Annotated in this window: 52 protein-coding genes (1 of these 52 running past the window's edge); 39 read left to right on the plus strand and 13 right to left on the minus strand. The window is 64.6% G+C overall.

The features are described 5' to 3' along the window. The first annotated feature begins 14 nt into the window (after positions 1 to 14). From QM682_RS00270 to QM682_RS00290, 5 genes are all read left to right on the plus strand, one after another. Entirely contained in the window at positions 15 to 935 is a 921-nt protein-coding gene (locus QM682_RS00270) for a cyclase family protein (protein WP_415125899.1), read from the plus strand. Between the two features lie 21 nt (positions 936 to 956). Next, positions 957 to 1838, plus strand: a complete 882-nt coding sequence (locus QM682_RS00275; protein WP_415125901.1) for an SDR family NAD(P)-dependent oxidoreductase — start codon at positions 957 to 959, stop codon at positions 1836 to 1838. Between the two features lie 71 nt (positions 1839 to 1909). Then, positions 1910 to 2878 carry a Bug family tripartite tricarboxylate transporter substrate binding protein gene (locus QM682_RS00280; RefSeq protein WP_415125903.1) on the plus strand — a complete coding sequence of 323 codons (969 nt, stop codon included), beginning with the start codon at positions 1910 to 1912 and terminating at the stop codon, positions 2876 to 2878. A 60-nt stretch (positions 2879 to 2938) separates the two neighbouring features. Then, entirely contained in the window at positions 2939 to 3385 is a 447-nt protein-coding gene (locus QM682_RS00285; RefSeq protein ID WP_415125905.1) for a tripartite tricarboxylate transporter TctB family protein, read from the plus strand. 3 nt (positions 3386 to 3388) lie between these two features. Beyond that, on the plus strand, positions 3389 to 4885 hold the full coding sequence (locus tag QM682_RS00290) for a tripartite tricarboxylate transporter permease (RefSeq protein WP_415125907.1): 1497 nt from the start codon (positions 3389 to 3391) through the stop codon (positions 4883 to 4885). 25 nt (positions 4886 to 4910) lie between these two features. Here QM682_RS00290 and QM682_RS00295 read toward each other — a convergent pair whose 3' ends face one another. Together QM682_RS00295 and QM682_RS00300 are read right to left on the minus strand one after the other, a co-directional pair. Beyond that, entirely contained in the window at positions 4911 to 5705 is a 795-nt protein-coding gene (locus QM682_RS00295) for an IclR family transcriptional regulator (RefSeq protein WP_415125909.1), read from the minus strand. A gap of 118 nt (positions 5706 to 5823) precedes the next feature. Continuing rightward, positions 5824 to 6579 (minus strand): SDR family oxidoreductase, encoded by a 756-nt coding sequence (locus QM682_RS00300; protein WP_415125911.1) that lies wholly within the window; start codon positions 6577 to 6579, stop codon positions 5824 to 5826. Between the two features lie 214 nt (positions 6580 to 6793). Here QM682_RS00300 and QM682_RS00305 point away from each other — a divergent pair, with 214 nt between their 5' ends. The 13 genes from QM682_RS00305 (at position 6794) to QM682_RS00365 (ending at position 21059) form a co-directional block, all read left to right on the plus strand. After that, positions 6794 to 7564 carry an enoyl-CoA hydratase/isomerase family protein gene (locus QM682_RS00305; protein ID WP_415125913.1) on the plus strand — a complete coding sequence of 257 codons (771 nt, stop codon included), beginning with the start codon at positions 6794 to 6796 and terminating at the stop codon, positions 7562 to 7564. Continuing rightward, positions 7564 to 8694, plus strand: coding sequence for a Gfo/Idh/MocA family protein (locus tag QM682_RS00310; RefSeq protein WP_415125915.1), 1131 nt, complete (start codon positions 7564 to 7566; stop codon positions 8692 to 8694). Before QM682_RS00305 ends, QM682_RS00310 begins: the two co-directional genes overlap by 1 nt. Positions 8695 to 8782: 88 nt before the next feature. Then, positions 8783 to 9958: a MaoC family dehydratase gene (locus QM682_RS00315; RefSeq protein ID WP_415125917.1), complete on the plus strand. Its 1176-nt coding sequence runs from the start codon at positions 8783 to 8785 to the stop codon at positions 9956 to 9958. A 28-nt stretch (positions 9959 to 9986) separates the two neighbouring features. Continuing rightward, a complete protein-coding gene (locus QM682_RS00320; RefSeq protein WP_415125919.1) occupies positions 9987 to 11237 on the plus strand; it encodes a CaiB/BaiF CoA transferase family protein in 1251 nt (416 codons plus the stop codon). A 90-nt stretch (positions 11238 to 11327) separates the two neighbouring features. After that, positions 11328 to 11651, plus strand: coding sequence for a hypothetical protein (locus QM682_RS00325; protein ID WP_415125921.1), 324 nt, complete (start codon positions 11328 to 11330; stop codon positions 11649 to 11651). Positions 11652 to 11776: 125 nt separating this feature from the next. Then, positions 11777 to 13021 (plus strand): cytochrome P450, encoded by a 1245-nt coding sequence (locus tag QM682_RS00330; protein WP_415125923.1) that lies wholly within the window; start codon positions 11777 to 11779, stop codon positions 13019 to 13021. A gap of 25 nt (positions 13022 to 13046) precedes the next feature. Next, positions 13047 to 13364: a 2Fe-2S iron-sulfur cluster-binding protein gene (locus QM682_RS00335; RefSeq protein ID WP_415125925.1), complete on the plus strand. Its 318-nt coding sequence runs from the start codon at positions 13047 to 13049 to the stop codon at positions 13362 to 13364. Between the two features lie 90 nt (positions 13365 to 13454). After that, positions 13455 to 14030, plus strand: coding sequence for a VOC family protein (locus tag QM682_RS00340; RefSeq protein ID WP_415125927.1), 576 nt, complete (start codon positions 13455 to 13457; stop codon positions 14028 to 14030). An 81-nt stretch (positions 14031 to 14111) separates the two neighbouring features. Continuing rightward, positions 14112 to 15563 carry an aldehyde dehydrogenase family protein gene (locus QM682_RS00345; protein WP_415125929.1) on the plus strand — a complete coding sequence of 484 codons (1452 nt, stop codon included), beginning with the start codon at positions 14112 to 14114 and terminating at the stop codon, positions 15561 to 15563. 23 nt (positions 15564 to 15586) lie between these two features. Further along, positions 15587 to 17188 (plus strand): GMC family oxidoreductase, encoded by a 1602-nt coding sequence (locus QM682_RS00350; RefSeq protein WP_415125931.1) that lies wholly within the window; start codon positions 15587 to 15589, stop codon positions 17186 to 17188. Between the two features lie 343 nt (positions 17189 to 17531). Further along, entirely contained in the window at positions 17532 to 18797 is a 1266-nt protein-coding gene (locus tag QM682_RS00355) for a cytochrome P450 (protein WP_415125933.1), read from the plus strand. A gap of 253 nt (positions 18798 to 19050) precedes the next feature. Then, positions 19051 to 19368 (plus strand): 2Fe-2S iron-sulfur cluster-binding protein, encoded by a 318-nt coding sequence (locus tag QM682_RS00360; RefSeq protein WP_415125935.1) that lies wholly within the window; start codon positions 19051 to 19053, stop codon positions 19366 to 19368. A gap of 212 nt (positions 19369 to 19580) precedes the next feature. Beyond that, positions 19581 to 21059, plus strand: a complete 1479-nt coding sequence (locus tag QM682_RS00365; protein WP_415125937.1) for an NAD-dependent succinate-semialdehyde dehydrogenase — start codon at positions 19581 to 19583, stop codon at positions 21057 to 21059. 301 nt (positions 21060 to 21360) lie between these two features. Here QM682_RS00365 and QM682_RS00370 read toward each other — a convergent pair whose 3' ends face one another. The 6 genes from QM682_RS00370 to QM682_RS00395 all read right to left on the minus strand — a co-directional run bounded on the left by QM682_RS00370 (position 21361) and on the right by QM682_RS00395 (position 25931). Further along, the gene (locus QM682_RS00370) at positions 21361 to 22008 is read right to left on the minus strand and encodes a GntR family transcriptional regulator (protein ID WP_415125939.1); all 648 of its coding nucleotides are present in this window, start codon (positions 22006 to 22008) and stop codon (positions 21361 to 21363) included. Continuing rightward, on the minus strand, positions 22005 to 22199 hold the full coding sequence (locus tag QM682_RS00375) for a hypothetical protein (protein WP_415125941.1): 195 nt from the start codon (positions 22197 to 22199) through the stop codon (positions 22005 to 22007). Before QM682_RS00375 ends, QM682_RS00370 begins: the two co-directional genes overlap by 4 nt. Continuing rightward, the gene (locus tag QM682_RS00380) at positions 22196 to 23158 is read right to left on the minus strand and encodes an NAD(P)-dependent oxidoreductase (protein WP_415125943.1); all 963 of its coding nucleotides are present in this window, start codon (positions 23156 to 23158) and stop codon (positions 22196 to 22198) included. Before QM682_RS00380 ends, QM682_RS00375 begins: the two co-directional genes overlap by 4 nt. Continuing rightward, complete coding sequence (locus QM682_RS00385; protein WP_415125945.1) at positions 23155 to 23802, minus strand: GntR family transcriptional regulator; 648 nt, start codon at positions 23800 to 23802, stop codon at positions 23155 to 23157. The genes QM682_RS00380 and QM682_RS00385 overlap by 4 nt, the downstream gene beginning before the upstream one ends. Before the next feature lie 9 nt (positions 23803 to 23811). Continuing rightward, positions 23812 to 24801 (minus strand): biotin-dependent carboxyltransferase family protein, encoded by a 990-nt coding sequence (locus QM682_RS00390; RefSeq protein WP_415125947.1) that lies wholly within the window; start codon positions 24799 to 24801, stop codon positions 23812 to 23814. Between the two features lie 353 nt (positions 24802 to 25154). After that, a complete protein-coding gene (locus QM682_RS00395) occupies positions 25155 to 25931 on the minus strand; it encodes a LamB/YcsF family protein (RefSeq protein WP_415125949.1) in 777 nt (258 codons plus the stop codon). 352 nt (positions 25932 to 26283) lie between these two features. Between QM682_RS00395 and pnp the strand changes: the two genes are divergently transcribed. Next, complete coding sequence (gene pnp / locus QM682_RS00400; protein WP_415125951.1) at positions 26284 to 28434, plus strand: polyribonucleotide nucleotidyltransferase; 2151 nt, start codon at positions 26284 to 26286, stop codon at positions 28432 to 28434. Positions 28435 to 28498: 64 nt separating this feature from the next. Further along, positions 28499 to 29527: a Stealth CR1 domain-containing protein gene (locus QM682_RS00405; protein ID WP_415125953.1), complete on the plus strand. Its 1029-nt coding sequence runs from the start codon at positions 28499 to 28501 to the stop codon at positions 29525 to 29527. 34 nt (positions 29528 to 29561) lie between these two features. On the opposite strand, the gene QM682_RS00410 is transcribed toward QM682_RS00405, so the two are convergent. Further along, a complete protein-coding gene (locus QM682_RS00410; RefSeq protein WP_415125955.1) occupies positions 29562 to 30218 on the minus strand; it encodes a peroxiredoxin in 657 nt (218 codons plus the stop codon). Positions 30219 to 30374: 156 nt separating this feature from the next. On the opposite strand from QM682_RS00410, the gene QM682_RS00415 reads away from it, so the two are divergent. The 6 genes from QM682_RS00415 to QM682_RS00440 all read left to right on the plus strand — a co-directional run bounded on the left by QM682_RS00415 (position 30375) and on the right by QM682_RS00440 (position 37246). Continuing rightward, positions 30375 to 31826, plus strand: a complete 1452-nt coding sequence (locus QM682_RS00415; protein WP_415125957.1) for an aldehyde dehydrogenase family protein — start codon at positions 30375 to 30377, stop codon at positions 31824 to 31826. Positions 31827 to 31926: 100 nt separating this feature from the next. Further along, the gene (locus QM682_RS00420; RefSeq protein WP_415125959.1) at positions 31927 to 32823 is read left to right on the plus strand and encodes a sugar kinase; all 897 of its coding nucleotides are present in this window, start codon (positions 31927 to 31929) and stop codon (positions 32821 to 32823) included. A 123-nt stretch (positions 32824 to 32946) separates the two neighbouring features. After that, positions 32947 to 33990 (plus strand): ABC transporter ATP-binding protein, encoded by a 1044-nt coding sequence (locus tag QM682_RS00425; protein WP_415125961.1) that lies wholly within the window; start codon positions 32947 to 32949, stop codon positions 33988 to 33990. A gap of 81 nt (positions 33991 to 34071) precedes the next feature. Further along, entirely contained in the window at positions 34072 to 35388 is a 1317-nt protein-coding gene (locus QM682_RS00430; RefSeq protein ID WP_415125963.1) for an ABC transporter substrate-binding protein, read from the plus strand. A 53-nt stretch (positions 35389 to 35441) separates the two neighbouring features. Next, a complete protein-coding gene (locus QM682_RS00435; RefSeq protein ID WP_415125965.1) occupies positions 35442 to 36368 on the plus strand; it encodes a carbohydrate ABC transporter permease in 927 nt (308 codons plus the stop codon). Next, positions 36368 to 37246: a carbohydrate ABC transporter permease gene (locus tag QM682_RS00440; protein ID WP_415125967.1), complete on the plus strand. Its 879-nt coding sequence runs from the start codon at positions 36368 to 36370 to the stop codon at positions 37244 to 37246. Before QM682_RS00435 ends, QM682_RS00440 begins: the two co-directional genes overlap by 1 nt. Positions 37247 to 37372: 126 nt before the next feature. Here QM682_RS00440 and QM682_RS00445 read toward each other — a convergent pair whose 3' ends face one another. Then, positions 37373 to 37990, minus strand: coding sequence for a WHG domain-containing protein (locus tag QM682_RS00445; protein ID WP_415125969.1), 618 nt, complete (start codon positions 37988 to 37990; stop codon positions 37373 to 37375). A 168-nt stretch (positions 37991 to 38158) separates the two neighbouring features. Here QM682_RS00445 and QM682_RS00450 point away from each other — a divergent pair, with 168 nt between their 5' ends. After that, on the plus strand, positions 38159 to 39649 hold the full coding sequence (locus tag QM682_RS00450) for an aldehyde dehydrogenase family protein (protein WP_415125971.1): 1491 nt from the start codon (positions 38159 to 38161) through the stop codon (positions 39647 to 39649). A gap of 3 nt (positions 39650 to 39652) precedes the next feature. On the opposite strand, the gene QM682_RS00455 is transcribed toward QM682_RS00450, so the two are convergent. Continuing rightward, positions 39653 to 41041 (minus strand): amidase, encoded by a 1389-nt coding sequence (locus tag QM682_RS00455; protein ID WP_415125973.1) that lies wholly within the window; start codon positions 41039 to 41041, stop codon positions 39653 to 39655. Between the two features lie 108 nt (positions 41042 to 41149). Between QM682_RS00455 and QM682_RS00460 the strand changes: the two genes are divergently transcribed. The 8 genes from QM682_RS00460 (at position 41150) to QM682_RS00495 (ending at position 50023) form a co-directional block, all read left to right on the plus strand. Beyond that, entirely contained in the window at positions 41150 to 42052 is a 903-nt protein-coding gene (locus QM682_RS00460) for a LysR family transcriptional regulator (RefSeq protein WP_415125975.1), read from the plus strand. Between the two features lie 117 nt (positions 42053 to 42169). Next, complete coding sequence (locus tag QM682_RS00465) at positions 42170 to 43486, plus strand: ABC transporter substrate-binding protein (protein WP_415125977.1); 1317 nt, start codon at positions 42170 to 42172, stop codon at positions 43484 to 43486. Between the two features lie 90 nt (positions 43487 to 43576). Next, positions 43577 to 44446, plus strand: coding sequence for a carbohydrate ABC transporter permease (locus tag QM682_RS00470; protein WP_415125979.1), 870 nt, complete (start codon positions 43577 to 43579; stop codon positions 44444 to 44446). A gap of 9 nt (positions 44447 to 44455) precedes the next feature. After that, positions 44456 to 45280, plus strand: coding sequence for a carbohydrate ABC transporter permease (locus QM682_RS00475; RefSeq protein ID WP_415125981.1), 825 nt, complete (start codon positions 44456 to 44458; stop codon positions 45278 to 45280). Between the two features lie 12 nt (positions 45281 to 45292). Then, positions 45293 to 46291 (plus strand): ABC transporter ATP-binding protein, encoded by a 999-nt coding sequence (locus QM682_RS00480; protein WP_415125983.1) that lies wholly within the window; start codon positions 45293 to 45295, stop codon positions 46289 to 46291. Positions 46292 to 46415: 124 nt separating this feature from the next. After that, on the plus strand, positions 46416 to 47879 hold the full coding sequence (locus QM682_RS00485; RefSeq protein ID WP_415126523.1) for a mannitol dehydrogenase family protein: 1464 nt from the start codon (positions 46416 to 46418) through the stop codon (positions 47877 to 47879). A gap of 3 nt (positions 47880 to 47882) precedes the next feature. After that, positions 47883 to 48542, plus strand: coding sequence for an HAD family hydrolase (locus tag QM682_RS00490; RefSeq protein WP_415125985.1), 660 nt, complete (start codon positions 47883 to 47885; stop codon positions 48540 to 48542). Between the two features lie 14 nt (positions 48543 to 48556). Further along, positions 48557 to 50023, plus strand: a complete 1467-nt coding sequence (locus tag QM682_RS00495) for an FGGY-family carbohydrate kinase (protein ID WP_415125987.1) — start codon at positions 48557 to 48559, stop codon at positions 50021 to 50023. Positions 50024 to 50036: 13 nt separating this feature from the next. Here QM682_RS00495 and QM682_RS00500 read toward each other — a convergent pair whose 3' ends face one another. After that, the gene (locus tag QM682_RS00500; protein WP_415125989.1) at positions 50037 to 50969 is read right to left on the minus strand and encodes a sugar-binding transcriptional regulator; all 933 of its coding nucleotides are present in this window, start codon (positions 50967 to 50969) and stop codon (positions 50037 to 50039) included. 179 nt (positions 50970 to 51148) lie between these two features. Between QM682_RS00500 and tpa the strand changes: the two genes are divergently transcribed. Further along, positions 51149 to 52510, plus strand: coding sequence for a hypotaurine--pyruvate aminotransferase Tpa (gene tpa / locus QM682_RS00505; protein WP_415125991.1), 1362 nt, complete (start codon positions 51149 to 51151; stop codon positions 52508 to 52510). 24 nt (positions 52511 to 52534) lie between these two features. Next, positions 52535 to 54001 carry a PLP-dependent aminotransferase family protein gene (locus QM682_RS00510; protein ID WP_415125993.1) on the plus strand — a complete coding sequence of 489 codons (1467 nt, stop codon included), beginning with the start codon at positions 52535 to 52537 and terminating at the stop codon, positions 53999 to 54001. Here QM682_RS00510 and QM682_RS00515 read toward each other — a convergent pair. Further along, a complete protein-coding gene (locus QM682_RS00515) occupies positions 53998 to 55899 on the minus strand; it encodes a potassium transporter Kup (RefSeq protein WP_415125995.1) in 1902 nt (633 codons plus the stop codon). The genes QM682_RS00510 and QM682_RS00515 overlap by 4 nt on opposite strands. 150 nt (positions 55900 to 56049) lie before the next feature. Here QM682_RS00515 and QM682_RS00520 point away from each other — a divergent pair, with 150 nt between their 5' ends. Beyond that, positions 56050 to 57576 (plus strand): DUF4118 domain-containing protein, encoded by a 1527-nt coding sequence (locus QM682_RS00520; RefSeq protein WP_415125997.1) that lies wholly within the window; start codon positions 56050 to 56052, stop codon positions 57574 to 57576. Beyond that, positions 57573 to 57671: the beginning of a response regulator gene (locus QM682_RS00525; RefSeq protein WP_415125999.1), read on the plus strand. Its footprint extends 585 nt past the window's final position; 99 of the gene's 684 nt are visible here — the first part of the coding sequence; it begins with the start codon at positions 57573 to 57575; its stop codon lies off the right edge, out of view. Before QM682_RS00520 ends, QM682_RS00525 begins: the two co-directional genes overlap by 4 nt.

Genomic DNA, 57671 nt, shown 5'->3' on the forward strand with positions numbered 1-57671 from the left:
CATGGGGGGAGAGCATGACCGAAGACGATGTTCGCGCCATTTTCGAGCGGATCAAGAACTGGGGAAGATGGGGCGAGAGCGACAGCCGGGGCGCCCTGAACCACATCACGCCGGATCTGCGTCGGCGCGCGGCCGGGCTTGTGCATGAGGGCGTTTCGGTCAGTTGCGCGCAAGAGTTGAACACCGCATCCTCGGCTTTGAACCCCTGTCCCGTGCAGCACTACATGGTGAAGGCCGCCGATGTGGCGCCCGAGCGGGGCTATTCGGCGGTGACCGATTTCATCGGCATCGCGGCGCATGGGCCGGCACATACGCATATCGACGCCTTCTGCCATCTGGTGTTCGACGGCTATTCCTACAACGGCGTGCCGGCCTCGGCCATGCGGTCGACCGGCTGCCAGGGAAATGACCTGACCGCGACGGAACACGGGGTGGTGACGCGCGGTGTGCTGCTGGACATCGCGGCGTCGCGAGGGGTCGACTGGCTGGACATCGACCAGCCGATCAGAACCGAGGACTTGCTTCGTGCCGAAGATGCCGCCGGGCTGCGCGTGGGTCAGGGCGACGCGGTCATCATCCGCACCGGGCGGCACGAACGGGCTCGCGCCCTTGGCGAGACGGCGGAACGAAACGAGGGCAAGCTGCACCTGGCGGGGATGCACCCCGAAACCCTGCTGTGGCTGCACGAGCGCGAGGTTTCCTTGCTGATGTCGGACGGCGGGCATGATGTGCTGCCCTCTCCCTATCCCACGCGGTTGCCGATCCATATCGGCACGCTGGTCTTTCTGGGCGTGCATCTGATCGACAACGCCCGGCTGGACGATCTGGTGACCGCCTGCGCCAGCCGGAACCGGCAGGAATTCCTTTTCACGCTTGCCCCGCTGCGCCTGCGCGGGGGAACCGGCTGCGCGGTCAATCCGCTGGCCACATTCTGAACTGTTCTCTGGGAGAAAATCATGTCGCTATCTGGAAAAGTCGCCGTTGTGACCGGCGGCGGCAATGGTATCGGGCGGGCCTGCGCGATCAGTCTGGCCGCCGCCGGCGTCAAGGTGGTCGTCAACGACTATGGCGTCAACCTTGACGGGGACGCCGCCAGCGCCGGCCCCGCCGATGCCGTGGTGGCCGAGATCCGCGCCGCCGGCGGCGAGGCCGTTTCCGTATTTGAAACCGTCGCCACGATCGACGGCGGGCGCCGGATCATCCAGGCGGCGCTGGACAATTTCGGGCGGATCGACACGCTGGTCGCCGTGGCGGGCATCATGCGCCCGGCCAATATCTTCGACATGACCGAAGACGAATGGGACACGGTGATCGCCACCAACCTGAAGGGCCATTTCGCCACCGTCCAGCCCGCCGCGCAGCAGATGTATAAGCAGCAATCGGGCAGCATCGTCATGTTCACCTCGTCCGGCGGGTTGGAGGGCAGCCCGAACCAGCCGAACTATTCGGCCACCAAGGAAGGGATCATCGGCCTGATGCGCAGCGTGGCGCTGTCGCTGGCGCCCTGGGGCACATGTAACGCCATCTCGCCCTCGGCCACCACGCGGATGACGAAAAAGCTTAGCCCCAACTACAACCCCGGCGGGCCGGAGCGCGTGGCGCCGCTTGTCAACTGGCTGGCCAGCGACAAGGCGCGCCATGTGACGGGCCAGGTGCTGGCCGTGGGCGGCGACCGGGTGGCGGCCTATCCCCAGCCCCGCGCGACCAAGGCCATGTTCCGCGAGGGCGGCTGGACCGAGGAACAGATCGCAGCGCAATTCGACACCAGCATCGGGGTGGATCCCCTGCTGCGGGTCGGACGGTTCGGCGGCACGATCAAGCCCGAGCGAGGGGCGTGAAACACGCATGATCATGGCCCCGCACGACACGGGGCCATGACCCCCGCAGACGCATGACATGGGAGGATGATATGCGTATATTGCAAGGGCCGGCCGCTTTTCTGGGGGCGCTGATGGTCGTGATGGGCCTGGGGGGCGCGCCGCACAGCGCACGGGCCGGGGAATATCCAGATCGCCCGGTAAAGCTGATCGTCGGATATCAGGCCGGTTCCATAAACGATATTGCCGCGCGGCTTGTCGCCGAGGCTCTGCACAAAGAGTTAGGCCAGCCCTTTATCGTCGAGAACCATCCCGGCGCGACGGGCACGATCGCCGATCGCATCGTCGCCTCGGCTCCTGCGGATGGCCATACCCTGCTGATCGCCAGTTCCGCCATCACCACGAATGCCGCGCTGAAATCCGACTATACGGATTTCCAGCGGTTGAAGCCGATCACCACGCTTGCCGTGTCGCTGAACACCTTCGTCGGGGCCGCGAATGCGTCCTTCGCGGACATTGCCACGCTGATCGCCCACGCGAAGGAAAATCCGGGCGAGCTTCTGTATGCGACCAGCGGCATCGGCTCTAGCAGCCATCTGGTGGGCGAGGCGTTTCAGGATGCCTACGGCATCAAGCTTGAGCATGTTCCCTACCCCAGTGCTTCGGAACGCAATCTGGCCATCGTGGCCGGCGAGGTCGATCTAAGCATTGGCACCCCGTTTCTAAGCGACAGCACGGTTCGGCAACTTGGGGTTCTTGGCCATGCGCGAACGGGTCTTCTGCCTGATGTGCCCACGCTTGCGGAACAGGGTTACCCGCTGGAGGTGGGCGCGGCCGGAAGCTGGGTCGGGGTCTTTGCGCCATCCGGCACCCCCGATGAGGTCATCGCCAGGCTGTATCCCGTCATCGTGGCGGCGGTCGGCACGCCCGACAATGCGGTCAAACTGCGTGGTTTCGGCTTTGAGCCGCAAACTATGGAACCATCCGCGTTCGAGGCCGAGTTCCACAAGCAGATCGGGGAATGGCGGACCATCGCGGAAACGCTTGGACTGCGCAAATGACAGGTGCAGGGCGGCACGGCATGGGTTGCCGCCCCCGCCCGATGCGAAAGGGAGGGTGCTTTGGAAAATCGCGGCTCCAAAATCCTGACGGCAGTGGTCATTGCGGGCATTGGCCTGTCATGGGGCGCATATGCGCTGAGCGAGCTTGATCTTGGCGAGTTGCGACGGATGGGTCCGGGATATTTTCCCCTGGCCCTTTCGGTCCTGCTGATCCTGCTGTCCCTTGCCATTCTTCTGGAGCCGTCCGCCCCGCGCCTGCGCATCAATCCGCGCGAGTGTCTGACGATCCTTGCGGTTGTGGCAAGCGCGGGCCTGTTCTGCCTGACCGTCGGTCGGTTGGGCCTTGCGCCGGCGGTCGGCGGGACCAGCCTTGTTTTCTGCGCGGCGGACAGGTCGATATCCTGGCCGCGCAAGTTGACGATCACCGTGGTCCTGGTGCTGGTCACCTTTCTTATCTTCAATCTGGCCCTGGGCGTTCAGATCCCGGCCTTTACCTGGTCTTTCTAAGCCATGGATACCCTGCTGCAAAATATCGCCACCGGCGCCGCGACGGCCTTCACACCCTCGAATATCCTTTATTGCGCGCTGGGGGTGACGATCGGGAATTTCGTCGGCGTCCTGCCGGGGATCGGCGCGCTGGCGGCCATTTCGATGCTGTTTCCGCTGACCTTCTATCTTGATCCGGCGACCGCGCTGATCTTTCTGGGCGGTATCTGGTATGGCACGGCCTATGGCGGATCGACCGCCTCAATCCTATTGAACCTGCCCGGCTCGCCTTCCAGCGCCGTCACCTGCCTTGACGGCTATCCGATGGCGCGGCAGGGGCGGGCGGGCGTCGCGCTTTACATGACGGCGGTTGCGTCCTTCGTCGGGGCCAGCATCGGCATCCTGCTGATGATGGGGCTGTCGATGCCGCTGGTATCGGTGGCCAAAAGCTTTCGGTCGCCGGAATTCTTCACGCTGATGATCCTTGGGCTCATATCCGCCTCGATGGTGGGGAACGCCTCGCCGATAAGATCGGTAACGATGGTCGTGCTTGGTGTGATGCTGGGACTGATCGGCACCGATATGTATACCGGCGACGAGCGTTATGTCTTTGGTATTGACCGACTGTCGGACGGGCTAAGCCTTGTCGCGCTGGCCATGGGGCTGTTCGGAGTGTCCGAGATCATCATGAACAGCGAAGAGACGGGACGGATACCCGTCGGCCGCGCGCCAACCCTGCGCGAGATGATCCCCAGTCGGGCCGAAGTGCGCCAAAGCATCGGGCCAACGCTGCGCGGCTCTTTGATAGGGTCGTTTTTCGGGGTCATGCCGGGTGTCGGCGCCTCGGTCGCGTCGTTCCTGTCCTATTCGCTGGAACGCAAGGTGGCAAAAGATCCCGGACGTTTCGGGAATGGCGCCATCGAAGGCGTCGTCGCGCCCGAAGCCGCCAACAATGCCGCCGATCAGACGGCATTCATCCCGACGCTTGCCCTGGGAATTCCGGGCAGCGCCACGATGGCGCTGATGCTGGGGGTGCTGCTGATCCATGGCATTACCCCCGGTCCACAGGTCATAGAGCAGCACCCGGAAGTGTTTTGGGGGCTGATCTTCAGCTTCTGGCTGGGCAACCTGCTGCTTGTCGTTCTGAATATTCCACTGATCGGCCTGTGGGTCAGGATTCTGTCGATCCCGCAGAACGTGTTGTTTCCTGCCGTTCTGGTGTTTATGTGCATCGGGGTCTACACCATCAGTTTCAGCACCTTCGAGGTGATGCTGATGGTCGGAATCGGCATCTTCGGTTACATTCTTCGCCAGTTGCAATTCCCGCTGGCACCGCTTTTGCTGGGCTTCGTTCTGGGGCCGCTCATGGAGGAGCATTTCCGCAGGTCGATGATTCTTTCCCGGGGCAGTTTCGAAATCTTCGTGACCCGCCCAATCAGCTTGATTTTCATCGCGGCGACGGTTTTCATCATCGCGATGGGTATTCGGAACATATTGAGAAAAGGCCGCGCCGCCCGTTAAGGGGATGCGGCGGCCGGTCTGCGCGTTAGCGTCGTCCGACGGAAACCATCGGACGTTGCGAAATCTCGGATACCTGCTGCGCACGGGTCCGCAGATCCCGCGCGATGGCCAGTTCCGTCGGACCGTCGATCTGGGCAGAGAAACCGACAACGCTGATCACCATGGAGGGCGTCACATTGTCCATGAAGATCGGGGCCGCGATGATGACGACCCCGATTCCGAAATTGTCCCGATCAACGGCATACCCTGTATTCTTGGCTTTTCGGACATCCGCCATATAGTCCTTGAAACTGGGCGGATCCTGCCAGCGCACCTCGTTGAACCGCGCCTCGATCTCCTCCACCGTCAGGTCAAGAAATGCCGCCATGCAACGCCCGAAAGCGCCGGCCAGCATGGGCATGCGCTGTCCCAGATTCATCTGAACGCGAATGTCTTTCGCATTCTCGGCCCGGTCGACCAGGATCATCCGGTTTTCGCCGATCCTTTCGAAAAGTGTCGCGGTGACATGGTGGGTGGCGGCCAGGGCTTCCAGATGCGGCCGTATCGCGCGGCGAACGACATCCCCCTCGATCACGCCCTTTACCAGAACCAGAAGGCCCGGCCCGACCTGATAGGTCTTGTCGTCCGGCAGGAAGACGATCAGATCCTCCTGCACCAGCGTCTTCAGGATATTGAAACAGGTGCTGCCGTTAAGCTTCAGATCGCGGGCAATCTGGCTGACTCCTACCGGCCGCTGGCTTTCGGACAGATAGCGCAGCACTTTCAGCCCCGTCGCCAAAGCCCCAACGAGTTTTCCTTGGGCAAGTTCTTTGCTTTGCAATCGAGTTTTCATCTCTGGCATAAGTTTGGTTTGAGAAAGCCGTTATGACACCTGAGCGCAGCAAAGCTGGCACCGTTAGCGAGCATAGCCAGTTTTAATAGCGAACGGTAGTGCCGATCTACGCCTTGTGCGGACGAAGCGGATTCGGCGCGTAAAGGTAGGATTCCGTATGTCCACCTCCTACCCAAAGCTCTCCATTCTGCGCTTGGTCTAGAATGTCGTCGATGGCCTGCGCCATCACGCCGGGCGGTTCCAGCCGGCCTTCATCCGTCATTTTCTGGCGCAGGTCCGGCGGCGTCAGCGGCGTTTCTATGCCACGGGGCAGGATGGTGACGATCTTAATCCCTTTGGCCGCCAGCGTTGGCGCAAGAGATGTCGCCAGCCCGACCAGCGCGTATTTCGTCATCGCATAAAGCGGATCCATCGCGAAGGGCGCGACCCCGGCGACCGAGGAGGTAATCAGGAAAGTTGCCCCCGGACGCCCCCGCATCAGCGGCAACAGCGCCGAGATGCCGTGGACCACGCCGCCGATATTGATATCGGCCATCTTCGCGTATGTTTCCGGCCCGATCCAGTCCAGGGGATCGTCGAAGATCGGCGCGCCGAACGGGCGCGACATCACCCCTGCGTTAAGAAACGCCAGATCCACGCCGTCAAGGGTCGTAGCCAGATCCGCCCATGCGCCAGGGTCGGTGACGTTCAGCTTGACAAAGCGATGACCGGCGCCAAGCTCGGCCACCAATGCCTCGCCCAGATCCTGCGCGACATCCAGCACGATCAACTTCGCGCCCTTGGCGGCGAAATGTCTTGCGGTCGCTTCGCCGATGCCGCGCGCTCCTCCGGTGATCAGCACCGTCTTGTTGGCGAAATCCATACTCCCCCCTCCCGATAATTGCGCGGATGACACGGCCGCCAACCCTATCCGTTCTGGAATTGGGCTTGTGCTGACATCCACAATGCGTCTCTATAGAGAATAGTCATTTACGATGGCGACGACCGCGTGTCAACGCAGCGACGCAGAGGGTCGCTTCCCCGATCGCCACCGGATGCACCCCGAAGGGGGCAGCGAAATTGCGGAGGAGAGGATCATGACCCGTCTGTCTGATTATAGGGACAAATACGAGAATGTCAGCTTTGAGCGGCAGGATGGCGTTCTGACGATGCGGCTGCATACCGATGGCGGCCCGCTGATGTGGAGCCTTCAGGCCCATACCGACCTGCCGGAGGCCTTCCTGGACGTGGGCCGGGACCGGGACAACAAGGTCGTCATCCTGACCGGCACGGGGGACTGGTTCTCTGGGCCGCAGGCGACGCCGACCACATCCTCCTTCCCTGACCGGCCCGATCTGAAAGTGGTGGACCGGGTGCATTGGGAGGGGCGGCATCTTCAGATGAACCTGCTGAACATCGAGGTGCCGATGATCGCCGCCGTGAACGGCCCGGCCTGGCGGCATTCGGAACTGCCGCTGCTCTGTGACATCGTGCTGGCCTCGGAAAGCGCGAAATTCCAGGATTCGGGGCATTTCCAGGCCGGGCTGGTGCCGGGCGACGGGATGCATATCGTCTATCCGCTGCTGCTGGGCATGAACCGGGGGCGGCATTTCCTGCTGACGGGCAAGATCATCGAGGCGCGCGAGGCGCTGGATCTGGGGCTGGTGGCCGAGGTGCTGCCCGAGGATGCGCTGATGGCGCGCGCGCAGGAGCTGGCGGCGGATCTGGCGCGGCGGCCGACGCTGCTTTTGCGCTATACGAGGCTTCTGCTGACCGAGCATCTGCGCCGGTCGATGCAGGATCTGCTGGGCTATGGGCTGGCGATGGAATCCATCGCGCTCTTTGAAAAACCGGAAGGGGCGGCGTGATGGCGGATGTGAAGGGCGGGCCGATCCGGGTCGGGCTGATCGGGGCGGGGCCGGGGGGCTGGGGGGCGCTGGCGCATGTGCCGGCCCTGCGTGCCTTGCCGCAATATGAACTGTCGGCCGTCTGCACCACGCGCCGCGAATCGGCCGAGGCCGCAGCGCAGGCCCATGGCGTGGCGAAACATTACTGGCGCCCCGAAGATCTGGCGACCGACCCGGAGATCGACCTGATCGCCGTCTGCGTCCGGGTCGAGGATCACGCGGCGCTGGTCCGGCTGGCGCTGGATGCGGGCAAGCATGTCTATTGCGAATGGCCGCTGGCATCGACCACGGCGGATGCCCAGGATCTGGCGGCGCTGGCGGACGCGCGCGGCGTTGTGGCTGCCGTGGGATTGCAGGCGCGCTTCTCGCCCGATCTGATCTGGCTGCGGCGAATCATCGCCGAAGGGGTCATCGGGCGCGTCGTCTCGACCTCGCTGGCGCTGTCGATGCCTTGGACGAACAAGTTCGTCTATAATCAGAAACGCGCCTCGGGTGGGAATTTCCTGCCGATTCTGGGCGGCCACGCGCTTGAGGGGCTGGCCTTCGTGCTGGGCGAGATCGACAGCCTGGTGGCCAGCGAAAGCGTGCAGATCCCCATGGTGGATGTGGTCAATGTCGGCCCCGTTCCCCGCGACGCGCCCGAGCATGTCGCGGCCAGCGGGCTTTTGGAGGGCGGCGCCTTCTTTACCTTCGGGCTGTATGGCGGCCCGTCGCCCGGCACCGGCCTGCGCTGGGAGATCCACGGCACCGAGGGCGATCTGATCCTGCTGCCGGGCGAGGGGGGCGGATCCGTCCAGCGCGCCGAATTCCGGGTCGAGCATATCCGCAAGGACGGCACGCGCGCGGCCCTGACACGCGACGGGGCCGAGCCGCCCTATCCCGCGCCAAGGGGTCCGGCCTTCAACGTGGTGCAAAGCTACGGCGCGCTTGCCGAAGCGATCCATGGCCGCCCCCCGCGGCACGCGGATTTCGCCCATGCTCTCCGCCGCCACCACCTGGTGGACGCCATCTACCGCGCCGCCGCGACCGGCCAGCGCCAGCACCGCCAGCCGGATGGCCATTTTGTCGGGCCGGACGGGGCTGCGGCTTGACAGGCCCGTTTCGTTCATTATAGAGAAGATACGTTTTCGATGGAAAATGACCGGGCCGCGCGCCGCGCGGAAGGGAGGAGCCGACCACATGACCGCCGCAACCAGCGCTGTTTTCAGCGAGAATACCGACATCCTGCAAAGCGACATCGACGAATGCCGCAAGCTGATCGGCCAGCCGCTGCGCATCATGCAGCACAACCGCGAGGCCACGATCGACACGATCCGCAACTATGCCCATGGCATCGGCGACGATAACCCGCTGTGGTGCGATGAGGATTACGCCGCGAAATCGGTGCATGGCGGCGTGGTGGGATCGCCGACCTTCTATTATTCGATCTTCTCGGCCGGGGTGACGCCGGGCTTCGACGGCCTTCAGGGCTTTTTCGGCACTGGCCGCTGGGAGGTGAACCGCCTGCCCCGCCGGGGCGAGCGCATCATCCCCGAGGCGCGCCTGCTGGACGTTTTCGAAAAGGCGGGCTCCAATTCCAAGCGCATGGTCGTGCAGGAAGGCGAGGCCACCTATCACACCCCCGATGGCGAGCTGCTGGCCCGCTACTGGACTCAGGCGCTGCGCGTGCCGCGCCCCTCGCAGGGCGGCGGGCTGAACTACAAGCCCCGCGCGCAGCATGTCTACTCGCCCGAGGAATTCGCCGATATCGAACGGCAGATCATCGACTACAAGCGCCGGGGCGATGTGCCGCTTTACTGGGATGACGTGAAGGTCGGAGACAAGATCCCTGTGCTGGTCAAGGGGCCGCTGACCCATCAGGCGATCATCGCCTATTACGCGGGCAACCTGCCGCTGGGCTATTTCTCGACCAACATCCACTGGAAGATCCGCCACGCCGCCCATCACGCGCCAGAGACCATCCCGAACAACCGCTCGCTGGGTTGGCTGCGCGAGATGAACTGGCCGGGCTTGGGCCATATGGACAGTTCCACCGCCGCCGCCGCCGGCATGCCGGGCGTCTACGACAACGGCTGGAACCGCGTGGGCTGGTCGGGGCAGCTTCTGACCGACTGGATCGGCGACCACGGGCATGTGAAGATGTTCGAGGTGCGCCTGCGCCGGCCCAACCTGGTGGGCGACACGCTTTGGCTGACCGGGACGGTGACCGAGAAAGCCGAGCATGGCCCGCACGGGCTGGTCAAGGTCGAGATCGAGGCCAAGAACCAGTTGGGCGACACCAGCCTGACCGGCAAGGGCGAGGTGCTTTTGCCGCTGCGCGCTGGCGCCGCGCCCGTTCACGCGCCCGCCGCCTGATCGCATCGCTTAGGGGAAGGAGATGCCGATGTTGCCTTTGGAGGGGATCCGCGTCCTCGCGCTTGAGACCTATTATGCCGGCAATATCGGCAGCCTCGTCTTCGCGCGTTTCGGCGCCGATGTAATCAAGATCGAGAACCCCGGTGCGGGCGATGCGCTGCGCACCGTGGGGCCCTCGGTCGTCAAGGACGGCCGCCGCCGCTCCATGTCCGAGATCCGGGTGATGGGCGGCAAGAAATCCGTGGCGATCGATCTGCGCCAGCCCGAGGGCAGGGCGATCTTCATGGATCTGGTCGCCAAATCCGATGTGGTCTGGTCCAACATGCGGGCGCAGTCCCTGATCGGGCTGGGCCTGACCTTCGAAAGCCTGAAAGCGGCCAATCCCAGGATCGTCTATGCCACGCTGACCGGCTTCGGCCATGGCGACGTGGTGTCCGGCGGCCCCTATGGCGACATGGCGGCCTTCGACATCATCGCGCAGGGCGTGTCCGGCTTGCAGATGCGCGGCGAAAGCCAGGACGGCAGCCCGAACTACAACGGCCTCGCCGTGGGCGACCATTCCTCGGCCATGATGGCGGTGCTGGGCACGGTGCTGGCGCTGTTCCGCCGCACCAAGGACGGCGAGGCGCAGCGCGTCGATGTCGCCATGCATGATGCGATGGTGAACCTGAACGAACTGCCGCTGGGGCTGGCCTCATTTACCGGGCAGGCGCCGCCTCGGGGGCGTTCGGGCACCAGCGCGCCGTTCGGGGCGTTCAAGACGCTGGACGGCTATGTCAATATCGGTGTCGGCGGCGATCCGATCTGGATCCGCTTCTGCAAGGCCATCGGCCAGCCGGACCTGGCGAACCAGCCCGAATATAAAACCTCTGTCCTGCGGGTGAAGAATGCCGTGGAACTGGACCGCGTGGTGGCCGCCTGGACGGCGGGGCTGACCTCGGACGAGGTGGTGGCGGCACTGGCGCGCTATCACATTCCCTGCGCGCCGATCCTTGACACATTGCAGGTGCTGGAAAGCGCGCAGGTCAAGGCGCGCAATATGGTCGTGACCGTGGACGACCCGGTGGCGGGTCCGCGCCGCTTCATCGGCAACCCGATCAAGATGTCCGGCGTGGACGATACGCGGGCGGATCCGGCGCCGGATTTCGCCCAGCACACAAGCGAGGTCCTGCATGATGTTCTTGGCCTGAACGAGGCAAGGATCGGGGATCTTGCCGCGGCGGGCATCGTCGAATTGGCCTCATCTCCGGTGAAATCGACCGAGACGGCCGGAAGCTGAACGCTGAAGCGGAAGCCAATATGCCGCTGCGGTGGCTTCGGACATTGGCCGCTTGATTTGGGCACCGCACAGTTTATCGGAGTGGATGGAATGGCGATCTACAAAATGCTCGTCTGGAGCGATCCGTCTAGTCCCGACCGGGAAGACGCCTATAACGATTGGTATTCCGCATCGCATATGCCGGATATTCTGAAAGTGCCGGGTGTCGTTTCCGCGCAGCGTCTTAGCGGGCAGGGCAATGCCCGCATCCCTCAACGCTATCTCGCCATCTACAGCCTTGATACGGATGATCCCGAGGCTGTCGTCGCCGAGATTCGCCGCCGCGTCAAATCCGGCGAAATCAGCTCGGCGCCCGAGCTGATCGTGAATGTCGAGAGCCGCGTCCTGCGGCTTGTCGATGACGAAAACCTCTGAGCGGTGTTCGCGGCGGCCCCCTTTGCCAGCGCGAAACCCACGATCAATGGCAGCATGATGAAGAGACTGGCTTGACGGAATATTCCCTATAGCTAATATTCATTCTCTCATGGAGGGAGGCAACCATGACTACGGTCGAACTGACGGAGACAAGCCATACCGGATGCCCCATGCATCTTCGGGGCAGCGAGAACACCGTTCCATTCGATTTCTACGCCGACCTGCGCCGCACTGGGCCGGTCGTATGGGATGAAAGCATGAACGGCTGGCTGGTGACGACGCTGTCCGCCTGCCGTGAAGTATTCCGCAGCGACAATACACTTTTCCGCCACCCGGACGGCGATGCGGGTGGCGACTATGCGGTCATGTCGCCGGGGCTGCGCCCGCTGAAAACCCTCACGGGAGAGCCGCAGCGAAAGCTGCACAACTGGATGATGAAAGCCTTCACCCCGGCCGAGACCAGCGCCATGCGTGACGGCCTGATTCGCGATGTGATCCTGGCCGCCCTGGAGAATGTCGAAGGCCGGACCGAAATTGATCTGGTTGCCGATTTCATCGACCTCATTCCTGTGCGGGTGGTGGCGGCGGTGCTGGACCTGCCTTGGCGCGACAAGGAGTTCATGGATCGCGCGCAGGGCAATCTTGCTTTGCTGGCGGGCTTCTTCAACCGCCGGGGCGCCATGACATCGGATGTGTCGAAGAGCGCGTCGCAGGCAACCGAGGAGCTAAAGGCCCAGCTTCGCCCGATTCTTGAACATCGCCGCGACAATCCGGGAGCCGACCTGATCAGCAAGCTATGGCGCGACGGGCCGACGATCCTGGACAATTGGACGATCGACGACACATTCGTCAACGTGAACACGGTCTTTCTGGGCGGTTACGACACCACGACCATGGCGATCAGCAATTCCTTCTGGTTCATGCTGAAGCGGCCGGAATTCAAGGCGAGGTTCATCGCGGGCGACAACGACATCCAGCAACGCTATGTCGAAGAAGTGCTGCGGCTTTTGCCGCCGATTCACTATCGAGCCCGCCGCGCAAACCAGGACACCGAGATCGCGGGCGTTACGATCCGAAAGAATGATCTGGTATTTCCCCTGATGGGTGCCGCCAATCGCGATGAGGGCATCTATGACTGCCCGGCCGACATGTCGTTTGAGCGTAAAAATCCACGCGATCATATGACATTCATTTCTGGCCCGCGAAACTGCGTCGGGTCAGGTCTTGCTCGGGTCGAGGTCCGCGAGGCTTTGCAGCTTTTCTTGCAGAAGTATCCAGATGTCGAGCTGGATCGCACAAAGCCTGAACCGCAATATATCGGCCTGACGACCCGGCGCTTCGAGCCGATGTTCGTCCGGCTGGTGAAATGACAGACCTTTCGGATCGGCACTCTCAATGCGTGTGATTTTTGTTGAGCCGGATGGAACAACCCACGAACGTGAAGCTTCGCCGGGTCAGACGATCATGGAGCTTGCGGTTGAAACCGGCGTTCCAGGCATTCAGGGAGATTGCGGCGGGGCCTGTGCCTGCGCGACCTGCCATGTCCATGTCGATCCGCAATGGCGGGAAAAATTCTCCGGCATGGAGGATTTCGAATCGGACATGCTGGATATCGTCGACGACCGCCGCGAAAGCAGTCGCCTAGGCTGTCAGATGCGGCTGACGGAGGACCACGACGGGTTGATCCTTCATCTGGTCCAGGCGCAACTCTGACCAGATGTTGAATGGCGAAGGCAGGATCTGGCTTTGTCGGAAAATCCGGGATGCGCGGCGCGCGCATCTATTGAAATCGGGAGGAAACGAATGTCTTATTCATTGAATGGGATCAACCATCTGCTCATCACCTGCCGCAGCATGGAGGAAACCCTGCCATTCTATCAGGATGTGCTGGGGATGAAGGTCGTCGCCACGGCTGGCGGATCTTCTCAGGACAGCAAGACCGCGAAACTGCTGTGGGACAAATCGGCGGGATCTATTGATCACATCCCGCGCACCAAAATCAACCGCCTGTATTTCCTGAAATTCGGCGGCACCCAATTGGCGATTGTCGAAATTCCCGAATGGCAGCCCGAGGATCAGCGGTCGGTCTTTCTGCCGCTGCTCTGGCCTGGGGCGGGGGCGCCGGGGCACCCGACGCAGGTTGATCACCTGGCTTTCGGCGTCGAAAGCCGCGAGGCTGTCGTCTGGTTCCAGAACCGCCTGCGCGAGCATGGCGTCCCGGTCAGCGAGATCGAGGAATCCAACGGTCGCCTGCATTCGATCTATTTCTATGGCCCGAACGGTCTGCCGTTGGAAATCGCGGCCTTCAACCCCGATGCACCGCCGCTGACGACCACTTTCCGCGACCCCGATCCGGTGCCGTCGCTGAAGGTCTCGTGACCGCTTCATCTGGTCCGTGCAAGCCGGGCGGGCGGGGGCCTGCCCGTGCGCAACAGCTTCATCGCGAACAGGTTTGATACAGTGACCACGGAACACCGATTGCTGATCGACGGCGAACTTCTGCATGCGGAAGGCGGCCGTGTCTTCGAGAATGAAAATCCGGCGACGGAAGAGATCGCGGGAACGGCGCCGGATGCCTCGGCCGCCGATGCGGAACGGGCCGTGCTGGCCGCGCGCCGGGCGTTCGACGCCACCGATTGGTCGCGCGATGCGGCGTTCCGCCGCGCGGTCATCACCCGCTTCGCCGAGTTGTTGCAGGACCGGCTGGAGGACATCCGCCCGGCCCTGATCGCGGAATCCGGCATGCCGGTCGGCTTTGCCAAGATGCTGGGCGTGGATCCGGCGATCCCCAACCTGCTGCGCTATCTGGACATGGCCGACCAGATCCACGGCCGCGAGATCCCGCCCGCGACGATCTTCGGCCGCAATGTCCGCCGTCAGGTGCGGCGCGAGGCGGTGGGCGTCGTGGTGGCCATCACGCCCTGGAACGTGCCGTTCGAGTTGAACCTGCGCAAGGTCGGTCAGGCACTGGTGACGGGCAATACGGTGGTGCTGAAGCCCGCGCCGCAGACGCCCTGGTCGGCGACGCTGATCGCCGAGGCGGCGGTTCAGGCGGGCTTTCCGCCGGGTGTCCTGAACATTCTGACCACGGCGGACAATGCCGTGGCCGGTGCGCTGACGGCGCATCCGGCGGTGGACCAGATCACCTTCACCGGATCGACCGAGACCGGGCGCAGGATCATGGCCACGGCGGCGGCCACCGTGAAGCGGGTGGGCCTGGAACTGGGCGGCAAGTCCCCGGCGATCCTGCTGGACGACGCCCCGGCTTTCGAAGCCACGGTCAAGGGCATCGCCGGGGGCGTCTGCACCATCGCCGGCCAGGGTTGCACCCTGCTGACGCGGCTTCTGGTGCCGCGCGCGCGCATGGACGAGGCCGCCCAGATCGCTGCTGATGCGGTGGCGGCGGTGCGCTATGGCGACCCGACGGATCCCACCGTTTCGATGGGGCCGCTGGTCAATGCCGCGCAGCGCGAACGGGTGCTGGGCTATATGGAGGCCGGCAAGCGCGAGGCGCGGCTGATCGCCGGCGGCGGCAGGGCAGAGCAGTTCGAACGCGGCTATTTCGTGCAGCCGACCATCTTCGCCGACGTGCCGCCCGATGCGGTCATCGCGAAGGAGGAAATCTTCGGCCCGGTCCTGTCGATCATCGCGCATGACGGCGACGACGACGCCATCCGCATCGCCAATGATTCGATCTTCGGGCTGAGTTCGGCGGTGTTCGGCACCGATCCGGCGCGGATCGAACATGTCACCGGCCGGCTGCGCGCGGGCATCGTGACGGTGAACGGTGCGCCCTGGTTCGACGTGGCCTCGCCCTTCGGGGGCTACAAGCAAAGCGGCCTCGGGCGCGAATTCGGCCATGAGGGGCTGGAGGAGTTCACCGAGATCAAGACCGTGGCGCTGCCGGCCTGACCCCCAATTCAAGGAGACCGAGCATGGTGGATCGCCCCGAAACCTACGATTTCATCATCGTTGGCGGTGGTTCCGCCGGCTGCGTTCTGGCCAACCGTCTCAGCACGGACCCCGGCACCAGGGTGCTGCTGCTGGAGGCCGGGGGGCCGGACAAGAACCTGTGGATCCACATTCCGGTGGGCTTTTTCAAAAGCCTCGCCAACCCCGACCTGATCTGGCATTACCCGACCGAGCCGGTGCCGGCGCTGAACGGACGACAGGTGAACTGGCTGACGGGCCGGGTGCTGGGCGGCGGCAGTTCCGTCAATGGCATGATCTATACCCGAGGCCAACCGCAGGACTATGACGGCTGGCGGGATCTGGGAAATACCGGCTGGGGCTACGATGACCTGCTGCCTTATTTCCGCAAGGCCGAGCATCAGGCGAACGGCCCGGATGAATATCACGGCGGGGATGGCCCGCTGCATGTGTCCGACCTGCCGATGGACCACAAGCTGCATGACGCCTTCGTCGATGCGGCTGTGGCTGCGGGCCACCGGCGGCTGACGGATTTCAACCGCCGCGACAATGAGGGCATCGGCATCTATCAGCACACGATGCGCGGCCGCTGGCGTCATTCCACCGCCGCCGCCTATCTGACGCCCGTGCGGAACCGGCCCAACCTACGGGTGGAAACGCACGCCCTGGCGCATCGGATCATCGTCGAGGGCGGCGAGGCGCGGGGCGTCGAATATCTTCAGAACGGCGAACGGCGCAGCGCGCGCGCGAATCGCGAGGTGATTCTTTCGGGCGGCGCCGTTCAGTCGCCGCGCCTGCTGGAGCTTTCGGGCATCGGTCGCGCCGATATTCTGGGTCAGGCCGGTGTGCCGGTGCTGCACCATCTGCCCGGCGTCGGCGAGAACCTTCAGGACCACCCGGCGGTGCGGATGGCCGTGCGGGCCTCCAGGCCCATCAGCATCAACGATTACGACCGCAGCCCATTGCGAAAGGCGCTGTTCGGGCTGCAATGGTTGCTGACGGGGCGCGGCGTGATGAGCATGGGCGCAGGCTCGGTCGGCGGTTTCATCAAGACCAGCCCGCAGGTCGGGCGACCGGACATCCAGTATCACTACTTCATTTCCAGCGCCGAAAGCGCGGGGGCGGCGATGCACGATTTTCCGGGCGTGACGCTGGTGACCATCCTGATGCAGCCGCAAAGCCGGGGCTGGTCGCATATCCGCGACGCCGATCCGCAATCGAAGCCGGCGATTCAGCCGAACTATCTGGACCACCCCGAGGATATCGCGACCCTGACCGCCGGTATGCGCAAAGGGCGCGCCATCTTCGCCGGCAACGCGGCGCGCGAATGGTTCACGGGCGAGGTGCTGCCAGGCCCGGACTGCCAGAGCGATGCCCAGTTCGAGGACTATATCCGCGCCCGCGCCAGCACGGCCTTTCACCCGGCGGGAACCTGCAAGATGGGCCAGGACGATCTGGCGGTGGTGGATGACCGGCTGCGGGTGCGGGGCCTGGGGCGGCTGCGGGTCGTCGATACGTCCATCATGCCGATCCTGGTGTCCGGCAATACCAATGCCCCCACTGTCGCCATCGCCGAAAAGGCAGCGGATCTGATCCTGGGCCGATAAGGCAAAGATCTCATCTCTTGGCAAAGTATTGACAGGCACAGGACATCATAATAAGAATAGCCATTCTCGGTTGCGAACGATTGCTTGGCTCTGGCTTCGTATTCGCTATCTGGAAAACCTTGAGAAGTAAGGGTGCTTGAAGCGGACCCGTGCCGACTCTGCGTCCGATGAAAGGATAGGAACAAGAAGGTGAGGGCGTCTGGACCGCGGGGAGGATCGCGGTTCCCGCAAGCACCGGACAGCCCCAGTTGCGCCGGATCCCGTTCGGTTCCGGACTCGGCTTTGGGTAAAGATCAGCGTGGCAACTCAGCCCACGCTTCGTAGCGTCAGCAGGGAGGAAGAAATGCAGGTATCGACGCAGAAAGCGCAGACATCGACACAAGCGGCACTAGGTGTCCAAAGCTTCATTCCATCTCATGTGCCGGCAGATCTGGTGCAGCCCTTCAGCTTCATAGATGCGCCGGGGATCACCTCCTGTCCGTTTGCGACAATCAAGAATCTGCACAACGGTCCCCGAGTTTTCTGGAATCCGGCCAACCACCGTTTCGGCGGCTCTTGGGTGTTGACCCGTGCCGAGGAAATCCGCTTCGTCCTAAGCCGCCCCGACCTTTTCACCAACAAGGACGAGACGCAATATTCCAAGCTGCTTGGCGAGGACTGGCCGCTTATTCCGCTGGAGGTGGATCCGCCGCTGCATACGGATTTTCGCAAGCTGCTGAATCCGCTGGTCTCTCCTCCAGTGATCGAAAAGATGTCCGCCGGTGTGACCGCCCGTTGCGTGGAACTGATTGAAGGCTTTCGCGACAAGGGCGAATGCGAATTCATCTCGTCATTCGGCAAGCCTTTCCCTGTCAGCATTTTCATGCAGTTGATGGGCCTGCCTGCGGAACTGATGGATACGTTCCTGGGCTGGGAATATGATCTGTTCCATGGCCGCACATTGGAACAGCGCCGCAAAGCGGGCGAGGCGATCAAGATCTATCTTCTGAACCTCGCGGAGGAACGCCGCAAGAAGCCGGAAAATGATCTTGTGACGGCAGTGGTTTCGGGCTCCGTTGAGGGGCGCCCCCTGACTGAAATCGAGGTTCTCGGCGTCCTTTACCTTCTTTTCATCGGCGGCCTCGATACGGTGGCTTCTACTTTGGGCTTCATCTTCAAATATCTTGGAGAAAATCAGAAGCATCAGCAGATCCTGCGCGAAAACCCCCAGATGATCGACCGCAAGGTCGAAGAGTTCCTGCGGCGCTTCTCGGTGGTGACCGCACATCGTCAGTGTAACTTCGATGTCGAAATCGCCGGGGTTCAGATGAAAGCCGGTGACTGGATCACCGTGAACAGCGCCCTGGGCAGCCTTGACGAGAATGAGTTCGACAATCCGATGGAACTGGACCTGGATCGCAAGGGGATCCGCCACTTTGCTTTCAATTTCGGCCATCATTTCTGCATGGGCTCACATCTGGCCCGCCGCGAACTGATCATCGCGATCAAGGAATGGCTTGCGAGAATGCCGGAATTCCGCGTCAAGCCCGGAGCGCCGTTCAAAACACATGGAGGAAGTGTGTTCGGTGTGGAACATCTTGAGCTTGAATGGGATCCGCCGGCTAAGTGACGCCAGCCGTCCATACCAATGTCGGTAGCCGCTTCAACTTTACGCAAGGCTGGCAGTAAGCAAACAGAGACCCTGCTGCACCCCGTGCCTTTCACAAGATGGCTACCGACAGTCCTTCCGAGCCGCCGGCACGGGAATTCATACCTGATCGCCTGGAAAAGCACTGATATGTATTTCCGGAGATCACCTAAATACGCAGATCGAGGATCAGGCCGAAACCTTGGCATTCCTCGCACGAAACGGGAGTGGTAATATGACGACTTTGCACGTGACGCTTCGGGATGGGTCGGAACGCGAGATTGTCGGGAAGAATGGGATCTCGATCATGGAGACGCTGCGCGACGGCGGCGTTGATGATCTTCTGGCGCTATGTGGTGGCTGCCGCAGCTGCGCCACATGCCATGTTCATATTGACGAGAGCTGGGCTTCCAGGCTTCCAGAAATGAGCGCGGACGAAAATGATCTTCTTTGCTCTTCCAACCATCGCACCGAGACTTCACGCCTGTCATGCCAGGTGATTCTGAACGATTCGCTTGACGGCCTTGTGCTTAAGATCGCGCCTGAGGACTGATCCTTCAATCTTGTGTCAACCACTGTGATTTCAAGACGCATCGGGAATGACGCGACCCCTATCGTTCTGGGATTTGTTGGGTTAAATCCGTGGTGAACCCAAGCATCGAATGACGAGATTGCGAAGTTCAGGACTAAGACGAATCGAAACTTAGCATATGCTTGTCGATTCAACATGGATCTTCCAGGTTCCACCGAAAGCACGGAATGGAAATGACAAAAAGCTCGACAGATCTGCGCAGCCTTCTCAAAGATCCTTTCCTGTTGGAAACCCGCGCGTTCGTCGGCGGAAAATGGATTTCGGCCGACACGGGAAGCGTGTTTCCCGTTATCAACCCCGCGCGAGGGGATGTGCTTGCCGAGGTGGCAGATCTGGGGCGGCCGGAAACGGCGCGCGCTATCGCTGCTGCCGAGGTGGCGCAAAAGGACTGGGCCGCCCACACCGGCAAGGAACGCGCTACCGCCCTGCGCCGCTGGTTCGATCTGATGATGGCGGCCCAGGACGATCTGGCCACGATCCTTACTGCGGAGATGGGCAAACCGCTGGCCGAGGCCAAAGGTGAGATTTCCTATGGCGCGGCCTATATCGAATGGTTTGCCGAAGAAGCCAAGCGCATCTATGGCGAGACCATTCCCGGCCATCAGCGCGACAAGCGGATTAGCGTGATCCGCCAGCCGGTTGGGGTCGTCGCTGCGATCACACCTTGGAACTTTCCCAATGCCATGATCGCGCGCAAGGTGGCTCCTGCCCTTGCTGCGGGATGCGCTGTCGTCGCGCGCCCGGCATCGGATACCCCGTTATCGGCGCTGGCCATGGCGGTGTTGGCCGAGCGCGCCGGCATTCCCGCCGGGCTGTTCTCGGTTGTCACCTCTCGCCGGGCCTCCGATATTGGCAGAGAGTTCTGCGAAAACCCGGCCGTGCGCAAACTGACTTTCACTGGATCGACCGAGGTTGGGCGCATTCTGCTGCGGCAAGCGGCGGATCAGGTGATGAAATGCTCGATGGAGCTGGGCGGCAACGCGCCCTTCATTGTCTTCGACGATGCCGATCTGGATGCGGCCGTCGCAGGTGCCATGGCATCGAAATTCCGTAATAACGGCCAGACCTGCGTCTGCTCCAACCGCATTTATGTTCAGGCGGGCGTCTATGACGCTTTCGCAGGAAAGCTTGCCGCCGCATTGCGCAACGCGCAGGTGGGTGATGGCCTGGAGCCCGGAACGACTTTCGGTCCGCTTATCAATCTGGCGGCGGTAGAGAAGGTCGAAGAGCATATTGCCGATGCATTGGCCCAAGGCGCGCAGGTCATGGTCGGCGGTCAGCGGCACACGAGGGGGGGTAATTTCTTTCAGCCCACAATATTAAGTGGCGTGACGCAGGAAATGGCCGTCGCACGCGAGGAAACCTTTGGTCCCTTGGCCCCTCTGTTCCGCTTCTACACTGAAGAGCAGGCCGTCGCCTATGCCAACGATACAATCTTCGGATTGGCGGCGTATTTCTTTGCCCGCGACATCGGCCGCGTCACCCGCGTGCAGGAGGCATTGGAATACGGAATCGTCGGCGTTAACACCGGGCTTATCTCGACCGAGGTCGCCCCCTTTGGTGGTGTCAAGCAGTCCGGCTTGGGACGAGAAGGATCTCATCACGGCATCGACGATTATCTAGAACTGAAATATATTTGTCTAAACGCTTGAAATACGGGAATCATATCGAAGTTTTTCAAACCGACTACCCAGCACGATCAGGATCTGGGCCGAACCCAGAGCATGCCCCGCCGGATAGAAACTGACCGTGACAGCGCCAATGCGCACCGGGTCGTCGGCGCGCGTGCGACCGGGCGGAGGGGCGATGTGGAAATCCCACAGGGGGCAGTAAAGCCCGGACTGGGTGGGATAGACGATCTTCTCGGCCCCCCCCTGGAATGTCGTGCCAGATCCACCTGCTGCCGGAATGGCCTTGCGGGCGCGGGCAAGCCGACCCCCAGAACCGCCGCGATCAGCGGCGGACCAGCCATTGCATGAAGCGCATGCGGACGCTGTCGAAATGGCGCTCCATCGCCGCTTGGGCGGCGGCGGGATCGCCCGCCTCGATCGCATCGATGACCGCAACATGTTCCGATGCCTGTTCGGCATAGCGGTCATGGGTGCGGCTGATGGTGCAGCGCCGAGCGGTCTGGCGCATTTCGGCGATCATGTCGGGAAGCAGGGCGAACCCCGCCGCCCGTGCCACGGCAAGATGAAATGCCTCGTCATCCTGCCAGAAATCGTCGAATGCGGTGTCGGCGCCATCGACATAGGCCCGCATCACTTGCCGGCACACCGCAAGCGCGGGGGGCAGCCCCTCTTGCGCCGCAGCCTCGGCCGCGCGCGCGGCCGCCGTTCCTTCCAGAATGCGGCGCACCTCGGCGATTTCCATCAACTGCTCAAGCGTGACCTCGCGCACCATAAGGGTTCCGTTCTGCAACCGGACGAGCACGCCTTCCTTTTCCAATTGCGAGATGGCGCCGCGCAACGGTGTGCGTGAGATGCCGGACTGTTCGGCGAGGCGTCTTTCGGTAAGCGTGTCCTCCGCCGCGAATTCGCCGCGCAGAATACGCTGTTTCAGAGACCGATAGGATTGCTCGGCAAGGGTTTCGTCGCTCATGCCGGAACCTTTTTGCTGCCGCGCCTGTTGCGGATGAAGGCCATGACCGTTTCCCATCGCGCTTGGGCGAAAGCCTGGCGGTCGCGGCCCGGATCGGGGACCGAAATCGCGTTCACCTTGTCCAGGATGGTTTTCACAATATCCGTGATCGTCACATCCACGATTGCCCGGCCTGCGATTGCCTGTGTCACCGGCTCCATCCCTGTGGGTTGTTCACGGCGGTGGCCGGGCGGGTGCCCGCCAATGCTTCCAGCACATTGGCCGCCGCGCCTTTGGCGACGCGTGACAGGGCCTCTTCGGTGGCCCCGCCCAGATGCGGGGTGAAGATCACCTGATCGAGGCGGCCAAGCGGGCCGAACGGTGCCTCGGGGCTGTAGACATCAAGTGCGGCCGCCGAGAGCTGTCCGCATGTCAGGGCCGTTGCCAGCGCCGCCTCGTCGACCAGCCCCGCGCGGGCGGTATTGACAAGGATTGCGCCCCGTCGGCAGTGGGCCAGCGCCTCGGTCCCGATCATCGCGCGGGTTTCCGGGCGCAGCGGCGTGTGCAAGGAAATCAGATCCGCCGCCGCAAGGCCCTGGGTCAGGCTGTCCGCCCGCTCGTAGTCGCCAAGATCGACCGCGTGGGGCGAATGGACCAGCACCCGCATGTCGAAGGCGGATCGCAGGCACTGCGCAAGCTTTCGGCCAATGTTGCCGAAGCCGACGATCAGCGCGGTCTTCCCCCATAGCTCGACCGTGGAGTTGCCTTCGCGAAATCCGGTCTTGCCGGTCCGCACCGCGCGGTCGGCCACCGGCAGTTTGCGGGCTGCGGCAAGGGCAAGGCCAAGCGCCAGTTCAGCCACCGACCGCGCATTCGCGCCCGGCGTGTTGCAGACCAGAACGCCCTGCTCGGTCGCGGCCTTCTTGTCTACGGCGTCATGTCCGGCGCCATGGACCACAACGACCTTCAGCGCCTTTCCCGCCCGGATCGAGGCAGCAGACAGCCCGTGATCGCGCGTGATGACGGCATTGCAATCGACGATCATCGACGACACGGTGCCCTGAGAGGAATCCGGGCAGATCACCGGATCGACCCCCGCGTTGCGCAGCATGGCAAGGCCATCCTCGTGAACGGGCTGGACGATCAGGCATTTCACGACCGGATCCTTCATGACATGTCGCCTTCCCGTTCAAGATCGCTCAGCCGCCGGATGATCGCATCGCGGGCATGAGAGAGATGCGCGATCATCAGCCGTTCGGCCTGAACTCCGTCGCGCGCTTCCAGCGCGTCGAGGATGGTAAGATGTTCCTGACAGCCAAGAAGGAAACGGTCGGGCACCTGGCGGATGTCGAACATGCATGTGCGCAGCCGCAGTTCCGCTATGGTGCGGGCCAGCACGCGGTTTTCGACCGCGCGCGCGATCATGCCGTGGAAATCGTCGTCCACGCCCCGCTCGTCCTCGCTTCCTCCAGGTCCTTCGGCGATCAGCGTCTGAACCCGTGCCCTGATCCGGGCCAGCATTTCGGGCGCGATGGCCGGGGCCTGCCGTGCCGCGAACCCTTCCAGAGAGAGGCGCAGAGAGAAGATCTCGTCCACCTCGGCCCGGTCGAGACGGCGCACCCGCAATAGTCTGCCCTCGCGGCGGGCAAGGCCCTCGGCCTCGATCCGCTTCATCGCCTCGCGCACGGGCGTGCGTGACATGTCGAGGATCTCGGCCAGCCGCGCCTCTTGCAGCGCCGCGCCGGGGGGAAGGTCCTGCGACAGGATCATCTGGATGATCTGGAAATAGGCGCGCGTGGAAAGGGCCTGGTTCATCGGGTATCTTTATCCTGCGCTGAAGGGTCGGGGCGAAGCGCCGACCGGCGCGCCGACTTTAGCAGGGTCAAGATCTTCAAGCGCAAGGGCGAGCGCCTTTTGGCGGGCGATCAGCAGTTCTTCGGCGTGATCCGCGCCGATCTTGCGGAACCGGAACGCGCGCCCGGACGGCATCTGGCCAAGCCGGGCAAGGTCCACGCTCGCGATCGTGGCGATCTTGGGGTATCCGCCGGTGGTCTGGCGATCCGCCATCAGCACGATGGGAAGGCCGGCGCCGGGCACCTGGATGGAACCGGCAAGCGTGCCGTCCGACACGATGTCATGTCCTTTCCGCGCGGGAAGTTCCGGCCCTTCAAGAACAAGCGCCATCCGGTCGCGCTTTGTCCCGATGCGGTAGGGGGCGGACAGGAAGCAGGCGATTGTTTCGGGCGCGAAGTAATCGTCCTGTGGGCCCATCACCACATGTATCGCCCCCGCACGCCCGCGCCATGGCCGGGACAGGCGGTGACCGGCGCGGGCACCGGAAAGCGGTTCTCCCAAGGGAAGGCGGTCTTCCTTGACCAGCACCCGCCCTTCATGCCCGCCGAGCCTGCTGCGCAGATGGGTCGCCCGCGCGCCCAGAACGGGGTCCGCCGCAATCCCGCCCGAAATGGCGAGATAACCCCAGACCGTTTCACGCATCGGGCCAAGGGAAAGCTCGTCGCCCTTGCGCAGCAAATGGCTTTCCCAGGGGCGCACGGGCGTCTTGTTGATGCGCAGGGCAAAAAGATCACCGCAGGCGGCGATCACGCGGTCCTCGTCAAGGGTAAGGCTGCCGCCGAACTGGGCGAACTCCAATACGGCGGCCCCGGCGGGATTCCCGACCAGCGCATTGGCCACCACCATGGCGTCGGGATCCATCGCCCCCGAGCGCGACACGCCAAAGCGCAAGAGGCCATGTCGCCCCGCGTCCTGCACGGTCATCATCATGCCGGGCTGAAGAATGGTGATCCGGGACATTGGCTTAGACCTCTTTCTTACGTCAGATCGGTGCCGCATGGCGGGTTTCGGTGTAAAGGCCGCGCGGGCGGCCTGCGTCCACGGCGCGAAAAGGTGGACTTGCGGTCCGTGGCACTGCGGAATGCTGCAAGTAGATCCTGCCTTCCTCAATCCGTTGCGGGTAACGAGTTCGCGATGCGCCGCAAGCGGTTCGTCGTTTGTCAGTGGAATGCGCATCCGAAATTCCCGCACATGAAGCCTTGCGGCATGGGGGCGTAGTCCGCCAGCCTGCCATCCGGCATGCAGGCGATCTTATGGATCGCGTCGCCCATGGGGAAGCCATGGCCGAAGACCGATCCGCGCCACCATGGGGATCACGCCGCGCCGGGCCTGGCGAAGGGTGCGATGCCGATGCTGTTTCGCGCCAGGGCATCGCGGAGGGTCCGCGCCATGATTACCGCCCCAGGCGTATCCCCGTGAACGCAAAGCGTGGCTGCATCGACCGGCAGGCGTTTGCCGCCGCTGGTCGGGATACGGCCGTCAACCACCATCGAGAGCACCTGATCGACGCTTTGCGCCGGATCGTGGATCACCGCGCCGGGCTGGCCGCGTGGGGTAAGCTCACCCCGGTCGGTATAGCTGCGGTCGGCATAGATCTCGCAGGCGACGCGAAGTCCCGCCTTTTCCGCCGCCGCATAGGTTTCGGAATAGGGCAGCGAGACATAGACCAGCGACGGATCGACCGCCTTCACCGCTTGGACGCAAAGCGCGGCCAGATCGGGATCCACCGCCGCCATGTTGCCAAGCGCGCCATGGGTTTTCACATGGGTCATCGGATGGCCCTCGACCTCGGCCATGCCGCGCAGTGCGACGATCTGATAGATCAGCTGCGCTTCCAGATCCTTTGGATCCTCGCCCAGGATGCGCCGCCGGCCAAAGCCATAGAGATCGGCGAAGGAGGGATGCGCGCCGACCGACACGCCCTTTTCCCGCGCGAGGCGAAGCGTGCGGCGCATCACCGCCGGATCACCGGCATGAAAGCCGCAGGCGATATTGGCGGTGCTGACCAGATCCAGCATGGCGGCATCGTCGCCGATCACATAGGCACCGAAACTCTCGCCCATATCGCAGTTGATGTCGATCGTGCGCATCTGCGCTCCTGTTCGGAACTGTGGGATAGTGGTCAGAATACCGATGGTATACCTGATACTCAATCCTCATTCGTGCCCATGTCCTCATTGCAGGCCCGTGCGATTTTCACGGTCGTCACCAAAGCCGTCCTTGTCGCGTTGCCCTGGACAGGCCGCCCATTCGGGGGGCGAGGGCGAATGGTCCCCGCTTGCCAAACCACTTTTCATGGTCCCTGTTTTGTTGTATTCCCCGCGCATCTGCGACGTGACGCCCAGGCTCCGGGGCACATGCGAAGGATAGGAGCGTGCGGCAATGGGGCCGCAACAGAACAAGGGGCGGCCGGAGGGCTGGCACGCACCCAGAGGAAATCAGATGTTTGATGAAGTGAAGAAATCCATCCAGTGGGGCCAGGAAACGCTCACGCTGGAAACGGGCAAGGTTGCCCGTCAGGCCGACGGTTCGGTCATCGCCACCCTTGGCGAAACCAGCGTCATGGCCAACGTCACTTTCGCCAAGGAGCCGAAGCCGGGGCAGGACTTCTTCCCGCTGACGGTGCATTATCAAGAGAAATATTATGCCGCCGGCAAGATTCCGGGCGGCTTTTTCAAGCGCGAGGCGCGCCCGACCGAGAAAGAGACGCTGACCGCGCGTCTGATCGACCGTCCCTGCCGCCCGCTGTTCGCCCCCGGCTTCAAGCACGAAGTCCTGGTCATGTGCACCGTGCTGAGCCATGATCTGGTCAACGATCCCGACATCGTGGCGATGATCGCCGCCTCGGCCGCGCTGACCCTCTCGGGCGTGCCCTTCATGGGGCCGATCGGCGCCGCGCGCGTCGGCTTTGCCAATGGCGAATACGTTCTGAACCCCGAGGTTCAGGACATGGACCATCTGCGCTCGAACCCCGAGCAGCGCCTGGATCTGGTCGTCGCCGGCACGAAAGATGCCGTGATGATGGTCGAATCGGAAGCCTATGAGCTGACCGAAGAGGAAATGCTGGGCGCCGTGAAATTCGGCCATGAGGCGATGCAGCCGGTGATCGACCTGATCATCTCGCTGGCCGAGGCCGCCGCGAAAGAGCCTTTCGACTTCCAGTCCCCCGATTACTCGGCCCTGTTCGGCCGCGTGAAGGCTCTGGGCGAGGAGGCGATGCGCGCCGCCTATGCGCTGCGCGACAAGGGTGAGCGTCACGACGCCATCGAGGCCGCCAAGGCCGCGATCAAGGCCGGTCTTTCCGAGGAAGACCTGGCGGACGCGAACCTGGGTTCGGCGCTGAAGAAGCTGGAATCGGGCATTCTGCGCGGCGACATCATCAATGGCGGCGCCCGCATCGACGGTCGCGACAACCGCACCGTCCGCGCCATCGACAGCGAAGTTGGCATCCTGCCGCGCACCCACGGTTCGGCCCTGTTCACCCGGGGCGAGACGCAGGCGCTGGTCGTGACCACGCTGGGCACCGGCGACGACGAACAGATCATCGACGCGCTGCACGGCAACAGCCGCAGCAACTTCCTGCTGCATTACAACTTCCCGCCCTATTCGGTGGGCGAGGTGGGTCGCGTGGGTTCGCCCGGCCGGCGCGAGATCGGCCACGGCAAGCTGGCCTGGCGCGCGCTGCAAGCCGTGCTGCCGGCCGCGACCGATTTCCCCTATACCATCCGCGTCGTGTCCGAGATCACGGAATCGAACGGCTCCAGCTCGATGGCTTCGGTCTGCGGCGGCTCGCTGTCGATGATGGATGCGGGCGTGCCGCTGAAGGCGCCGGTCGCCGGCGTCGCCATGGGCCTGATCCTGGAAGGCGAGAAATGGGCCGTGCTGACCGACATCCTGGGTGACGAGGATCACCTGGGCGACATGGACTTCAAGGTCGCCGGCACCGAGAACGGCATCACCAGCCTTCAGATGGACATCAAGGTCGCGGGCATCACCCCGGCGATCATGGAGCAGGCCCTGGCGCAAGCCAAGGACGGCCGGATGCACATCCTGGCCGAGATGTCCCATGCCCTGACCGAGGGTCGTCGCGAATTCAGCGCCCATGCCCCGCGCATCGAGACGATGACCATTCCGACCGACAAGATCCGCGAAGTGATCGGCTCGGGCGGCAAGGTCATCCGCGAGATCGTCGAGGTGTCCGGCGCCAAGGTCGACATCAACGACGACGGCGTGATCAAGATCGCCTCGGCCAATGCCGATTCGATCAAGAAAGCCTATGACATGATCTATTCGATCGTGGCCGAGCCGGAAGAAGGCAAGGTCTATATCGGCAAGGTCGTGAAGCTGGTCGATTTCGGCGCCTTCGTGAACTTCTTCGGCAAGCGCGACGGCCTGGTCCATGTGTCCCAGATCGCCAGCAAGCGCCTGAACCACCCGAACGAGATCCTGAAAGAGGGCCAGGAGGTCAAGGTCAAGCTTCTTGGCTTCGACGACCGCGGCAAGGTTCGCCTGGGCATGAAGATGGTCGATCAGGAGACCGGCGAGGAAATCGCCCCCGAAAGGAAAGAGGAAAGCGCCTCTTCGGAAGCGTAATGAAAATAGGCCCGCCCATTTTGGGCGGGCCTTATTTTTTCATCAGTTTGGTGAAATGTAGATCATGTCCGGTATTGATGCGGTAATCGCCTGGGTGGACGGGACAGATCCGGCTCACGCGGCCAAGCGCGCCTTGTTCGCGCAGGATGCCTCTGCCTCTTACGCCGAGGCGGTTGAAAATACCCGCTTCGTGGAATCCGGCGAGATCTATTTCTGCATTGCCTCTATCCTGAAATATGCTCCCTTCATTCAGAATATCTGGCTGATTACAGATCGGCAAACGCCGCGCCTCTTGGGGAATTTCATTCTTGATGGGCTGTGTGAACCGGGTCGTATCCGGGTTGTCGACCATCAGGAAATTTTTTCCGGCTATGAGGATCTGCTGCCGACATTTAACTCTCGCTCGATCGAAGCGATTTTATGGCGTATTCCCGGACTGTCCGAGCGGTTCATCTATTTCAATGATGATATGATGTTGCTTGCCGCGCTTGAGGAAAGCGATTTTTTCGATCACGAACATATCGTGTTCTATGCCGACCGCATGGTGCAGCATGACCGTTTGATGAAGGTCCGCCTAAGGAAGTTGCTTCGACGACTGACGGGAAGAAAACCACGCAATCGCTCCAGCATGCAGATGGCCAGCGATATATCATCGCGTCTGGTAGGAGAGTATCGTTACAGCCTTGTTCCCAGGCATCAGCCACACCCGCTTCGGGTTTCCATTCAGCGTTCATTCTATGGCAGCCGCATTGACATTCTGCGTCGGCAAATCAGCTACAGGTTTCGAAATCAGGATCAGTTTCTGCCGATCTCTCTTGCCTACCTTCTAGAGATGCAGGCCGGGAATGGGCCGCAGCATCGGCAGGATCATGTTCTCGGATATGTCGATGCGCGCCAGCCCTCTGCCTGGCTCGACTTTGATCGCGCGCTTGCCAGCGATGCGAAATTTCTATGCCTTCAAAGCCTGGATGAAGGTTCCAGGGCGTTTCAAGAACATGCCAATCGCGAACTGCATCGACGTTTCGCGGGATACTGCCCTGCCGAGCTATCGGAAAGGGCTGTCGATGGGGAATGCCATGCAAGCATGGCGTGAATAGGCGGGTGGGAACCCGCCTATCATTCGCGGATTACGCCGGTGCCTTGGCGAAGCGCAGATAGGGCAGCTTCTTGTCCAATTGGCCATATCTCGCCTCGGCCGCCGCGTCGTCCAGGGCCAGGGCCACGATCACGTCCTGGCCCGGCACCCAGTTCGCGGGCGTGGCCAGCGGCACGCCGTCGGTCTGCTGCACCGCATCCAGCGCGCGCAGGATTTCGGCGAAGTTGCGGCCCACGGACATCGGATAGGTCATCGTCAGCCGCACCTTCTTGTCCGGCCCGATCAGAAAGACGGTGCGGACGGTGGCGGAATGCGCGGGCGTGCGGCCCTCGGTCGGCAGGTAGTGATCGGCGGGCAGCATGTCATAGGCTTTGGCCACGGTCAGGTCGCTGTCGTCGATGATGGCGAAATTCGCGGGTGCGCCTGCCACCTTCTCGATATCGGCCTTCCATTTGCCGTGATCCTCGACCGAATCGACCGATACGCCCAGAACCTTGGTGCCGCGCTTTTCGAATTCGGGGATCAGTTGCGCCACGGCGCCGAATTCGGTCGTGCAGACCGGGGTGAAGTCGCGCGGATGCGAAAAGAGGATCGCATAGCTGTCGCCGATCCAGTCGTGAAAGGCGATCTGGCCCTCGGTCGAGGTGGCGGTGAAATCGGGGGCAACGTCATTGATGCGCAGGGACATGGGCATGATCCTTTCCAGTGGCTCGCTGCACAACATAGGCAAAGTGGTTCAAGTTTCAACACGACTTGATGAGTCGTGATAGTGATTTTCGCAGCGGGCTTGCACCATCCCCGGCCGGGTGACAGGTTATGCCGGAAAAACCAAGGAGGGCCGCGCATGGGCGGACTGGCTGACAAGCGGAAATTCTATATCGGCGGCGCTTGGGTCGCCCCCGAGTCTCCGAACGACCTTGAGGTGATCGACCCCTCGAACGAAGAGGCGGTGGCGGTGATCTCGCTGGGGGGGCAGGCCGATACGGACAAGGCCGTGGCCGCCGCCAAGGCCGCCTTTCCGGGCTGGTCGGCCACGCCCCCGGCCCAGCGGCTGGCCTATGTGGAAAAGATCCTGGAAATCTACAAGCGCCGCGCGCAGGACATGGCCGATGCGATCACGACCGAGATGGGCGCGCCTCGGGACATGTCGCTTGAGGATCAGGTGGGCGTCGGCACGAGCCACATCCAGACCTTCATCGACGCGTTCAGGGATTTCGAATTCATCCGTCCCCTGGGGCCGCATGCCCCCACCAGCATGGTGGCATGGGAGCCGATCGGCGTCGTGGGGCTGATCACGCCCTGGAACTGGCCGATGAACCAGGTCACGCTGAAGGTGATCCCGGCGATTCTGACCGGCAATACGGTCGTGCTGAAGCCCAGCGAGATCGCGCCCCTGTCCTCGGTCGTATGGACCGAGATCGTGGACGAGGCCGGGCTGCCGAAAGGCGTCTACAACATGGTGAACGGGGACGGGCCGGGCGTCGGTACGCAGCTTTCGGTTCACCCGGATGTCGAGATGATCAGCTTCACCGGCTCGACCCGCGCCGGGATCGCGATCACCAAGGCGGCGGCGGACAGCCTGAAGAAGGTGGCGCTGGAACTGGGCGGCAAGGGTGCGAACCTGGTCTTTGCCGATGCCGATGAAAAGGCCGTGGCGCGCGGCGCGCGGCATTGCTTCTATAACAGCGGCCAGTCCTGCAACGCGCCGACCCGGATGCTGGTCGAGCGGTCCTTTTACGAAACCGCCGTCGAGCAGGCCCGCCAGATCGCCGAGGACACGCCCGTCGCCACCGCCCACCAGGCCGGCAGGCATATCGGCCCGGTGGTCAGCAAGCAGCAATGGGACAAGATCCAGGGCCTGATCCAGGCCGGCATCGACGAGGGCGCGCGCCTGGTCGCCGGCGGTCCCGGCCTGCCCGAGGGCGCCAATCGCGGCTATTACGTCCGCCCCACCGTCTTTGCCGATGTGACGAACGACATGACCATCGCCCGGCAGGAAATCTTTGGTCCTGTCCTGTCGATCATTCCCTTCGACAGCGAAGAGGAAGCCCTCGCCATCGCCAACGATACCATCTACGGGCTGACGAATTACGTCCAGACCCAGGACGGCGCGCGCCGCAACCGGCTGGCCCGCCGCCTGGTCGCGGGCATGGTCGAGACCAACGGCCAATCGCGGGGCAAGGGTTCGGCTTTCGGCGGCGTCAAGGCGTCCGGCCGCGCGCGCGAGGGTGGTGTCTGGGGCCTTGAGGAGTTCATGGACAGCAAGCAGATCAGCGGCTGGGATCTGAACGCCTAAGACCATGCCGCAGCGCGAAAGGGGGCCGCCGATCATCCGGCGGCCCTTTTCATTCCCGACGCCGCCGCTAACCTGCGGGACGATCAAGGGGAGGGGCGGGATGCGCGTGGTATCGGTTGGGGAATGCATGGTCGAGCTGTCGGGCGCGGGGCCGGGCATGTGGCGCCAGGCTTTCGCCGGGGACACGTTCAACACCGCCTGGTATCTGCGCGCGCTTCTGCCGCGGGATGCGCAGGTCGATTACCTGACCGCGCTTGGGCGCGACGCGATCTCGGACAAGATGGAGGGGTTCATGGCACAGGCGGGGATCGGCACCGGCTGCATCCGTCGGCATCCCGACCGCGCGCCGGGGCTTTACATGATCGACCTTGCCGATGGCGAACGCAGCTTTACCTATTGGCGCGACAATTCCGCCGCGCGCACCCTGGCCGATGACGAAGAGCATCTGGCGCGCTGTTTCCTGGGGGCGGATCTGATCTATTTCTCGGGGATCACGCTGGCGATTCTGACACCGGACCGGCGGCGGGCGCTGCTGGCGGCGCTTGCGGCCAGCAAGGCGCGGGTGGCCTTCGACAGCAACATGCGGCTGCGGCTTTGGCCCGACACGGCCGAGATGCGCGACTGGATCATGCGGGGCGCCGCCGTGGCCGATATCGCCCTGCCCAGCTTCGACGAGGAAGAGGCGCATTTCGGCGATGCCGATCCCTCGGCCACCGCGCGGCGCTATGGCGAGGCGGGCGTGTCCGAGGTGCTGGTCAAGAACGGCGGCGGCATGATGCTTGGCCTGCAAGACGGGCAGGCGCTTGAATTCCCGCCCTCCGCGCGGATCACGCCGGTCGATACGACCGGGGCGGGCGACAGCTTCAACGGCGGATACCTTGCCGCCCGGTTGCAGGGCCGCGATCAGTCCCAGGCGGTCGCCGCCGGTCACGCCATCGCTTCCAGGGTGATCCGTCACCCCGGCGCGCTGATCCCGCCGGCCCAGATCCCGCCCTGATGTATACATTGATTCTTGCGTGTGACTCGCGGCATTTTTGCGCAGAACCGAGAAAAGGCTTGATTGCTTGCGGGCTTCCTGCCAGCCTAGCCGACAATGGATACCTTTGGGAGGAGGGATCGCATGGCCTCGGTGACGATCCGGGATATCAGGAAGTCATATGGCGCGGTCGAGGTGATGCATGGCGTCTCGGTCGATATCCAGGAGGGCGAGTTCGTCGTTCTGGTCGGCCCCTCGGGCTGCGGCAAATCCACGCTTCTGCGCATGTTGGCGGGGCTTGAGCATATCACCTCGGGCCAGATCCTGATCGGCGAAAAGGTCGTGAACGACCTGCCGCCCAAGGATCGCGACATCGCCATGGTGTTTCAGAACTATGCGCTTTACCCGCATCTGACCGTGGCCGAGAATATGGGCTTCTCTCTGAAGCTTGCCGGCGTGAAGCGCGCCGAGATCGAGGAGCGGGTCAAGCCCGCCGCCCAGATCCTGGGCCTGGCGCATCTGCTGGACCGCTATCCGCGCCAGCTTTCGGGCGGCCAGCGCCAGCGTGTCGCCATGGGCCGCGCCATCGTGCGCGATCCGCAGGTATTCCTGTTCGACGAGCCGCTTTCGAACCTGGACGCCAAGCTCCGCGTCTCGATGCGGACCGAGATCAAGAATCTGCATCACCGGCTGAAGACGACGACCGTATACGTTACCCATGACCAGATCGAGGCCATGACCATGGCCGACAAGATCGTGGTCATGCATGATGGCCGGGTCGAGCAGATCGGCTCTCCGCTGGAGCTTTACGACCGGCCGGCGAACCTGTTCGTGGCGGGCTTCATCGGCAGCCCGGCGATGAACATGATCAAGGGCGAGACGCGGGACGGCCGTTTCCTGGCGGGCGACCAGCCCTTGCCGGTGCTCGGCGCGCCGCAGGGCCGCAAGCTGGTCTATGGCGCCCGCCCCGAGGCGATCACCTTGGGCGGCGACATTCCCCTGACCATCGAGGTGACCGAGCCGACCGGGGCCGAAACCTATGTGGTCGGAAAGATCGCCGGTCAGCCCGTCACCTGCGTCTTCCGCGAGCGTGTCGCGGCCCAGCCCGGAGAGGTCGTCCATGTCGCGATCGACCCGGCGGCGGTGCATCTTTTCGATGCCGAAAGCGGCGTGCGCCTGACGAATTGACGACACTTCCCCCGCTCCGCGCGGGGCGGGGCAAAAACGGGCCTCAGCCGGGCCGCATTGCACTTTGGGAGGAGTATCGCAATGTCCATCGACCGCAGAAGACTGCTTCAGGCCGGCGCCGCGCTGGCTGCCGGCGCCGTGCTGACCTCGCCCTTCGCGGGCCGGGCGCGTGCCCAGGCCGCGGGTGGCATGACCTTCACCCCCGAAGCGGGCGCCAGCCTGCGCCTGCTGCGCTGGGTCCCCTTCGTCAAGGGCGAGGAAGAGGCATGGAACGCCAATACCAAGGCTTTCACCGAGGCCACCGGCGTCCAGGTCCGCATCGACCAGGAAAGCTGGGAGGATGTGCGCCCGAAAGCCGCCGTCGCCGCCAATGTCGGCTCGGGGCCGGACATGGTGATGAGCTGGTTCGACGACCCTTTCCAATATCCCGACAAGCTGGTCGACGTGACCGATCTCTGCACCATGCTGGGAGAGAAGAACGGCGGCTGGTATGACGGGCTGCGCGCCTATGGCGAACAGGATGGCAAGTTCATCTCGACGCCGCTTTGTGCCATCGGCAATGCGATCTGCTATCGTGAAAGCCATGTGAAGGCCGCCGGCTTCGACGAGTTCCCGCAGGACACGGAAGGTTTTCTGAAGCTTTGCGCGGCGCTGAAGGAAAAGGGCACTCCGGCGGGCTTCCCCTTCGGCAAGGCTGTGGGCGACGGCAACAACTTCGCGCATTGGCTGCTTTGGAGCCATGGCGGACAGGCCGTGAACGAGGCCGGAGAGGTGGTCATCAACAGTCCCGAGACCGCCGCCGCCATCGAATATGCCAAGAAGCTTTATGCCGTCTTCATCCCTGGCACGGAAAGCTGGCTCGACATCAACAACAACCGGGCCTTCCTGTCGGGCGACATCTCGCTGACGGCGAACGGCGTCTCGCTTTACTACGCCGCGCTCAAGGACGAGGCGACCAAGGCCCTGGCCGAGGATATCCGCACCTCGAACCTGCCGATCGGCCCAGTGGGCAAATCGGTCGAACTGCACCAGACATCGACCATCTCGATCTTTCAGCACTGCAAATTCCCGAATGCCGCCAAAGCCTATCTGGAGTGGATGTATCAGCCTGATCACATGAATGCCTGGATCACCGGGGCCAGCGCCTATTGCTGCCAGGCGCTGAAAGCCTTCGCGGACAATCCGGTCTGGACCTCGAACCCGGTGCATGCGCCCTATGCGCGGGCCTCGGAATCGCTGCGGCCGAACGGCTATGCCGGGCCGCTGGGACCGGCTTCGGCGGGGGCCATGGCCGATTATGTCCTGGTGGACATGTTCGCCGAGGCCGTGACCGGCCAGCGGTCGACCGAAGAGGCGATCCGCAATGCCGAGCGCCGCTTCGCCCGCTACTATCGCTGATGCCTGAGTGGGGCGCGCGCCGGCGTGCCCCCCGCCGTCAACAGGAGGTCCCGATGCCACCCGTTTCCAAGCCGCGTGCCTCGTTCTGGCGCCGCTTCACCGAAAGCCGCGACGGGCTGGGCTTTCTCTTCATGCTGCCAGCCGCCGCATTCCTGCTGTGCTTCCTGACCTATCCTCTGGGCCTGGGCGTCTGGCTGGGCTTTACCGATGCGCGTATCGGCAGGCCGGGCGAATGGGTCGGACTTGAGAACTATCTTTGGTTGATGGACGACCCGGTCTTCTGGCTGTCGGTCTTCAACACGCTGTTCTACACGACTATCGCCTCGGCGCTGAAATTCGGGCTGGGGCTTTGGCTGGCGCTTTTGCTGAACCGGCACCTGCCGTTCAAGAACCTGTTCCGCGCCATCATCCTGCTGCCCTGGGTCGTGCCCACGGTGCTTTCGGCGCTGGCCTTCTGGTGGATCTTCGACAGCCAGTTCTCGATCATCAGCTGGGTGCTGATGAAATGGGGCATCATCAGCCAGCCGATCAACTTCCTGGGCGATCCCTGGAACGCGCGCGCCTCGGTCATCGCGGCGAACGTCTGGCGCGGCATTCCCTTCGTGGCGATCTCGCTGCTGGCGGGCTTGCAGACCATCCCGCAATCCCTGAACGAGGCCGCCGCCATCGACGGCGCGACGCCCTGGCAGCGCTTCACCAAGGTGACGCTGCCGCTGCTGACCCCGATCATCGCGGTCGTCATGACCTTTTCGGTCCTGTTCACCTTCACCGATTTCCAGTTGATCTATGTGCTGACCCGCGGCGGGCCGGTGAACGCCACCCATCTGATGGCGACGCTCAGCTTCCAGCGCGCCATTCCCGGCGGGCAGTTGGGCGAGGGCGCGGCCATCGCGGTCGCCATGATCCCCTTCCTGCTGGCGGCGATCCTGTTCAGCTTCTTCGGCCTTCAGCGCCGCAAATGGCAACAAGGAGCGGATTGATGTCCCAGACCGTCACCGACGACCATGAGGGCATGGACCAGTTCGAAAGCCGCTCGCGCCGGATCATGCTGGTCTGGTTGCCGCTTCTGGTCTTCATGTTCGTGCTGCTGTTCCCATTCTACTGGATGGCGATCACGGCGGTGAAGCCGAACAACCAGCTGACCGATTACGCCAATCACAGCCCGTTCTGGGTCGTGGGGCCGACGCTTGAGCATATCAAATATCTGCTGTTTCAGACTTCCTATCCGCGCTGGCTGTGGAACACGCTGGCGGTGGCGGTTGCCTCGACCTTCCTGTCGCTCTTCGCCTCGGTCTTCGCCGCCTATGCGATCGAAAGGCTGCGGTTCCGGGGCGCACGCGTGGCGGGTCTGCTGATCTTCCTGGCCTATCTGGTGCCGCCCTCGATCCTGTTCATCCCGCTTTCGGTCATCGTGTTCCAACTGGGGATCTTCGACAGCAAGCTGGCGCTGATCCTGACCTATCCGACCTTCCTGATCCCGTTCTGCACCTGGCTGCTGATGGGCTATTTCCGCTCGATCCCCTACGAGCTTGAGGAATCGGCCCTGGTCGATGGCGCGACGCGCTGGCAGATCCTGACCCGGATCGTGCTGCCCCTGGCGGTGCCGGGGTTGATCTCGGCAGGGATCTTCGCCTTCACCTTGAGTTGGAACGAGTTCATCTATGCGCTGACCTTCATCTCAAGCTCCGAGAACAAGACCATCCCGGTGGGCGTGCTGACCGAACTCGTGCGCGGTGACATCTATGAGTGGGGCGCCTTGATGAGCGGGGCGCTGCTCGGCTCGCTGCCGGTGGTGATCCTCTATTCCTTCTTCGTGGACTATTACGTCAGTTCCATGACCGGCGCGGTCAAGGAGTGAAGGCAAGCCGGGGGGCTCGCCCCCCGGACCCCCGAGGATATTTAAGCAAGAAAGACAAACAGCTTCTTTCTTGCTTAAATATCCCGGGGGAGTCCGAAGGACGGGGGCGGAGCCCCCTGCGGCGGTTCAGGTCGGCTTGGCTCCGATCATCTGCCGGACGAACAGGTGCAGTGCGCGGCGGGCGGCGCTCAGCCCGTCCTCGCCATTCATCCAGCGCGACAGGTTTCCACTGAGCATCTTGTTCGCCAGCCCATAGGCCACGCTGCGCGACGTGGCGACCATCAGTCTCAGATCGGCATTCTCGGCCAGCAGGCCCTTGTCCCTGGCCTGGCGCAGGAGCCTTAGCATGAGCTCGTGCAAGGCCAGTTCATAGCGCTCCAGGTTCCCGGTCGTCGGTGCCTGTTCGGCATGGACATTGCCCAGGATGGCGAATGCCTGCGGATGCTCATTGGCCCAGTCGAGATAGGCGTCGGCCAAAGCCAGGAATTGCGCTAATTGGTCGTTCGGATCGACCTTGACCACCGCTTGGATGCAACGATCCTGCAACAGGATCACCGCGATTTCCAGAGAGGCTTGCAGCAGGCTTTGCTCTTCGGGAAAAAGCGCCGAGATTTCCGCCTCGCTCCGGCCGGTTTCGCGGGCGATATCGGCCTTGGTCGGTTTGTCGGGATGCGAGATCAACCGTGTCATGGCATGGACCGCATCGCTATAGGTGGTGCTTGGGCGATGATGTCCGATGGCCATGCGAGTTTCCTTCCGTTCTCCTGGGCATGTTGGTCAGGAAAGTGTAGCGGATTGCTTAATGCGAGAAAAGTTGTCGAATAATACAATCGTAGAATGTATTTTAGACTGGGACTTGAGCCTTGTTTCCATGCCACGCATCATGGCGCGCAGGATCAGGAGGCGAGCGAGATGCGACAGGATTGGCAGGCCCGGGCGGCGGCGCTTTACGAGGGCGGTTTCCGGCCTATGTTTGTGGCGGGAAGCTGGGTCGAGGCGGTTTCGGGCCAGGTGATCGAGGCACGCAATCCCGCCAATGGCCGCCTGCTGGCGACCGTTCCAAGGGGCGATGCGCGTGACATCGATCAGGCCGTGGCAGCCGCCCGCCGCGCTTTCGAGGGGCCGTGGGCGCGCTGGACCCCGTTCGAGCGGCAGGCGCTGCTTTTGCGCATCGCCGAGCGGTTCGAGGCGGAATGGGAGGATCTTTGCCTTTCGGATACGCTGGACATGGGCATGCCGATCAGCCGCACCCTGGCCAACAGCCGCCGCGTGCTGGGCATGCTGCGCTTTTACGCGGGCCAAGCCGTCGCGATCCACGGCGCCACGATCCCGAACAGCTTCCCCGGCGAGATCCTGTCCCAGACCGTCAAGGAGCCTTTGGGCGTCGTGGGGGCCATCATCCCCTGGAACGCGCCCATCGCGGGCTCGGTCTGGAAGATCGCGCCCGCGCTGGCCGTGGGCTGCACGGTCGTGCTGAAGCCGTCCGAGGAAGCTTCGCTGACGGTTTTGATGATTGCCCGGATCATGGCCGAGGCGGGGTTGCCCGAGGGGGTTCTGAATGTCGTCACCGGCCTGGGCGCCGAGGCCGGTGCTGCGCTGGCGGCGCATCCGGGGGTAGACAAGATCGTCTTTACCGGCTCGACCGCGACGGGGCAGGCGATCGCGCGGGCAGCGACGGGAAACCTCAAGCGTGTCTCGCTGGAACTGGGTGGAAAGTCCCCGGTCATCGTCTGCCGCGATGCCGATATCGAGAAGGCCGTGCCTGTCGCGGCCATGGCTGTCTTCGCCAATTCCGGCCAGATCTGCATCGCCGGCTCGCGGCTTTTCGTCGCGCGTGAGATCCATGACGAATTCACCGCCCGTGTGGCCGATTATGCCGCAAAGCTGCGCATCGGCGACGGCATCCAGGAAGGGACCGAGATCGGCCCGATCATCTCGGCCCGCCAGGCCCGGCGGGTCGAGGGATTTCTGGACAAGGGCCGGGCCGAGGGCGCGCGGCTTCTGTCCGGTGGCGCGCGGCTGGAGGGTGCCGCCTATGAGGGCGGGCATTTCATCGCCCCCACGGTTTTCGCGGGCGTCGAGGACGCCATGACCATCGCGCGCGAGGAAATCTTTGGCCCGGTGATCTCGGCCTTGCCTTTCGACGATCTGGACGAGGTGGTGCGGCGTGCCAACGATACGCCCTACGGCCTTGCGGCGGGGGTCTTCACCACGCATCTGGGCACCGCGCACAAGCTGGCGCGGCGGCTGAAAGCGGGCTCGGTCTGGGTCAACATGTATCACGCCATCGACCCCGCCGTGCCCTTCGGCGGGGTCAAGATGTCGGGCTATGGCCGCGAGGGCGGGGCCGAGCATCTGGACGAATATCTGGATACCAAGGCGGTCTGGATCAATACCGACTGACGGCTAGCGGTCGTGGCGCGGCCAGGCGGGCATCGGGTCGCGCAGCTCTTCCCAGGCGCGCGACAGGCGCATCACGCCCAGGTCATCGAAGCGATGGCCGACGATCTGCAAGCCGATCGGAATGCCGGTCGAGGTCATGCCGCAATGGATCGAGGCCGCCGGCTGCTCGCCCATGTTCCAGGGCACGGTGAAGGCGATATGCTCGAACGGCCGGGCCGGATCGTTGCTGGGCGAGGCCGCCTCGGCCGAATAGCTGCGGTCGGGATTGACCGGAGACAGGATGAAATCCAGCCCGTGCAGCGCCTTGTTCGCGGCCACCCGCATGGCGAAGGTCTGATCATAGCCCTCGGCCACGCGTGTCGCGGGGACATCGGCGCCGCTTGCGGCCCAGTCGCGGATATAGGGCAGGATCTTCGCCCGCGCCTCGGGCGGCAGTTTCTGCATCTGGCCCCAGAAGCGGGCGCGCCAGGCATGGTCCAGCCCGTCCAGCATCTCGCGCGTCAGGACGGGGGCGACGGGGATGATCTCGGCGCCTTCGGCCTGGAAGCGGCGGGCGGCGGCCTGGACGGCCTCGGCGATCTCGGGGTGAGGGGCGGTGCCGCAGCCGGCGTCCAGCATCAGGCCCAGCTTCAGCCCGCGCAGGGGCAGGGGGCCGGCATCCCAGTCCAGGTCCTGATATTGTAGCGCCGTTGCGTCGCGCCAGTCCGGCCGGGTGATCACCCGCATCAGCAGGCCCGCATCATCGACGGTCGGTGTCATCGGCCCGGCCACGCGCCCGGTATAGAAGGGGTCGATCGGCACCCGGCCCCAGCTTGGCTTCAGCCCGAAAAGCCCGGTCCACCCCGCCGGCAGCCGGATCGAGCCGCCGATATCGGTGCCGACATGCAGCGGCCCATAGCCCGCCGCCCCCGCCGCCGACGAGCCCGAGGACGAGCCGCCGGGGTTCTGCGTCAGATCCCAGGGATTGCGGCTGAGATGATGGAACGAGGACAGGCCCGAACTGAGCATGCCGTAATCGGGGCAGGTGGTCTTGGCGAACATGATCGCGCCGTCCTCGCGCAGCCGGGCGGCGCTGGGGGCATCCTCGGGGGCGGGAACCACGGGGGTCGCGGCGGTGCCCAGCGGCACATGGTCGCCCTTTGTCGCGATCAGTTCCTTGATCGTGACGGGCATGCCGTCCAGAAGGCCCAGGGCCTGACCCTTCGCATGGCGGGCCTCTGAGTCGCGGGCCTGGGCCAGGGCCTGATCGGGGCGGAACAGCCACAGCGCCTGGACTTTCGGCTCGGACGCTTCGACGCGGGCGATCAGCGCCCGCATGTATTCTACGGGCGACAGGCTGCGGTCGCGAAAGGCGGCAAGGGTCTGGCGGGTGGTCAGGTCAAGGATGTTCATGGGTCCGTCCGGTTGTCCGAGGCGTCATTGAACGCCTGGGCACAGCGTTTCGGAACTGGTCAATTCGTGCGCGGGCTGCTACGATTTTCGTAGCACCTGGGCGCACGGATGGATCTGCAAAGCATCGCCACGTTCAACGAACTGGTCCGCTCCGGCTCGATCCGGCAGGCGGCCGAGGGGCTGAACTGTTCGCCCACCGCCGTGGTGCGGCAACTGGACAAGCTTGAGCATGCTTTCGGCACCCCGCTGGTCGAGCGTGGCCCGCGCGGCATCCGCCTGACCGCCGCGGGTGAGGTCCTGGCCGAACGCGCCCGCCTGGTCGCGCGCGAGATGCTGGCCGCGCGGCGTCTGATCGACGATCTGCGCGGGCTGAAACGGGGCGCCGTCACGCTGCATGTGCCGGGCGTCGCCGCCAGCGCCATGCTGGCGCCGGCCCTGGCCGAATTCTCGCTGGTGCATCCGCAGATCCGGCTTGAGGTGGTGGTGACCTCGGCCCAGGGGGCGCTGGATGCGGCGGCCTCGGGCGCGTCCGAGATCGCGCTGACCATGTTCACCCCGCCCGATCCCCGCATCGAGGTGCTGCTGCGCCTGCCTGTGCGGCACGAGCCGGTCATGGCCCCGGATCACCCGCTGGCGGCGCTGTCCGAGATCGCGCTGGACGATCTGCTGCCGCATCCGCTGGCGTTGCCGGATCGCTCATACGGCTTGCGGCGGGCTTTCGATGCACGGCTGCGCGCGGCGGGGACGGGGCCGTTGCGCCAGACCTTCACCACCGCCTCGCTGGAACTGCAAAAGGAACTGGCCTGCCGGGGCGCCGCCGTGCTGATCCTGCCGCGCCAGACGGTCGCGCGCGAGCTTGCCGCCGGGACGCTGCTGCTGCGCCCCTTCCAGCGCCGCGACCGGATCGAGACGCATCTGGAACTGGGCCGCGCCGGTCATCTGCAAAGCGCCGCGGCAAGGCGGCTTTCGGAGTTCCTGGCCCGGCATCTGGGCGGCGCGGGTGTCGATTAGCCCTTACTATCAGCCATTTTCTCTTGCAGGATAGTGGCGCTTGACAGAGTTGCCTCATTGTGTGAGCGTTTGCCCACAGTGTTAGCAATTGCTGACGCGCAAGGGAGGAAAATCGAGATGACCAAAATGCTGCGCGGCCTGCTTGGGGCCTGCGCCCTGTCGGCGCTTGCGGTTCCGGCCATGGCCGAGACCCTGACCATCGCCACCGTGAACAACGGTGACATGATTCGCATGCAGAAGATGACCAAGCCGTTCACCGACGCGAACCCGGACATCCAGCTGGAATGGGTCACGCTTGAGGAAAACATCCTGCGCGAGCGCGTGACCACCGACATCGCCACCAATGGCGGGCAATATGACGTGCTGACCATCGGCACATACGAGGTTCCGATCTGGGCCAAGCAGAAATGGCTGACCCCGCTCTCTGACCTGCCGGCGGATTACGACGTGGACGACCTGCTGCCCGCCGTGCGCCAGGCGCTTTCGGTCGATGACGCGCTTTATGCGGTGCCGTTCTATGGCGAAAGCGCGATGGTGATGTATCGCAAGGATCTGGCCGAGGCCGCCGGCGTCACCATCTCGGACGCGCCGACCTGGACCGATATCAAGACCGCCGCCGAGAAGATGACGGACAAAAGCAAAGAGGTCTATGGCATCTGCCTGCGCGGCAAGCCCGGCTGGGGCGAGAACATGGCCTTCCTCAGCGCCATGGCCAACAGCTATGGCGCGCGCTGGTTCGACATGGACTGGAAGCCGCAATTCGACAGCGCCGAATGGAAGGAAGCCTTCGCCGACTATTTGGCGATGGTGCAGAATTACGGCCCGCCCGGCGCCTCGTCCAACGGCTTCAACGAAAGCCTGTCGCTGTTCCAGCAGGGCAAATGCGGCATGTGGATCGACGCCACCGTCGCCGCCAGCTTCGTGACCGACCCCAAGGATTCGACCGTGGCCGACAAGGTGGGCTTCGCCAAGTTCCCGAACAAGGAAGGCGTGGACAATCACGGCAACTGGCTTTGGGCATGGAGCCTGGCCATTCCGGCATCCAGCCAAAAGCAGGACGCCGCGAAGAAGTTCGTCTCCTGGGCGACCAGCAAGGAATATACCAACGAGGTGGCCAAGGCCGAAGGCTGGCGTGCCGCCCCTCCGGGCACCCGCAAATCGCTTTACGCGAATGCGGAATACCAGAAAGAGGCGCCCTTCGCAGCCATGACGCTTGAGGCGATCGATTCGGCGAAGACGCAGAAGCCCTCGGTCCAGGACGTGCCCTATACCGGCGGGCAATTCGTCGCGATCCCGGAATTCCAGGGCATCGGCACTGCGGTCGGGCAGCAATTCTCGGCGGCGCTGGCCGGGCAGATGTCGGCGGATGACGCGCTGGCGGCTGCCCAAGCGAACGTGACGCGCGAGATGACCCGCGCCGGCTATATCAAGTAAGCGCGAAAGCACGCCCATGTCGTCGCCCGGACCCCATTCGGGCGGCGGCACCCGGCCCTTTCACGCCCGCATTTCATAAGGAACCCTGCCATGGCGACCCGCCAGACCCAGAGCCTTGCCCGCCTGATGCGCGCGCCCGCGATCCTCCTGCTGCTTGTGTGGATGATCGTGCCGCTGGCGATGACGCTCTATTACTCGTTCCTGAACTACAACCTGCTCAACCCCGCCAACACGAGCTGGGCGGGCTGGTTCAACTATCAGTATTTCTACAGCGACCCGGCCTTTTTCGCCGCCATCGGCAATACGCTGATCCTGGTGCTTGGGGTTCTGGCGATCACGGTCATCGGCGGGATCGCCATCGCGCTGCTGATCGACCGGCCGATCTGGGGCCAGGGCGCGGTGCGGATCCTGATCATCTCGCCCTTCTTCGTGATGCCGCCGGTCGCGGCGCTGATCTGGAAGAACATGATCATGCACCCGTCCTATGGGGTGCTGGCCGACATCGCGCGGTTCTTCGGCGCGCAGCCGGTGGACTGGTTCGCGCAATATCCGCTGTTCTCGATCATCGTGATCGTGGCCTGGCAATGGCTGCCCTTTGCCACGCTGATCCTGCTGACCGCGCTGCAATCGCTGGACAGCGAGCAGATCGAGGCGGCCGAGATGGACGGCGCCGGCGCCGTCAGTCGCTTCGTCTATCTGGTCTTGCCGCATATGGCCCGCGCGATCACCGTGGTCATTCTGATCCAGACCATCTTCCTTCTGGGCATCTATGCCGAGATCCTTGTGACGACGAATGGCGGTCCGGGCAATGCCAGCACGAACCTGACCTACCTGATCTATCGCGCGGCCCGGCTGAACTTCGACATCGGCGGCGCTGCTGCCGGGGGGATCATCGCGGTCGTCCTTGCGAACTTCGTTGCCTTCTTCCTGATGCGCGCCGTCGGCAAGAACCTGGACTAAGGAGCAATCATGGCACGCGCCGTTTCACCCCGCGCCCGCATGGGCTGGTCCATCGCCGCCTGGATCGTGGCTTTGCTGATCTTCTTTCCGATCCTTTACACCATCATCACCAGCCTCAAGACCGAGCAGGAGGCGATTTCGGGCTTCGACCTGATCCCCTCCTTCACGCTGGAAAGCTTCCAGGCGGTGCAAAGCCAGAACAACTATTGGCGGCCCTTCACCAATTCGGTGATCCTGTCGCTTGGCTCGACCGCGCTGGCGCTGGTGGTGGCGATCCCGGCCGCCTGGGCGATGGCATTCTCGCCCACCAAGCGCACGAAGGACATCCTGATGTGGATGCTTTCGACCAAGATGATGCCTGCCGTCGCGGTGCTGGTGCCGATCTATCTGATCTTCCTGCGCACCGGGCTGATGGACACGCGCATCGGGTTGACCGTTCTGCTGATGCTGATCAACCTGCCCATCGTGGTCTGGATGCTCTATACCTATTTCCGCGAGATTCCGGGCGAGATCCTGGAGGCCGCGCGGATGGACGGGGCATCCCTGCGCGATGAGATCGTCCATGTCCTGACGCCGATGGCGGTGCCGGGGATCGCCTCGACGCTGCTTCTGAACGTGATCCTGGCCTGGAACGAGGCGTTCTGGACGATCCAGCTGACCACCACCAACGCGGCGCCGCTTTCGGCCTTCATCGCCTCGTTCAGCAGTCCGCAGGGGCTGTTCTGGGCAAAACTCTCGGCGGCTTCGGTCATGGCCATCGCCCCGATCCTGATCCTGGGCTGGTTCAGCCAGAAACAACTCGTGCGCGGCCTGACCTTCGGCGCGGTGAAATAAGGGAGTATCGTGATGGGAAGCATCACCCTGAAACAGGTCCGTAAGGCATTCGGCGAGGTCGAGGTCATTCCGGGCGTGGATCTTGAGATCAACGACGGCGAATTCGTGGTCTTCGTCGGCCCCTCGGGCTGCGGCAAGTCCACGCTCTTGCGGCTGATCGCGGGGCTTGAGGATTTGACCTCGGGCCAGATCATGATCGACGGCAAGGACGTGACCCATGCCGCTCCCGCGCAGCGCAAGCTGGCGATGGTGTTTCAGTCCTATGCGCTTTACCCGCATATGACGGTCAGAAAGAACATCGCCTTTCCGCTGAAGATGGCGCGCATGGACGCGGCCGAGCAGGACCGCCGCGTGGCTCATGCGGCGGGCATCCTGAACCTGACCGATTATCTTGAACGCCGTCCCGGCCAGTTGTCGGGCGGCCAGCGCCAGCGCGTCGCCATCGGCCGCGCCATCGTGCGCGAGCCTTCGGCCTTTCTGTTCGACGAGCCGCTTTCGAACCTGGACGCGGCCCTGCGCGTGAACATGCGGGTCGAGATCAGCGAATTGCACAAGAAGCTGGCGACGACGATGATCTATGTCACCCACGACCAGGTCGAGGCGATGACCATGGCCGACAAGATCGTCGTCCTGCGCGCCGGCCGGGTCGAGCAGGTGGGCTCTCCGCTGGAGCTTTACCGCACGCCCGCGAACCGCTTCGTCGCGGGTTTCATCGGCAGCCCGAACATGAACTTCCTGGAGGGCGAGGCCGCCGCCCGGCACAGCGCCCATGCCATCGGCGTCCGTCCCGAGCATTTCCGCATGTCCACGACCGAGGGGCTTTTGCCCGGCACGGTCGGCGTGGCCGAGCATCTTGGCTCGGACACGTTCCTGCATGTGGATCTGGACAGCGGCGCCCATGTCATCGCCCGTGCCGAGGGCGAATTCCCCGTGCATCACGGGGATCGCGTCTGGCTGACCCCGCAGGAAGGCCGCGTCTATCGCTTCAACGACAAGGGGCTGTCCCTATGAAATCCCGGCACCAGCGCCCTGCCGCCCTTGCCGCCGCGCGCGGCGGGAAAGCGGGCGCGTGCCGGACCGACCGCATCGCCGTCCCGGCCCGAAAGGGCGCAGGCGGGAAATGGATAAGCAGAAGATGATCACGCTGAACGACGCCGACTTGCCCGCGATCCCGGTGGCGAAGCCCGGCTATGACCGGGGCGGCCTGACCGGAGGCATCCTGCATTTCGGCCTGGGCAATTTCCACCGTGCGCATCAGGCGGTCTATCTGGACCGGCTGATGAACCTGGGCCAGGGCCATGATTTCGCCATCGTCGGCGCGGGCGTGATGCCCTCGGACGCGCGGATGCGCGACGTGCTGGCGGCGCAGGACTATCTTTATACCGTGGTCGAGCAATCGGCCCTGTCCTCGGATGCGCGTGTCGTCGGCGCGCTGATCGACCATCTGCCCGCCGCCGACAGCGCCGCGATCATCGCGAAGCTGGCCGATCCGGCGATCCGCATCGCCAGCCTGACCATCACCGAGGGCGGCTATTTCATCGATGCCAAGACCGGCCATTTCGACACCGCCCATCCGGCGATCACCGCCGACGGGGCTGCCCCCGGCGCGCCCCGGACGGTGTTCGGCATGCTGGTCGCGGGGCTGAAGGCGCGGCGTGCGGCGGGGCTCGCGCCCTTTACCGTCATGTGCTGCGACAACATCCCCCATAACGGCCATGTCACGCGCGAGGCGGTGGTGGAAACCGCCCGCCTGTCGGATCCCGAGCTTGCCGAATGGATCGCGGCCAACGTCGCCTTCCCGAACGGCATGGTGGACCGCATTACGCCCGCCACCAGCGACCGCGAGCGGCGCATGATCCGCGAGGATTTCGGCATCGCCGACGATGCCCCGGTCTTTGCCGAGGATTTCATCCAATGGGTGCTTGAGGACAACTTTCCCCAGGGTCGCCCTCCGCTGGAACAGGTCGGCGTCGAATTCGTCCAGGACGTGACCCCTTGGGAACTGATGAAGATCCGTATCCTGAACGGCGGTCATGCGGTGATCGCCTATCCCGCCGGCCTGATGGACATCCATTTCGTGCATGAGGGAATGGAAAATCCGTTGGTCCGCGCTTTCCTCGACAAGATCGAGACCGACGAGATCATCCCCGCCGTCCCTCCGGTGCCCGGCACCGACCTGCACGCCTATTATGCCAAGGTGGCCGAACGCTGCGCCAATCCCAAGATCGGCGACACGATCCGGCGGCTGTGCCTGGACGGCTCGAACCGGCAGCCCAAGTTCATCATCCCGACGATAGGCGACCGGCTGGCGCGTGGGCTTTCGGTGGATGGCCTGGCCCTGGAATCGGCGCTTTGGTGCCGCTATTGCGCGGGCGTGACCGATTCGGGCGTCGAGATCGCGCCGAACGATCCGAACTGGGACCGGCTGACGGCGGTGGCGAAGGCCGCTAAGGACGATCCCTCGGCCTGGCTCGGCATGGCCGAGATCTATGGCGCGACCGGCCAGGACCCGCGCTTTGCCGAGCCCTTCGCGGGCTGGCTCGCGATGCTGTGGCGCGATGGCACCGAGGCGACGCTGAAGCATTACCTTCAGGGCTGATCGGTGGCGCGGGGGCTGATCTTCGACTGTGACGGCGTGCTGGTCGATAGCGAGCCCCTGGCCGCGGCCGAGCTTGAGGCCATGTTCGCCAGGCTGGGCGTCTTGGTCCCGGCCGAGGCGATCTATCGCGATTTCCTGGGCCGCTCGGTCCAGAACGTGGTCGAGGTGGCGGCGCGCGACCATGCGCTGGACATCGCCCCCGAACTTCCGGGCTTCAGTGCCGGGCTGATGGCGCGCTTTGCTGGCGAATTGCACGCCGTGCCGGGCATGGCGCGCGCCATCGCCGCGCTGCCGGGGCCGCGCGCCGTCGCCAGTTCCAGCGCGCCCGAGCGGCTGGCGCTTTCCCTGGGGTTGACGGGACTTGCGGCCTTGTTCGGCCCGCATGTCTATTCCGCGACGCAGGTTCGCCGGGGCAAGCCCGCGCCGGACCTGTTCCTGTTCGCCGCCGACCGGCTGGGTCTTGCCCCCGCCGATTGCGTGGTGATCGAGGACAGTCCGGCGGGCGTCCTGGCCGCGCGCGCCGCCGGCATGCGCGTGGTGGGCTTTCTGGGCGGCGCCCATGCCGCCCCGGCGGATCTGGCCCGGCGGCTTGCCGCGCTTGATCCCGACGCGCTGATTGAACATGCCGAGGATTTGCCCAACACTCTGGCCCGAATGGGCTAGAGGGGGTAGGCGCCTTGCTGATCGCTGCCGTGGATGTCGGATCCGCCCGCGCGCGGGCCGGGCTTTATTCGGTGCAGGGGGAACTGATCGCCCGCGCCAGCCGGGGGTTTCGCACCTTGCCGTCGCCCGGCGGCCAGGCGGGGTTCGACTTTGCCGAGATCTGGCAGGCCGTGGCCGATGCCCTGGCCGAGGCGCGGCGCATGGGCGGGGCCAGCCCTTCGCAGATCGGCGCGCTTGCCTTCGACGCGACCTGTTCGCTGGTCGTCGATGCGCCGGGCTTCGCCCCCGACGTGATCGCCTGGCACGATCACCGTGCCGTGGCCGAGGCGCATGAGCTGAGCGCCCTGCCCCATGAGGTCGTCGCACGGGCGGGCGGCCCGGTCTCGCCCGAGATGCAGACGCCGAAACTTATCTGGCTGCGCCGGCACCGGCCCGAAACCTGGGCGGGACTGCGCGGCATCCGCGATCTGTGCGATCACCTGGCCTTTCGTGCCACAGAGATCCCGGCGCGCTCGCTTTGCGCGGCGGCGGCGAAATGGCCCTATCTGCCCGACCGGGGCGGCTGGGCGCTGGACCTGATGCGGCACTTCCAGATCGACGGGTTCCAGGGCCGGGACGCCGTGCTGCCCCCTGGCGCGGCCATCGGCCCGCTTTCGGCGCAAGGCGCGGCGGAGCTGGGGCTGGACCGGAACTGCGTCGTCGCCTCGGGGCTGATCGACGCCTTTTCCGGGGCGCTGGGCGCGGCGCCGGAGATGCCCGTGCTGATCGCGGGCACCTCGAACTGTGTCATCGCCGAAGGGGTCGGGGCGGGACCGGCGCTTTGGGGGCCCTATCCCGGCGCGATCCTGCCCGGCGAGGACGTGACCGAGGGCGGCCAATCCGCGACCGGCGCGCTTCTGGAATCGATCCGCCGCCAATATGACACCCCCCAGGAGCATGACGCGATCCTGGCCCGGATCGGGCGTGGCCTGGCCGATGATGAGCCGGGCGCCCGGATCCATATCCTGCCCGATTTCAAGGGCAGCCGGACGCCCTTTGCCGATCCCCTGATGCGCGGCGTCATGCACGGCCTGCCGCTGGATCGCGGCGAGGCGGCGCTGGACGGGCTTTACTGGCGTGCCGCCGTGGGCATCGCGTTGGGCACAAGGCAGGTCGTCGCCCATATGGGGCTTGCGCCCGACCGCATCGCCATGGCGGGCGGGCAGGCGCGCTCGGGCCTGATGCGCCAGCTTTACGCCGATGCGACCGGGGCCGAGATCCATTGGCAGCCCGAGGATGCCGTCTTGCGGGGCACCGCCATCGCCGCCGCCGCCCCGCATCTGGGCGGTATCCGCGCCGCTCGTGCCCGCTTCGCGCGTGCCGTGCGGATCACCCGGCCCGATGCCGCCGCCCAGGCCCGCCGTGCGCGCGACTGGACCGTCTTCCTGCGGATGCAGGAGCATCGCGCCGAAATCGCGGCCATGCAGGAAGGCGTCCGATAGGCTGCCGCGCCTGTTAGGGCCGCAGCAGCGCCTCGGCTGTTTCGGCATCGGTGATCAGCCCGCCGATCAGCCCGCCTTGCAGCGCGCCCCGGATCGCGGGGATCTTCTGCGCGCCCGAGGCCGCCCCGATCACCAGCGTCCGCGACCGTGCCGGGATGGGGGCCGAGCCGACACGGTCGTTCGGCAGGCCGGGCAGCAGCCCTCCCTTGGCGTCATAGGCCCAGCCGGTGATCTCGCCCACGGCGCCGGCCGTGATCAGCGCGCACAGGTCCGAACTGGTAATGAAGCCGTCCAGCAGCAGCGGCGCCCGGTCGTCCAGGGCGCCGATGCCCACGAAAGCCACCTCGGCCTCGGCGGACATGTCGATGACGCGGCGGATGCCGGGCTGGCGGGTCATCGCCTCGCGTTCCTCAATGGTGGGCAGGATTACCGGCAAGGTCAGCGGAAAGCTGCGCGCCGTCACCAGTTCGGAGAGCGAAAACAGCACGTTGTAATAGGCGGTCGAGCCGTCTGTCGCGATGTTGCCGGTCAGCGACACGATCCGGTGCTGGCGGCAGTCGATATGCGGCAGCCGCGCCACCGCCCGGCGCAGGGTGCGCCCGGTGCCAAGCGCCAGGGTCAGGGCCTCGGTGCGGCGCAGCCAGCGTTCCATCACCGCCGCGACGTGATGCGAGACGCCCGCATCCCCCGCGTCCGAGGGCGCCACCTCGCAGAAATCCAGCCGCCAATGGTCCCGCATGCGCTGCGCCAGTTCCATGCAATGGGCAAAGGGGTGGTCGATGCGGATCTTGACCAGCCCCTCGGCCATGGCCTGCGCGACCAGCCGCTGCGCCGTCTGGCGCGAGATCCCCATGATTCCCGCGATTTCGTCCTGGGTCTTGCCTGCGACATGGGCCAGCCATGCCGCTCGGGCCGCCTGTTCCAGCTTGCGCCCCTGATCCTGCATCGCCGTTTTCTCCATTTCTATATCAGACTTAGATTGCACCGGCCCGGTATGTAAAGTGCGCCGGACTGGATCTATTCTGGATCTATTAATGTGATCGAACTGGATCTGTTGCGGCGCGCGGGACCGGCGTAGGCTGAAACGCGACGAAACCCCAACCCCACATCCGACAGAGGCGCAACATGAACGACCTGAGCCCGGTCATCGCAGCGGACAAGGCCCATGTGTGGCATCACCTGAGCCAGCACAAGCAATATGAAACCATCGATCCACGCGTCTTCGTCGAGGGCAAGGGGATGCGGCTTTGGGACGCCACCGGGCGCGAGTTCCTGGATGCGGTCTCGGGCGGGGTCTGGACGGTCAATGTGGGCTATGGCCGCGAAAGCATCGCCGACGCGATCCGCGACCAGTTGGTCAAGCTGAACTATTACGCCGGCGCGGCTGGCACCGTGCCGGGCGCCATCTTCGCCCAGAAGCTGATCGAGAAGATGCCCGGCATGACGCGCGTCTATTACTCGAACTCGGGTTCCGAGGCGAACGAGAAGGTCTATAAGATGGTGCGCCAGATCGCCGCGCGCCATCACGGCGGCAAGAAGTGGAAGATCCTGTTCCGCGACCGCGATTATCACGGCACCACCATCGGCACGCTGGCGACCTCGGGGCAGGATCAGCGGGCGATTCAATACGGCCCCTATCCCGACGGTTTCGTGCGCGTGCCGCATTGCCTGGAATATCGCAAGCAATGGGACGTTGAGAACTATGGCGAACGCGCCGCCGATGCCATCGAAGAGGTGATCCTGCGCGAAGGCCCGGACACCGTGGGCGCCATCGTGCTGGAGCCGGTGACGGCGGGCGGCGGCGTGATCACGCCCCCCCAGGGCTATTGGCAGCGCGTGCAGGAGATCTGCCGCAAATACGACATCCTGCTGCATATCGACGAGGTGGTCTGCGGCGTCGGGCGCACCGGAAAATGGTTCGGCTATCAGCAATACGGGATCGAGCCGGATTTCGTGACCATGGCCAAGGGCGTCGCCTCGGGCTATGCCGCCATCTCCTGCACCGTGACCACCGAGCGGGTGTTCGAGCTGTTCAAGGACGATGCCAGCGATCCGATGGGCTATTTCCGCGACATCTCGACCTTCGGCGGCTGCACCTCGGGGCCGGCGGCGGCGATCGAGAACATGCGCATCATCGAGGATGAGGGCCTGCTGGACAACACCACCCGGATGGGCGAGCGGGTGCTGGCGAACCTGAACGCGCTGATGGAGAAGCATCGCGTCATCGGCGATGTGCGCGGCAAGGGGTTGTTCTGCGGCGCCGAACTGGTCGCAGACCGCGCCACCAAGGAGCCGGCGGACGAAAAGCTGGTTCAGGCCGTGGTCGCGGACTGTCTGTCGCAGGGCGTGATCATCGGGGCCACGAACCGTTCGGTTCCCGGTTTCAACAACACGCTTTGCCTGTCGCCGGCGCTGATCTCGACCGCCGATGACATCGACCAGATCACCGGCGCCATCGACGGCGCGCTGACGCGGGTTTTCGGCTAGCCGGGCGGGCCGGTTCGGGCCGCCATGCAGATCCCGACCGAGACCTTCCTGATCGACCGAGGCCAGGCGATGCCGCTGCAATTGCAATTGCGGCGGCAGATCGTGCTGGCGGTGCATGAGGGCCGCCTGCATCCGGGCGAGCGGATGCCGTCCAGCCGGGCCCTGGCCGCGCATCTGGGCGTCGGGCGCATCACCGTGACCCAGGCCTACGGCGAACTGGTCGCGACCGATTACCTGATGGCGCGGGGGCGGTCGGGCTATTTCATCTCGGACAGGGTGGGGGCGCTGGATACCGCGCCCGCGCCCCTGCCGCCCGAGCGGCGTTTCGACTGGTCGATCCTGGAGGGCCGCGCCCTGGCGGCACGCAGGAAGGACCGGCCTCGGGATTGGCGGGCCTATCCCTATCCTTTCCTTTACGGCCAGACCGATGATCGGCTGATCGACCACGCCGCCTGGCGCGAATGCGCGGTGCGCGCGTTGGGGCGGCGCGACCTGGGGGCGCTGTCGGACGACCAGTATGACGGCGACGATCCCGAGCTGATCGATTTCATCATCCGCCACCTTTTGCCCCGGCGCGGCATCCGCGCCCGGCCCGATGAGGTGCTGCTGACCCTGGGGGCGCAGAACGCGCTGTGGCTGATCTGCCAGATCCTGCTGAACCGGGGCGCCGCCTGTGCCGTCGAAGAGCCGTTCTATCCCGGCCTGCACGAGATATTGGCCGTCCACGACTGCCGCGTCCTGCCCGTGGCCATCGACCAGGACGGGCTGCCGCCGCAGGACGTGCCCGACGGGGTTTCGGTCGTCTTCACCTCGCCCAGCCATCAATGCCCGACGAACCGCACCATGCCCCGCGCCCGGCGCGAGGCGCTGCTGCGCCTGGCGGGCATGCGCGGCTTTGCCGTGGTCGAGGACGATTACGAATTCGAGATCAGCTTTGCCGGCGCCACCTCGCCCGCGCTGAAGGCGATGGATCGGCGCGGCGCGGTGATCTATGTGGGCAGCTTTTCGAAATCCGTGTTTCCGGGGCTGCGGCTGGGCTATCTGGTCGCCGATCCCGCCTTCCTGGCCGAGGCGCGGGCGCTGCGCGGCATGATGCTGCGCCATCCGCCCGGCCATGTGCAGCGGACCATGGCCTATTTCCTGTCGCTGGGTCATTACGACCGGCAATTGAACCGCATGCGCCAGGCTTATGCCGCCCGCCGCGCCGCGACGGCGCAGGCGCTGGCGCGGCACGGACTGGACGGCCAGGGGGCGGCGGCGTCGGGCGGCTCCAGCTTCTGGCTGCCGACGCCGGGCGGCATCGACAGCGGCGCGCTGGCCCTGGCGCTGCGGCCGCAGGGCGTGCTGATCGAGCCGGGGCGGCCCTTCTTTCGCACGCCCGGCGGCGGACACAGGCATTTCCGCCTGGCCTATAGCTCGATCGCCGAACCCGAGATCGAAGAGGGCATTCGCCGCATCGCCAAGACCGGGTGGGCCATGGCCGGCGTCTAGATGTTCATCTGCGTCCCGATCTCGACCACGCGGCCGGCGGGGATGCGGAAATAGTCCGAGGCGGCGGCCGAGTTCCGCGACAGCGCGATGAACAGCTTGCCCTGCCAGCCCGGCACCCGGCTTTTCGCCGCGATGCGGATGCGCCGCCGAGACAGGATGAACGAGGTCGCCATGATGTCGAACTTCCAGCCCTGCTTGCGGCATTGCAGCAGCGCCTGCGGCACGTCCGGGTCCTCGGCATAGCCATAGGTCAGCTCGATGCGGCGGAAGCGGTCGTCGATCTCCTCGATGCGGACGCGGTCCTGGACGGGAATGCGCGGCACCTCGGCGGTCGAGATGGTCAGGATTACGTTCTGTTCGTGCAGGGCCTTGAAATGCTTGAGGCTGTGCAGCAGCGCCGCAGGGGTCAGGTCCGGGGTCGAGGTCAGGAACACCGCCGTTCCCGGCACCGTGGCGATCGAGGAGGAACGGGCGATCTGCGCCAGCAGCGTGTCCAGCGGCAGTTCCGCCTGCCGGTCCTTGCGCGCCACGATGGCCGAGCCGCGCATCCAGCTTGCCATGACGATCATCATCGCGGCGGCGATCCCCAGGGGCACATAGCCCCCGTCGCCGATCTTGGCCAGGTTCGCGCCCAGGAAGGTCAGGTCCAGCACCAGGAAGGGCAGCATCATCGCGACGGAAAGCCACAGCGGCAGCCGCCAATGCCTGCGCGCCACCACCATCGCCAGCAGCGCGGTGACGACCATGGTGCCGGTGACGCTGATGCCATAGGCCGAGGCCAGCGCCGAGGACGAACCGAAGACCATGACCAGCGCCAGCACGCCCAGCATCAGCCAGCGGTTGACGCCGGGCAGGTAGATCTGTCCCTGGTGTTCCTCGGAGGTGTGGCGGATCTTCATGCGCGGCAGCATGCGCAACTGGATCGCCTGCTGGGTCAGCGAAAAGGCCCCGGTGATGACGGCCTGGCTGGCGATGATCGTGGCCAGCGTCGCCAGCACCACCACGGGCAGCAGCGCCCAGGACGGGAACAACAGGTAGAACGGGTTCTCAAGCGCGTCCGGCCGCGACAGCAGCAGCGCGCCCTGGCCGAAATAGGTCAGGACCAAAGCCGGAAAGGCCAGGAACAGCCAGGCCATCTGGATCGGCTTCCTTCCGAAATGGCCCATGTCCGCGTAAAGCGCCTCGGCCCCCGTCACCGCCAGAAAGACCGCGCCCAGCACGATCAGCCCCAGCGTGCCGTTCTGCGACAGAAAGCGCAGGGCATGGACCGGGTTGGCCGCGCCCAGCACATGCGGCGCCTGGATCATCCAATGCACGCCCCCTGCTGCCATGACCAGGAACCAGACCAGCGTGATCGGCCCGAAGAAGCGGGCCACGGCCTCGGTGCCGCGATTCTGGACCAGGAACAGCCCGATGATGATGGCGATGGCGATCGGCTCGATCAGGTGATCGACATTGCGGGTGACCAGCTTCAGCCCCTCGATCGCCGACAGGACCGAGATCGCGGGCGTGATCGCCGCGTCGCCGTAAAACAGCGCCGCGCCGACCATGCCCAGCACCAGGATGCCCAGGCTGGGGCGGCCCATGGCGCGCTGCGCCAGCGCCAGCAGGGACAGGGTGCCGCCCTCGCCCTGGTTGTCGGCGCGCAGCAGGATCAGGACGTATTTCACCGTCACCACCAGCACCAGTGCCCATAGGATCAGCGACAGCACGCCCAGCACGTCCTCGGCCAGCACGCTGCCGTGGCGGGCGCCGGCGGCGTGCATCGCCTCGCGGAAGGCATAAAGCGGCGAGGTGCCGATATCGCCATAGACCACGCCGATGGCGGCCAGGGACAGCGACCAGGGGTTGCCCCGCCTGGCCTGCATCTCGGGCAGATCGGTTTGCACGCTTGCCATATTGTCCTTTCCGGGGCCGCGCCCGATGGCGGCCAGGGGCGGAGATTGCCGCAAGGCGGCGTAAGGGTTCGACGGGGAATCCGGTCCCGCGCGTAAGGTTTCCATAAAGACGGTGGACAACGCCTTTCGCTTGTCGCCAGATCATGGGCCATGAACCCCGCCGATCCGCCCCGCCTGCGCGACGACCGCCGCCACATCGCCACCCCCAGCCTGGCCCGGTTCCTGGGGGCGGGGCTGATCCTGGCATTTGTCGCCGCCGCCGTCGGCTCGAACCGGCATGTCCTGCCCGAAACGGTGGCGGTGCTGCTGTTTCTGACCTCGGTGCTGATCTGCGCGGCGGGCTTCGGCTTCTGGGTCGGCATCGTCAGCGCGGTGGGCGCGCTTGCCGCCTTCAACTTCTTCTATGTCGAGCCGCATTTCACCCTGCATATCGCGCGGCCGGGCGATCTGATCACGCTGGCGGTGTTTCTGCTGGCGGCGTCGATCACCGGGCTGATCTCGGGGCGGCTGCGCGAGCAGGTCGATGCCGCCGAGGGCCGCGCGGCGGCGCTTGAGGTGCTGTCGCAGGTCTCGCACGAACTGGCGCATGCGGCCAGTCCCGCCGATGTGGCGCAAGTGGCCGCGCGGCACCTGAACGCGCTGGCCCATGGCCCCGCGCTGGTTCTGGGCGCGGTCGAGGGGGAGTTGCGCATGCTGGCCTCGGTCCCCCAGGGCTACCTGCCCGAGGCGAGCGAGCTTGAGGCCGCCGATGCCGCCTGGCGCAGGGGCCGGGTCGAGCTGGCCTCGGCCCAGGGGTGGAGCGGATCGCGGCTGAGCTTCTATCCGCTGGGCGCGGTCGAGGGACGGCGGGGGCTGGTCTTTGGCCATGCCCGCATCGCGCCGGACCGGCGGGACCGCGCCTGGCGCGAACAGGCGATCCAGGTGCTGCTGCGTCAGGCCGGCCAGACGCTGGACCGGCTGGCGCTGGGTGCCGAGGCCGAGGCCGAGCGCCGCCGCGCCACCAGCGAAGAGATGCGCGCGGCGCTGCTGGCCTCGCTGTCGCATGACCTGCGCACGCCGCTGGCGACGATCCTCGGCTCGGTCACGACGCTGCGGGAACTGGGCGAGACGCTGACCCCCTCGGCGCAGGGCGACCTTCTGGCCGCCATCGAGGAAGAGACCCGGCGCCTTGGCCGTTATGTGGAAATGCTGCTGCAACTGACCCGGTTGCAATCGGGCATGCAGGTGCATCTGAGTTGGGTCGATGCGGGTGACGCGGCCATGGCCGCCGTGAACCGCGCCCGCCGCGCCTGGCCCAATGCCCGGATCGAGGCGCGGATCCCGCCTTTGCCCATGGTGCGGGCCGAAGCCGGGCTGCTGGAACAGGCGCTGTTCAACCTGATCGAGAACGCGGTGAAATACGCGCCCGGCGCGATCCTGGTGCGGGCCGAGGCCGGCGCGGACGAGATCCTTTTGTCGGTCACGGATCACGGGCGCGGCCTTGCCCCCGCCATCGCCGAATGGCTTGCCCGCGACGGCATGGCGCGGGTGCCGCAGGGCGCGGGGCTGGGCCTGCCGATCAGCAAGGGCATCGCCACTGCGCTGGGTGGCCGCCTGGGCGCCGGGCAAAGCCCCCTGGGGGGCGCGGTGCTGGAACTGCGCCTGCCCGTCCCGCCCGCGCCTGCGGGGGGCGGATGACCGGGCGCCAGACCATCCTGATCGTCGATGACGAGCCGCAGATCCAGCGGTTCCTGGGCCATGCGCTGACCGCCTCGGGCTATGACACGGTGCTG

This window comes from Paracoccus sp. (in: a-proteobacteria), assembly GCF_047605025.1.
Taxonomy (GTDB): domain Bacteria; phylum Pseudomonadota; class Alphaproteobacteria; order Rhodobacterales; family Rhodobacteraceae; genus Paracoccus.

What these genes read in the sequence shown, in the direction of transcription:
- QM682_RS00270 (WP_415125899.1), top strand. Translation starts at nt 15, where the DNA reads ATGACCGAAGACGATGTTCGCGCCATTTTCGAGCGGATCAAGAACTGG.
- QM682_RS00275 (WP_415125901.1), top strand. Translation starts at nt 957, where the DNA reads ATGTCGCTATCTGGAAAAGTCGCCGTTGTGACCGGCGGCGGCAATGGT.
- QM682_RS00280 (WP_415125903.1), top strand. Translation starts at nt 1,910, where the DNA reads ATGCGTATATTGCAAGGGCCGGCCGCTTTTCTGGGGGCGCTGATGGTC.
- QM682_RS00290 (WP_415125907.1), top strand. Translation starts at nt 3,389, where the DNA reads ATGGATACCCTGCTGCAAAATATCGCCACCGGCGCCGCGACGGCCTTC.
- QM682_RS00300 (WP_415125911.1), bottom strand. Translation starts at nt 6,579, where the DNA reads ATGGATTTCGCCAACAAGACGGTGCTGATCACCGGAGGAGCGCGCGGC.
- QM682_RS00305 (WP_415125913.1), top strand. Translation starts at nt 6,794, where the DNA reads ATGACCCGTCTGTCTGATTATAGGGACAAATACGAGAATGTCAGCTTT.
- QM682_RS00310 (WP_415125915.1), top strand. Translation starts at nt 7,564, where the DNA reads ATGGCGGATGTGAAGGGCGGGCCGATCCGGGTCGGGCTGATCGGGGCG.
- QM682_RS00315 (WP_415125917.1), top strand. Translation starts at nt 8,783, where the DNA reads ATGACCGCCGCAACCAGCGCTGTTTTCAGCGAGAATACCGACATCCTG.
- QM682_RS00320 (WP_415125919.1), top strand. Translation starts at nt 9,987, where the DNA reads ATGTTGCCTTTGGAGGGGATCCGCGTCCTCGCGCTTGAGACCTATTAT.
- QM682_RS00325 (WP_415125921.1), top strand. Translation starts at nt 11,328, where the DNA reads ATGGCGATCTACAAAATGCTCGTCTGGAGCGATCCGTCTAGTCCCGAC.
- QM682_RS00330 (WP_415125923.1), top strand. Translation starts at nt 11,777, where the DNA reads ATGACTACGGTCGAACTGACGGAGACAAGCCATACCGGATGCCCCATG.
- QM682_RS00335 (WP_415125925.1), top strand. Translation starts at nt 13,047, where the DNA reads ATGCGTGTGATTTTTGTTGAGCCGGATGGAACAACCCACGAACGTGAA.
- QM682_RS00340 (WP_415125927.1), top strand. Translation starts at nt 13,455, where the DNA reads ATGTCTTATTCATTGAATGGGATCAACCATCTGCTCATCACCTGCCGC.
- QM682_RS00350 (WP_415125931.1), top strand. Translation starts at nt 15,587, where the DNA reads ATGGTGGATCGCCCCGAAACCTACGATTTCATCATCGTTGGCGGTGGT.
- QM682_RS00355 (WP_415125933.1), top strand. Translation starts at nt 17,532, where the DNA reads ATGCAGGTATCGACGCAGAAAGCGCAGACATCGACACAAGCGGCACTA.
- QM682_RS00360 (WP_415125935.1), top strand. Translation starts at nt 19,051, where the DNA reads ATGACGACTTTGCACGTGACGCTTCGGGATGGGTCGGAACGCGAGATT.
- QM682_RS00365 (WP_415125937.1), top strand. Translation starts at nt 19,581, where the DNA reads ATGACAAAAAGCTCGACAGATCTGCGCAGCCTTCTCAAAGATCCTTTC.
- QM682_RS00370 (WP_415125939.1), bottom strand. Translation starts at nt 22,008, where the DNA reads ATGAGCGACGAAACCCTTGCCGAGCAATCCTATCGGTCTCTGAAACAG.
- QM682_RS00380 (WP_415125943.1), bottom strand. Translation starts at nt 23,158, where the DNA reads ATGAAGGATCCGGTCGTGAAATGCCTGATCGTCCAGCCCGTTCACGAG.
- QM682_RS00385 (WP_415125945.1), bottom strand. Translation starts at nt 23,802, where the DNA reads ATGAACCAGGCCCTTTCCACGCGCGCCTATTTCCAGATCATCCAGATG.
- QM682_RS00390 (WP_415125947.1), bottom strand. Translation starts at nt 24,801, where the DNA reads ATGTCCCGGATCACCATTCTTCAGCCCGGCATGATGATGACCGTGCAG.
- QM682_RS00395 (WP_415125949.1), bottom strand. Translation starts at nt 25,931, where the DNA reads ATGCGCACGATCGACATCAACTGCGATATGGGCGAGAGTTTCGGTGCC.
- pnp (WP_415125951.1), top strand. Translation starts at nt 26,284, where the DNA reads ATGTTTGATGAAGTGAAGAAATCCATCCAGTGGGGCCAGGAAACGCTC.
- QM682_RS00405 (WP_415125953.1), top strand. Translation starts at nt 28,499, where the DNA reads ATGTCCGGTATTGATGCGGTAATCGCCTGGGTGGACGGGACAGATCCG.
- QM682_RS00410 (WP_415125955.1), bottom strand. Translation starts at nt 30,218, where the DNA reads ATGTCCCTGCGCATCAATGACGTTGCCCCCGATTTCACCGCCACCTCG.
- QM682_RS00415 (WP_415125957.1), top strand. Translation starts at nt 30,375, where the DNA reads ATGGGCGGACTGGCTGACAAGCGGAAATTCTATATCGGCGGCGCTTGG.
- QM682_RS00420 (WP_415125959.1), top strand. Translation starts at nt 31,927, where the DNA reads ATGCGCGTGGTATCGGTTGGGGAATGCATGGTCGAGCTGTCGGGCGCG.
- QM682_RS00425 (WP_415125961.1), top strand. Translation starts at nt 32,947, where the DNA reads ATGGCCTCGGTGACGATCCGGGATATCAGGAAGTCATATGGCGCGGTC.
- QM682_RS00430 (WP_415125963.1), top strand. Translation starts at nt 34,072, where the DNA reads ATGTCCATCGACCGCAGAAGACTGCTTCAGGCCGGCGCCGCGCTGGCT.
- QM682_RS00435 (WP_415125965.1), top strand. Translation starts at nt 35,442, where the DNA reads ATGCCACCCGTTTCCAAGCCGCGTGCCTCGTTCTGGCGCCGCTTCACC.
- QM682_RS00440 (WP_415125967.1), top strand. Translation starts at nt 36,368, where the DNA reads ATGTCCCAGACCGTCACCGACGACCATGAGGGCATGGACCAGTTCGAA.
- QM682_RS00445 (WP_415125969.1), bottom strand. Translation starts at nt 37,990, where the DNA reads ATGGCCATCGGACATCATCGCCCAAGCACCACCTATAGCGATGCGGTC.
- QM682_RS00450 (WP_415125971.1), top strand. Translation starts at nt 38,159, where the DNA reads ATGCGACAGGATTGGCAGGCCCGGGCGGCGGCGCTTTACGAGGGCGGT.
- QM682_RS00455 (WP_415125973.1), bottom strand. Translation starts at nt 41,041, where the DNA reads ATGAACATCCTTGACCTGACCACCCGCCAGACCCTTGCCGCCTTTCGC.
- QM682_RS00460 (WP_415125975.1), top strand. Translation starts at nt 41,150, where the DNA reads ATGGATCTGCAAAGCATCGCCACGTTCAACGAACTGGTCCGCTCCGGC.
- QM682_RS00465 (WP_415125977.1), top strand. Translation starts at nt 42,170, where the DNA reads ATGACCAAAATGCTGCGCGGCCTGCTTGGGGCCTGCGCCCTGTCGGCG.
- QM682_RS00470 (WP_415125979.1), top strand. Translation starts at nt 43,577, where the DNA reads ATGGCGACCCGCCAGACCCAGAGCCTTGCCCGCCTGATGCGCGCGCCC.
- QM682_RS00475 (WP_415125981.1), top strand. Translation starts at nt 44,456, where the DNA reads ATGGCACGCGCCGTTTCACCCCGCGCCCGCATGGGCTGGTCCATCGCC.
- QM682_RS00480 (WP_415125983.1), top strand. Translation starts at nt 45,293, where the DNA reads ATGGGAAGCATCACCCTGAAACAGGTCCGTAAGGCATTCGGCGAGGTC.
- QM682_RS00485 (WP_415126523.1), top strand. Translation starts at nt 46,416, where the DNA reads ATGATCACGCTGAACGACGCCGACTTGCCCGCGATCCCGGTGGCGAAG.
- QM682_RS00500 (WP_415125989.1), bottom strand. Translation starts at nt 50,969, where the DNA reads ATGCAGGATCAGGGGCGCAAGCTGGAACAGGCGGCCCGAGCGGCATGG.
- tpa (WP_415125991.1), top strand. Translation starts at nt 51,149, where the DNA reads ATGAACGACCTGAGCCCGGTCATCGCAGCGGACAAGGCCCATGTGTGG.
- QM682_RS00510 (WP_415125993.1), top strand. Translation starts at nt 52,535, where the DNA reads ATGCAGATCCCGACCGAGACCTTCCTGATCGACCGAGGCCAGGCGATG.
- QM682_RS00515 (WP_415125995.1), bottom strand. Translation starts at nt 55,899, where the DNA reads ATGGCAAGCGTGCAAACCGATCTGCCCGAGATGCAGGCCAGGCGGGGC.
- QM682_RS00520 (WP_415125997.1), top strand. Translation starts at nt 56,050, where the DNA reads ATGAACCCCGCCGATCCGCCCCGCCTGCGCGACGACCGCCGCCACATC.